The organism is Microcoleus sp. PH2017_08_TRC_O_A (assembly GCF_020738665.1).
Lineage (GTDB): Bacteria > Cyanobacteriota > Cyanobacteriia > Cyanobacteriales > Microcoleaceae > Microcoleus.
Map to the genome: position 1 here is coordinate 6,077 of NZ_JAEQCE010000051.1, position 55,572 is coordinate 61,648.

The window sequence follows — 55,572 nt, forward strand, 5'->3', positions numbered from 1 at the left end:
GCTTCAGCGCTCTTTCCTAGATCTCAGCAAAGAGTGCTCCCATCCCAACAACATACCAAAATTATCGATCGAAGATTGGCTCGTGCTTGGGCCAAGGTATGTAGTTGCGCTTCAGCGCTCTTTCATAAGATCTAAGCAAAGAGGGCTCGCATCCCAACAACGTACCTAATTTGTGTAATGACTGCTGATTTTTGGGACGGGTTCTGGGGATCTTCCCAGCTATTTTTGCAATTTTGTATAGGCTTGTTGCAACCAGACACTCAATCAGCAACGGGGTTTCTCGGGATTGGGCGCAAATCTTGGAAAAATGCTGGTGCCCTATTGGTGTTGGTTTATTGTAAAAAATTGTAAACTGTAACGAGTGCTTTCTGCATCTAATATTTTTTCGAGGAGTCCCATGAAGCAACTTTTGATAGCTGAGCGCTTTTGCCTGATTGCCCACGTCTTGTCAATGGCCTTTGGATTGGCAGGGTTGCTGCTGATTTTACCCCATCCCGAATTCGTGATGAATTTATCGCCCGCCGGACAAACTTTGTTCCAATGGGGGATGGCTGGGGGTGGAGTAGTTTATATCATTTTTGGCGCAGCAGCGGTTGCTCTCTATGCCTATCGGACGTTGGGGCTGGGTGCAACTCTGACATTTTTGCTGCCTTCTGTGTTTTTATCTTTGAGTAGCGAGTTGTTGGGAACGAGTACGGGTTTTCCCTTCGGCCATTACCACTATTTAAGCGGGTTGGGCTACAAAATTGCAGGGCTGGTGCCGTTTACAATTCCCATGTCGTGGTTTTATCTAGGACTGGTTTCATATATAATTGCTCGCGCTGGGCTGGCTGGTGGTAAAGGCGAATTGAATTGGGTGCGCCAAATAGGCGCGATCGCCCTTGGCGCTCTATTATTGACAGCTTGGGATTTTGTACTAGATCCGGCGATGAGTCAAACTTCTGTACCTTTTTGGGAGTTTGAGGAACTTGGCGCTTTCTTTGGGATGCCTTACCGCAATTTGGCGGGCTGGATGGGTACCGGGGCGCTGTTTATGTCTGTAGCAGCTTTCTTTTGGAGAAAAACTTCGATAAAATTAGAGCGATCGGAATTGAGTTTGCCTTTAATTGTTTATTTGGTAAACTTTGCTTTCGGAGCGATTATCACTGTCACTTCCTTGGATTCTCGGTTCTGGTTCCCGACATCGCTAGCTGTGCTTCTGGGTGTAGTTCCGGCGATCGTATTAAGCTCGATCGCTAAACCCGCAGCAGATGACATAACAGAAGCAATTCCGTCTTTGGAATCTGCTCTCAAAGCTGAAATTCCATCTCAGCGCGTAGGCGCTTTGCGGAAGTAAGCGGCTGATGAGGAATCATATCGTTTCCGGTCGATTGACTGCAATAATATTCGTTCGTAGTGCGGACTTTAGTCCGCACTCAGGCTGCGGACTTAAGTCCGCACTACGAACCGTTTTTGTTATGGTAATTGAGCGGACACGAGCTCACTGCTGATTTGGCAAAAATTCACAGGAAATTTTGAGCTAATTTAAAAACCCGGTTTTAACAAGAAACCGGGTTTTTCAGCAATTATATTTTCATGCCAAATTCCTGTAATATGTTTGAGGTCATATCGTGTCCGAGCGTCGATTAACCGCAATAATATTCGTTCGTAGTGCGGACTTTAGTCCGCACTCAGGCTGCGGACTTAAGTCCGCACTACGAACCGTTAATATGTTTGAGGTCATAGCGTGTCCGATCGTCGATTAACCGCAATAATATTCGTTCGTAGTGCGGACTTTAGTCCGCTCCGATCTTGAGGACTAAAGTCCGCACTACGAACCGTTTTTGTTGTGGTAAGCGACAGGACATGATATCAAAAGTTGATTAAATTTTTCAAATTGACACCAGCCGTAATTCCAAATTATTCAATTGAAAATCTAAAATCTAAAATCTAAAATCCTATGATCGATCCTAACCACCTGACAATCATCATCCCTGCCGCACTTTTGCTGTTGCAATTACCCGCTACCGCCCTTTTAATGTCGCGGTTAATTAAAGGCCCCTCGCGCATCCCGCCCCTGGAACCAGATTCCCCGACGCTGGACTTGTTGGGTGCTTGTACTGCGGTGGTGCCGACTTTGAACGAAGCAGAAAGAATTGCACCTTGTTTGGAAGGATTGAGTCACCAAAGTTACGAGCTCCGAGAGGTGGTAGTTGTTGACAGCTATTCGGTAGATGGAACAGGGGATTTAGTCAAAGCTGCCGCCGAAAAAGACCCCCGGTTTCGCTTAATTAACGACGATCCGTTACCGCCTGGTTGGGTGGGGCGTCCGTGGGCGCTGAATTGGGGTTTTTTGGCAACTTCCGAGAAGTGCGAGTGGATTTTGGGGATAGATGCGGATACTCAGCCGCATCCGGGTTTGATCGCAAGTTTGCTCAAAACTGCTGCTGCTGGAAATTACGATTTGATTTCGCTGTCGCCGCAGTTCATCCTCAAGTATCCGGGCGAGTTGTGGCTGCAACCTGCGCTGTTAATGACTTTGGTGTATCGCTTCGGCCCCACGGGAACCGGCGGGGATGTGCCGGAACGGGTGATGGCAAACGGTCAGTGTTTCCTCTGTAAGCGCGAGGTTTTGGTGGCTTTAGGGGGCTATGAAGTCGCAAAAGGTTCTTTTTGCGATGATGTGACTCTGGCTCGCTATGCTGCGGCTCAGGGCTTTAAGGTGGGCTTTTTGGATGGGGCGAAAGTCTTGAAGGTGCGGATGTATGAGGGGGCGATCGAGACTTGGAATGAATGGGGTCGATCGCTCGATTTGAAAGATGCTGCTTCTGGCGGTCAAATTTGGGGCGATTTGTGGCTGTTGTTGGCGGTTCAAGGTTTGCCGGTGCCGATCGTCCTTTGGTATTTGCTATCGGGTTCCCTACCTGCGATCGCTGTATCTGGGCAGTTTGGGCTGTGGGGATTGAATGTATTTTTGGTTGCGGTGCGATCGGCTTTGTGTTTCGCGATCGCTCCGAGTTACGATCGCACTGAAGCTTCTGGTAAATGGCTATTTTGGCTGTCACCTTTAGCCGATCCGTTAGCGTTTGTGCGGATTCTAATTTCTGCGTTTAATCAGCCGACTCAGTGGCGCGGCCGCAAGTATAGTTAGCTTATGAGAGGCGGATCGCGATTGGAATGGGCGATCGAATTTACATTTGTGCGATCGGCTGATTTGATATTACACTCGCGACTCAGTTTCAATTATAATAGTATGTATCGATATGCTGCCAATCTGGCGATCGAAAAGTATTTGTTCTAGACTGAGGGTCGGAGCTATGATCGACTGTCTCAATTTGGCTCGCTACTTCATTATCAGAGCTTATGAAGATGGTATAGAAGCTGACATGACTAATATGAAGATTCAGAAGCTTTTATACTACGCACAGAGCTTGCATTTGGCACTCTATGATGAGGCCTTCTTTGGAGAAGAAATCCAAGCATGGCGCTACGGCCCTGTTTGTCCTCCTGCTTATAGGTTTTACAGTGAGTTTGAAGCTAGCCAGCTACCTATTCCTAACAAAGAATCCTTATTGCAGCTTACCTCTGATAAGCAAGAGCTTTTAGAAGAAATTTGGGGATATTTCGGTGGTTATCATGCTTATGGATTAAGCAATATGACTCACGGTGAATTTCCTTGGAAAAAAGCTCGTAAAGGTCTACTTCCTGAAGCAAGTTCAACGGAGCCAATTCTTCTCGAAGACATGAAAGCATTAGGTTATCAGAAGCTCGATTTGATAGAGCGCAAGCACCCCGCATACGAACTAGCAATGTCTGAAGTTTTGAAGGATACCTTTGATTCCGAATCATCAAATCGTATTGAAAAAGGAGAAGTCCATGAGTGGCTCAACTCCCTTCTCGATTGAAGCTTCCGACAATTTCAACCGTTCCTTTAAAAAACTTGCAAAAATTCACGGAGCTAGCTTTGTTGAAATAATTTCAAAAGTTTTGGAAGAATTAATTGATTACCAATATCCAAACAATTCCCGTAATGAGCCTTTACCGGGAAAAATTAAGTTGCCAGAAGAATGGACATTTCACAAGATAGATTTTAGGATTGCTAAAGGAGCTTCGGGACAGATTAGACTAATGTACTTAGTTAACGCAACTACTTGTATTATTAAACTCGTTCGGATTTACAGTCACGAGCAGTTTTCAAAACGTCCTGCTGATGCGGATTTAAAGAGTGTACTTAGAGAAATTTTAGAATTTTAAATCAACAAACTGAACAAGACTTCGGAGAGTTTAATTGCCGCTCCAAAGATAGCTTTAAACCCGGTTTCTACGAGTTTTGCGTTGACGATAAATCTACAAAGAAACCGGGTTTTTGAGGTCAGGAATGCCCACCGATTGCGATCGGGGCGCACTGCATTCTCCCTTTTTCAAGCCTTCAGCAAAGCTTTAGATGCCGATTCCCCAGCGATTCGGAGTTGCCGCCTCAATTGCAGATTCAGCAGCACCAACACAGTCCACTGGCAGAGTATCGAGACACAAATGTCATATATTGACTGGTCTCTCAAGGCAGATGAAGATCCAAAGATGGGAAATACTAAAGACAGCCAAATGAAAGGAGCTTTTGCTGGGTAGAGGGAAAGCACAGACAAAATAATTGGTGGTAAAAGGATAGCCCCTCCGACTGTACAAGTCGCCCAAACTGCTTGATTTCGGATTTTTGCGAACATGAATAGCTGAGTGAGGCCGGCGTAAATCAGGATAAGATTGATAAACGCAATCATCGCAGGAAAAGCGGTGTGATTCACCAGCAGCCAAGGTGTTAAAATCACTGTCGAACTGAGGAGATTGATTGCTATTGCAATTGGTGCTGGACTTTTTTCGCTCCAAATTAAATCGAGTATTGGGTATTTGCGCCACAACTTCTGACTACTCGGAACGATTTGTTTCCGATACCTCGCCCAATCATACAAAGCTTGTCTTTCCGAGGTTAAAGCCGCAATCAAAGCTAAAAAAACCATCAAATTTGGGATCGACAAACAGACGATTTCATCAAGGGAGTATTTATTTGATTGGAGTGCAAATCCTAAAATTATTGACTGATAGGAAATCACCAGCAAATAACTTTGTCGCTTGCTCAAAACAGTGGCGGTGGGGTTGGGAAAGCGACGCTGCCATCCCTGGTATATCCAATAGGTTGCCACTGCACAAATCAATAAAGATAAGGCGGTAGAAGACACAAGATTTTTGCCAATCTGCAAATGGAACCATTCCAGACTATCGAACTCCTCAGTTAACCAGTTAAGGTTAGAATGGGATGACTCATTAACTTGATAAGCTACCTGTTTCAAGACAGCAGCCGGAGAGAAAAATGCTAACAAGTCCGCAGCATTGCCGACTGATGGTGCCTTAAAAGCTGTGCTAATAAAACCCAAAACCGCAGCACTAGCCAGCCAAGGCTGAAACCCTCCCAACCAACTGGTTGTTAAACCAAATAGCATTGCACCGCTGTAAAATAAAGCACAGCTAGCTACCATTGCTATGTCGAAACATAAAATATGATGCAGAGGTATTTGAGCTGCTAATCCGCTGTACAGGTGCAGCGGTACAGCAAGAATTGCTGCCAGATACAGTAAAATTGGGACGCCGAGAATTTTACCCAGAAAAATTGTGTTGGCAGATTGGGGGCTGAGGCGAATAAAGTTGAGTGTACCTCGACGTTCCTCTTTGTCTAAGTCGCTCACAAGCATATAAGTGCCGGCTACTAAAAGTGCGATCGCACTAAATATGCTCAGGTAAACGAATATTTCTAGCCACCAAGAGGGCCAGTTAATGATGAAATTTCCTGCCGCATCTTGGATACACTTGATTGAATCACCTTTGGTATTGCCATCAAATCCAGTGCAGAATCTGTGATGAATGGGGTACTTGTAATCGCTGGGAAGAGGCGCAACGGGTATCTGGCTCCTCGACGACAAAAACAGCACCAGTTGACTGCTGAGGGAAAGGACGCTGGCGATCGCAATATTGCCCATTTTCAGCCGGCCTTTAAGTTCTCGAAATAACTGGGAATTCCAGTTACCGATTGTGTCTAGCAAGTTGAGAGTCATAGATAATTGTTTTGAGTTGTGAGTGAACAATTGGAAATCGGGTGATTTATTTAATAGTCTTGAACTGGGTGCAGCGACCTGTGCAAGGCAAATATGTTTGTAGGGGCGAAGCATGACCGCAGTCAATATGGGATTATAACTAATAACTTATATGCGGTCATGCTTCGCCCTCTTCAAAACCCAGATGCACCCATTGAACGCATTTAGACCACAGAAACCGGGTTTTTTTGTGAGTCTCGTGGCTCCGATGAAAGATTTTGGTAAAAACCAGGTTTTTGACCGCCCGTGCGTCCAAGGCTATTTAAGATGCTTGTTTGTGTCCCATTTTCAGAAAGATAGTTTCTAAGTCTTCTTGAGTGCAGTGAAATTCTGTGAGGGGAATATTGGCATTGACGAGCGATCGCAATAAATTCGCTGCATCTTCCCGGCTTCCTGAAAAATGAACGCACACCTGCTGAGTTTCCGGCACTATTTCCCAACTTTCAACCCAAGGAAAGTTCTTGAGTTCGGATGTCAACCCTTCTAAATTGCCCAAAGTTGACAGGAAAATTTGCTGTTTCCCGAGGCGTTTGTAAAGTTCTTGTAAAGGGGCGCTTTCCACAAGATAGCCCAATTCCATAATCCCTACCCAGGTGCAAAGTTCGGCTAAATCGCTGAGAACGTGGGATGATATGACTACGGTCATCCCGGCTTGTTGCAAGGATTTGATGATTTCGCGAAATTGCGATCGCGCGATCGGATCTAAACCCGAAACTGGTTCGTCTAACAGCAACAACAGCGGTTCGTGAATAATCGTGCGCCCCAAACTCAGGCGCTGCTTCATTCCCCGCGACAGAGTGGAAATTAAGCTGTTGCGCTTGTTGGTTAATTGCACGAGTTCTAAAACTGCATAGATGCGCTCTCTGCGCCGGGGTTGTCGCAGGTTGTAGAGTCTGGCAAAATAATCTAAATAATCGCAAACAGTCAAATCGTCGTAAAGCGGAAAATCGTCGGGAAGAAAACCGATGCGCTGTTTGAGAGTGGGATTAGATCGATCGCGCAACAAGCGTTTGCCGTTGATGTAAATCTCCCCTGTAGTAGGTTCTTCAGCGGAGGCCAACATTCGCAGCAAGGTAGTTTTGCCCGCACCGTTGGGGCCGATGAGGCCACAGATTTCCCCGGCGCCGACTTGCAAGTCGATGTCATTGACGGCAATATGGCGATCGAATTGTTTGGTAAGTCCGCGAGTGTCTATTGCTAATTCTTTTGCCATAGTTAAAAGGCGAGTGAAATTGGCTGCGGTTTGTCTCTAGAAAAGGAAGTTTAAGCTTGTATCTAGCTTAGCCTTTTGATACAGCAGTTGTCAGGGGGATTGCGGAAAATTAACTGTTAAATTTTAAAAAGATTACGATTTATGTTTAAAAATAAGCTCGCTCAGTATTTAAACTAAATCTCAAAAATAATCCAACTTTTGTGGCCTGGGGACGCGAGTCAGTCCAAAATGTAAAAACTAAAACAGCTTATTATTATACCAGCCAAAGATTGCTAACGCGATTCCATAATTTAGGTTGGTTAGCGAAATCACAGACAGTAATTTTAGACGATCTATAGACTTGTAAGTAAGGTGCGTCAGACTTAGGCTGCGTGCGAAATAATTAGATTGTGGGCTTGACGCACCCTACAATATATGTGTTCGTTGTGTAAGTCATCAACTACAAAACTGCCATAACAATTAAGGCTACCAAGCAGCTTAACTGCATCCCTAAGCTTAATACCCTAAACATAGGATTGAGACCGGCGATGTGAATCATTGAATGCAGCAGCCGAAATACGATGTACGCAACAATCAGCGAATCTACGGCTATTCCAGAGACGCCCCTAACTGTTAGCAGGAAAAGAACTCCCAAATACAAAGGCAGGTTTTCTATCAAGTTGGATTGTACTCGAAATAGTCGCCACAGCAAGCTTTCATCGTTTTGTGTACCGAAATCTTTGGGAGATCCGCCCGCAGATAGATGCCTAATCCTGACTGCTATGAGGGCGATAACAATTGCGATCGTCCACAAAATGAAAATTACCAAACCCCAAAGAGGGAAAGTCATATTTGTCGGTTGAATTTGGATCATCTTTCTACCGGGCGAAACTGCTGCTAATACTTTAGAAAAGTTACCACTCAGGAATCTAGGAGAAAATTGCAGAATTTTAGTAAAAAATTGCCTTCGCCTTGCACTTATTGCAGCAACAGCAGGATCTCGTCACACCAAGCTAGCCAGCCTGTTTCGTAGTGAATCCCGCGCAGTAACGTCATGTACTGAAATTTTAGGCTGTTTGACAACTTTTGGGGATTTGTAAATTCCTGGGTTTTAATTTGTTGATAAATCATTAATCGCTGCTGATGTTGCTGGCGGTGCACTTCGAGTTTTGCCACGATCGCCTGAGGAGACACCAGATAGCCAGCATAGAGTTTGACGAGTAACTCATCCTTGATTGGTGCCATCTCCTCCGACTCAGCAATCCATTGACACAACTGCTGTTTGCCCAATCCCGTCACGGTATAGACACGTTTGTCGGGTCGATTTTCCTGCTGTACGGATTCGGCTTGCAGCCACTGCTTTTCTTCGAGGCGGCTCAATTCTCGGTAAATCTGCTGGAAGCTGGCACTCCAAAAAAAACCAACCGATCCTTCCACAGAGGGATTGAAGCGCTTGGCTAGGTCGTAACCACTGCTGGGAGCGCTTACTAAGACTGACAGAATGGCATAGCTAAGAGACATAGGCTAGGGGTTGACATACTCACTAAGTTGAATATATCATAAATTGTATATTCAATTTAGTGAATAGTCGTGAGATTGAATATGTAATTTCCAGGTAGTAAGATTTTCAAGGAGTTTGAAGATGGCAAATGCAAACAGATATTCGATTTACCAGATCGATTTGCCCGATCGCGCGGAAGCAGTGGTGTTTGTCAACGGCTTTGTGGCACGCGATCGCGCGGGGTTTTTCTGGATGTGGAAAAATCTAGTGTCGATCGGCACTTCGACTGGTAAAGCTGAAGGCTGCGTGCAAGTGAAAGCAGGAATTTGTGGGCCAAAGGAAGTGATTATGGTCAGTTACTGGCGTTCAGAAGCCGATCTGAAACAGTTTTTCCGAGGTGAAGCCCATCGGCGGATGATGCAGTTTGTGTTGAAAAATCCTGATAGCCTCTGTTTGTATAACGAGACATACACACCTTCGCAAAGTGGGAAATACAGCCACGAACCGCAAGGGATGGCAACGCTTTATCCTAGTTTTGCAAAATGAGCAATAACGTGCCAAGTAGCTTGATGTTCCGGGAGCATCCCAATTTGGTAAAAAGCATTTTTTACGTAGTGCGAGGGTCTCGCTCGCGTGCTTTATAAAGCACGCGAGCTCCCGACAGCACTACAAATGCAAAACTGAGATGCTCCCGCTGAGGTAACAGAAAATCTGATGTCAGTTCTCGGCTAAAATCAATTAGCTCGATCTGCTTTTGCTGTGGTATTCTCATCTTTCGCTAAAAAAAAGTAAATCTAAAATCTACCAGAAAGAATTGGTTGAAAGCCGGAACCATTTGAGGGAGAAATTAAAAAGACGATTCATTACTCCAATTCTCTGACTTAAGGGTAGAGGTAGCTCTCAAACTGTCAACTGTCAACTGTCAACTGTCAACTGTTGAAAATCTACAATCGACTGAGGGCCGCACCATTCGATCGAGCAAATGTTCGATCGCACTTGGGAGATTCTCGCAAAAACCAGTGTGTACCCGTTTTCTTGAGGAATTACCGTAATCGCGATCGCAAGTGCGATCGACTCGTCATTCGTCTGGGCGATCGAATCATAATCTTCTGGATTCACAAGATTTGACATGATTTTTAAATCACCTAAAGTAACCAAAGAGAGATAGAAATCGATTTTGGAAAATGAGCCGATTCTACTAAGAAGCCGGAATTCTTATCCATCCTAACAACTCCTTTGGGAATACAATCAGTAAATTCCCACTTTAACGAAGTTTCCCAAGCTGTTTCAAAGCACTTACTACCGCCTCCGCACGAGTTTGTACTCCCAGCTTTGAGTAGATATGTTCTAAATACTTTCTGACTGTACCAATACTCAGACTCAGTGTTGCCGCAATTTCTGGATTAGTCTTACCTTGCGTCACCTCAAACAATACTTCTGTTTCCCGCTTGGTTAATCCTAGGAATTCCAAAGATACGGATGATAGAGTTAAAAACTCCTCTTCTTCAAGCAACAATAGATATTTTTCCAGCGGTTGCTCAGTCAGAAAGCGTACAATTAATTGTTTTCCTGCTTGTTCTAATTTCAGCGGTAAATGAGGTGCAGGGATTTCATCACTTGGTGTTACCAGCGACAACTGATATTTAACCCATCTCTGCAAATTGTCTGGCAAACATTTTGTTGAAAAATGTGAGTCTTGAAAATACTGTTTCAGCCAATGCAAAGCTCGTTCGCTCATGAATTGAACTTGCCCATCTCCGTTGAGAGAAATAATTCCTAATGCCTCCAGAGTATGACGCTGTTCTACCCACTCCTGTTCTATTTGGGTAAACTGATTCATGTTTTGCTGGGCTTGTACCAGATGAGGGTGCAGTAAATTGAATAAATAGCGATCGCGCTCAGTAAAAATCCGATCTCCCAAAAGTGTAATCGCAATAATATCATCTTGTCCAGAGTAGAGCTTGCTCGCAGATTTAGCAGCCAAAGCAAGAGGTAGTGAAACTGCGATCAGATCCTTGATTCCTCTAGGCTGCATCACCTTTCCATACAATCCTTCCAGACGGTGCAGTTGCTGCTCGTTTAAGAAGTCTGAAACCTTATGCGCTCGATCGTCACGAGTTCGGAGATAATTACCGACTAGAGGGTTTTCGTAAAAATGCTGGTTAGCAACTTTCTCAAAATTCACTGTATCAAGGCGATCGAACCCAGGGGCGGGTTTATAGTCGAGGGAGGTAGTCTTGCTATTCTCGAAGGAGAGGGTGGTGTAGGTGTAATCTACTGCGGAAATAACCTTCGAGACGATCGCCAGCAGATGAGATGAGAAATCCTCAACGGTACAAGTTTTGTAGAGTTCCTGTAAGCATCCTGAAAAAATTTGAAAATCATGCTGAGTTAAGTGTTGCATTGTCCCTGATAAAATAGTCGCTAATCATTCGGACTCGATATAGAGTAAGACGAGTTGCGAGGAGAAATAGATGCTTTTGTATCTTTTTTGTAACAATTGACTACGGCAAATGACGGGTTGAATCTGGATTTGAGATATGACAAGCTTGAAAAACAGTTGACAGTTGACCTGGGACAGTTGACAGTTGACCTGGGACAGTTGACAGTTGACCTGGGACAGTTGACAGTTGATTAACATAACAAAAACGGTTTGTAGTGCGGACTTCAGTCCGCAGCTTGAGAGCGGACACTCCCGACGCACGCGCGATCGAATCTTATAGCGGTTAAATGACACTACGAATGTAACAACAAGTCCTAAGTTCAAGTTGGAATAGTTGAAATAGTTAAAATGTCACTAACCCCAGCCTTAAGGCATGGGGCTTGAAAGAGGGAGATTCACCAACTTCTTAATTTGAGACTAAAATAGTGTCTAGACGCCAACCGCATCGTTGGGACAAAAAACTGAACAGCCTGGGCGTGGTAGCTCGAAATACGTCAAGAATGCCTCCCTAGTTTTTAACCTCTATAGCTGTCAGTGTCGAAGGGAAATATATACTCGCAAGAGACTTACCGTAAATGTTTGTACCAGTTCTAGATAGTGAAAACAGACCGCTAATGCCTACTACGCCAAGTCGTGCGCGGCGTTGGATTAAGGCGGGCATCGCCACCCCATTTTGGAAAAAAGGAGTGTTTTGCGTTCGACTCAATGTAGAACCATCAAACACGCACCGCCAACCAATAGCAGTTGGTATTGACCCAGGTTCAAAGCGAGAAGCTTTTACAGTCAAATCCAAAGCTCATGCCTACCTCAACGTGCAAACCCACGCCGTCGATTGGGTGAAAGACCATATTGAGACACGGCGAAATATGCGACGCGCCAGACGTTTTCGCAAGACGCCATGCCGCCAAAACCGAGCAAACCGACTGGTCAACAAACATCGCCTGCCCCCATCGACTAAGGCGAGGTGGCAGTGGAAATTAAGAATAGCTAAATGGCTAACCTTGATGTTTCCGGTATCAACTTTCGTCGTCGAAGATATCAAAGCCCGAAAGAGGAAAAACGCACGCAAGTGGAACGTGTCGTTTAGCCCTCTGGAAGTAGGCAAACGCTGGTTTTATCGGGAACTTACTCGTATTGCACACCTTGAAATCAAAACGGGTAACGATACCTACAATCTGCGTCAAAGTCTGGGACTCAAGAAATCAAAGCAGAAATTGTCAAACAAATTTGAGGCTCACTGCGTTGATTCTTGGGTGCTTGCTAATTGGTATGTTGGAGGACATTTTGAACCCGATAACACAGTGTTGATAGAAGTGATGCCTCTGGAGTTTCACAGAAGACAGCTACATCGATTGCAACACGCTCCCGGTCATATTCGTTCTAGATATGGCGGTACGATTAGCGCAGGGTTTAAACGCGGCTCAATCGTCAAACATCCCAAGTATGGGTTTTGCTATGTCGGTGGCTGGCAAGCGTCACCAACGAAAAAAGACCCAAACCGGAAAACAATTAGTTTGCACAGTTTAGGGACTGGCAAGCGGTTGTGCCAAAATGCGTTGCCGGGAGATTGTAAGTTTTTGTCCCCGAACTCGTGGCGCATTGCCAATTAATTGTAAAGCCGTCCTATAAGGACGGGGTTTCACACCGATTTTTCTGATGACTAAACTGCCGCAAAAGCGCAAGCGCCGAGGCGTGATTCTTTCAGATTGGGGTTTGCAGCGTCTACAGAATACCCAGGAACAATTAGCCATTGCTGAAAATGGCGGTTCTGCTTACACATTAGAGCGATTAAGCAATTTGACAGGGCTCAGTGCTCGATCGATCGGACGGCTGCGAAGTGGCAAAGCAGCAGTCGATCGCCAAACCCTAGAAGAGTTATTTCGCGCCTTTAACCTGACTATAACCGAGCAAGACTACATCCAGCCAGAACCAACAACCGCAGAACGCCAGCCTGTAAAGTCGATCGCCCAAAATTGGGGAGAAGCCATAGATGTTTCCCGCTTTTACGGGCGTACCGCAGAACTTACCACCCTCACCCAATGGATTTTACAAGATAATTGTCGGTTGGTGTGTATTTTTGGGATTGGTGGCATCGGGAAAACCGCTTTATCTGTCAAATTAGCAGAACAGCTACAAAACCAATTTAGCTACGTCATTTGGCGAAGCCTCCGCAATGCCCCGCCGCCGGAAATTTTCTTAGCAGAATTAGTCTCATTTCTCTCAGGACAACAGGATACAAAAGCAGAAATTAGCAGCTTGATTCAGTGTCTGCGGAATCATCGCTGTCTGATCGTTATAGACAATACCGAAAGCCTGTCACAACCAGGGGATCAGAGTGGACAATATCGTCCCGGCTATGAAGCTTACGGAGAAATGTTGCGCGCGGTGGCCGAAACTCGCCATCAAAGCTGTTTGGTGTTAACCACCAGGGAAAAATGCCCTCAATTTGCTCAATCGGAAGCGGGCGACTTAGCAGTACAAAGCTTGTCCTTGGGCGGTTGTCCAGAAGCCTCCGAAGCATTGATTGAGGCGACGGAATTAACTGGATCGGACAGTCAAAAACAGGATTTGTGCGATCGCTATCGATGCAATCCCCTAGCCTTAAAAATCGTTGCCACCACCATTCGAGATTTGTTCAGCGGCAATATTGCTCTTTTCCTAGAACAAAACGTTACTGTATTTGGCGATGTTGCAGATTTAATTCAACAACAATGCAATCGTCTTTCAATCTTAGAGAATCAAGTAATGTGCTGGTTGGCGATCGATCGCGAATGGGTTTTCTTTGCCGAACTTCGAGAAGATTTGAATGCTGGCATATCCCAAACGCAGTTGATGGAAGCCCTGCAAAATTTGAAATGGCGATCGTTGATTGAAACTAACGCAGGTCAGTTTACATTACAACCTGTGGTGATGGAATATGTCACGCAGACACTGATCGATCGCATTTGTGACGAAATTGCCGATCGCTCATCGCCGACTCCATTGTCAAATTCTTCCCTATTGCAAACCCATGCCTTAATCAAAGCACAGGACAAAGACTACATTCGCGACAGCCAAAATCGCATGATTTTAAAGCCACTGAGCGATCGGTTGCTGAGTCAATTGGGTTCTCAAAAAGACATCGCATATCAACTAAAACAAATTCTATATCGCCTGCAAACCGAGTGTCCGAATCAGGCTGGATACACTGGTGGCAATATTATCAATCTATTACGCCACCTTCAGATTGACCTAACTGACTACGACTTTTCCTATCTCAGCATTTGGCAAGCCGATCTTCAGGATGTGAACCTGCATCGAGTCAATTTCACCCATTCTGACCTATCAAAATCGCGGTTTACCCAACCGTTAGGCAGTATTTTAAGGGTTGCATTTAGCCCCGACAGTCAACTGCTAGCAACTGGAGATAGCAATAATCTGGTGTCCCTATGGCAAGTTTCTAACGGACAATCCAGAGCCATATTTAGATCGCATCACGGTTGGGTTTGGGCGCTGGCTTGGAGTCTCTTTCCCTTGCCTCTTAACGGGGGAAACGAAGCAGGGTATGTCCTCGCCAGCGGCGGTGCCGATCGAACTATCAGACTGTGGAGTATTGAATCAGAAAGTTGTTTGGCAATCTTGCAAGGACATCAGACTACCATCAGAACCCTAGCATGGCAGCCGCACGGACACATCCTTGCTAGCGGGGACGATCGCCAGATTCGACTGTGGGATACTCGTACCAAAGAATGTTGCCAGATTTTGCAGGGCCACAGTAATTGGGTGATGTTTGTTGCTTGGAGTCCCGACGGTCAAATCCTCGCCAGTGCTTCCTTAGATGGAACGGTTCGAGTCTGGGATATACAGAATGGTGAGTGCCTGAAAATCTTATCCGAACATACTAATGGAATTTGGTCAATTGCTTGGAGTCCCAACGGAGAACTTCTCGCCACAGGGAGTCAAGATCGAACCGTGAAGATTTGGGATGCCGACAGCGGTAAATGTCTCAAAACTTTGCAAAGAGACGATCGGGCAGTCTTTTCCCTCGCCTGGAGTCCCGATAGCAGAATGCTCGCCAGCGCTAGCGGAGACCAGAATATCGCGATCTGGGATATAGAAAGCAGTCAATGCTTGCAAACCTTACAGGGAGACAGCAATTCGATTTGGAACGTGACTGTAGCTTGGAGCCCAGACGGGAAAACGATCGCCAGTGGTTCCCACGATCAAACCGTGCGACTGTGGGAGGTCGATCGCAGTCGATCGAATCAGTGCCGAAATTTCAAAACATTGCAGGGATACAGCAATTCTATGTTTGCGGCGGTTTGGAGTCCCGATGGTACGATCCTTGCCAGCAGCAGTGGCGATCGTCTGGTTCGGTTGTGGAATCCTCGCACAGGTCAATGTTTGAAAACATTAAAGGGTCACACCAATTGGATTTGGGGTTTAGCCTGGAGTCCCGATGGCACTACCCTTGCTAGCGGATCCGATGACTGCACGGTTCGACTCTGGGATGCCAGCAGCGGCCAATGTTTGGCAACCCTCGAAGGACACGCAGCCTGGGTTTGGGCTGTCGCTTGGAGTCCCGACAGTCAAATTCTTGCCAGCGCGGCGGGCGGCCTGAATATTCGGTTGTGGGATGTTAAGCACCGGAAATGCCTGAACATCTTGCAGGGAAATGACAGTTGGGTTGGGAGTTTAGCCTGGAGTCCCCACGGCAAAATCCTTGCTAGCGGTTCCCACGATGGAAATCTGCGACTCTGGGATAGCAGCACCGGTCAATGCGTGGATGTCTTGCAGGGACATGAAAGTTCCATTAGATATGTATCTTGGAGCCCGGATGGCCAAACCCTTGCTAGTGCTTCCCAGGATCTGAGCATCCGACTCTGGGATAGCTGTACTGGCAAGTGTCTGAAAATTTTGCAGGGACACAGCGATATGGTAAAAGCAGCAGTCTGGAGTCCTGACGGTGAAATGCTGGCCAGTTGTTCGCACGATCGAACTATTCGACTCTGGGATGCGGGCACGGGAGAATGCACGAAAATTCTACAGGGACATACAAGTCAAATTTGGTCTGTTGCTTGGCGTCCTGTTGTCTCGAATGAGGCAGAAAATCGCGACTTTGTTCTTGCAAGCACCAGCGCTGATGAGACGATTAAGCTGTGGGATGTCAACACAGGTGAATGTTTGAAAACTCTCAGAGCCGATCGCCCCTATGAAGCTATGAATATTACCGGAGTCACGGGTATTACACAAGCTCAGAAAGCCACTTTGGAGGTGTTGGGGGCACACAGTTGACAGTTGACAGTTGACAGTTGACAGTTGACAGTTGACAGTTGACAGTTGACAGTTGATACCCGGTTTCTTAAAGAAACCGGGTTTCTATGTACCTCACTTACCACCAAACCAGATTTGGGATCTAAACCAAATTGTTAGCTACCGAACTGTCTACTGTATCGTTGCCTCCGAGCATCGAAACTCCCAAAGGAAAATTATTGGCATCTGCGATCGACAAAAAAACTGTTTCGGATGTATTGTCGCCAATTAAGCGGCGCGGTTCGGATGGATCTGTTTGTAAAGCCATGATGTCTTACCTGATAAAAAATCTCGGTTTTGATGCAGAATTTTTGCTAGAAACAGGGTTTCTATGTACCTCACTTACCACCAAACCAGATTTGGGATCGTGGCAAATTAAAATCCTTGAACCGAGATGATATTGCCTTGAACCTGGGCTGGAGTTACACCATCAACAAAACCCAATATATTGCCGGAATTTTTAACTTTGATGAGAGTTCCTGTCGTTACAATAGGGCCAGGATTTAGTAAACTTGTCAGACCTTGGTCTTTTAAAACTTGTGGCCCGTCAAACCCCAATATAATTGTCACATTTGTCAGGTTTTCCAAAACTACATCGCCAGCAGTCAAACCCCCTGCTAATCCAATTCGATCGAAACCAACTCTGAAAAGGCTAATCAGATCCGCATTATTGATATCTGTAACTCCGGGTTCTGCTTGCAAGACATACAAGTTGCTGCCGATTTTAGGCCCAGAAATATTGTCATCAAATCCCAATAAAATATCTCGTCCCAAACCCCCAATAAGAGTGTCATACCCATTACCGCTAACTAAGAAATCATTGCCTCTACCGCCCAATAAAATATCGTTTCCCCCAAACCCATAAATCAAATCTGCATCTTGCCCTCCGCTGAGATAGTCATTTCCAGCCTCTCCACCTAGTAAGTCTTTCCCCCTGCCTCCAAATAAGGAATCATTACCCGAGTTTCCCCTGAGAACGTCTTCTCCTTCATTGCCATACACCAAATTGTTAGCTGCTGAAATGTTAACTGTATCGTCACCTTCGAGCATCCAGACTCCCAAAGGAAAATTATTGGTATCTGCGATCGATAAAAAAACGTTTTCGGATGTATTGTCACCAATTAAGCGGCGCGGTTCCGATGGATCTGGTTGTAAAGCCATGATGTCTTACCTGATAAAAAGTTGTCATTGAAATAATGAACCTAGAATTGTTTAACAACAATTAAAATTCAAATAATTACAATTTTTGGAGTTAAACAAATAGGTAAAGTCGCATGAAATTTGCAAGCTGACTATTTATGGGTCGCAGTGCCTATAAACAGACTCAAGCTTTTGATTAAAATTCTTACAAATTTAAACAGTGCTCCGACTTATCAGCACATTAACAAAATAACTCAACTCCATGAATCATGTCCAGGACAGTTAGCCACTTAAGCTAGCCACTTAAGAAAGGCTACCAAACAAAAGATTTTTTAATTTTCAAAGCGCCGATGTTAATTTTTTATGTTCCGGCACACAAATAATCAAAGACCGGGTTTTTTACCAAAATCCTTGGTTGAAGTCCATAGATTAGGTAAAAAACCCGGTTTTTTTTAGCTAATTTGTCCAGGAATGTCCTAGCAAGCGCGACAAGTCCTAAGGAACAAAGACGATATCCGAATCGGGACGAAATCCACCCGGTATTTTGGCAAATTGCTGGTTTTTAAACGACAGCGCACCAGTGCTGTTATTGTATTGAAATTCACTGACTGAAGACACTCCCATTCCACTTACCGAGACTTGGACTTTATCACCTTCCCAGTAATGAAAGTCTTGGATTAAATCAATGCCTTCATAGGCGGGGGTGGAGTAAAAAATGAAATTATCTGCTCCACCACCACCATAGAGAGTGTCATTTCCTGGTTCACCAGAAAGATTGTCGTTGCCATAGTCACCGTCGAGGTAGTCATTACCGAAGGAACCAAGCAAAAGGTCGTTGTCATATCCACCGTAAAGGGTGTCGTTACCAGTCCAACCATCTAAGGTATCGTTACCCCCCTCGCCGTAGAGTTTATCAGCAGAATCGGTACTATTGAATAAACCATTGCTACCGTTGATATAATCATTACCTGCACCTCCCCAGACGGTATCCGCGCCTTGTTCGCCATAGAGGTAGTCATTATCCTCTTCACCGAAGATCAAGTCATTGCCCGAGTATCCCCACAAGGTATCATTTCCAGACCCTCCATACATCGTATCGTTGCCCGCCCCGCCAGATGAAGAGTCGTTACCCGCCAAGGCATAGATAGTATCAGCCCCGCTAGTACCATCCAAATACGTATCGTTGAATGATGTACCGATAATTGGCTTTGCCATCGGAATTTCTCCTAAAATTTGTAGTTTGTTTGCTTGTTTTCTCTGGTTCTCAAAGTTCAGAACCAATCTGCAAATTGCGAATTAGATTCACAATCGATCGATTTTGCGATCGCACAGATACAAGCTGTCGCGATAGGTGAGCGTCGCACTAAACACATTGCTGTGAATCTGAGTTGAATGCGAATTAGAACAATCGGAAATGCCACAATAATTAAACATTATTTAGGTAATTTCCTGATTGGTTGAAATCTAACGCTGCACGCTGATATATCTACTTTGTCCTGAGTGACAGCCAATGTCCAGGACATTTAGACAGTTAAGCTAGCCACTTAAGCTAATATCAAAAAACCACCTATAGATTAAGATTGAAAGATAAATATTACTAAGATTTAATTTTTTTCTAGCAGGGTTAGATTCAGCCATTCAGTCAGTTATGCTGTCATCTAAACAAACAAAAGAGTGCCCAATGGGTACTCTTTTGTTTGCATCCGGTATTGTAACTAGCACGCTACTATAGACTTGTAGGGTGCGTCAGATTTTTATGTTTCCCAAAAGGTACGTTGTTGCGCTTCAGCGCTCTTTCTAAATATAACACTGCGAGCGAAAGATTCGCGGACGCTGTTGGGATGAACTCACTCCTGAGAGTTATTGTGTAGCAAGGTATGCGCCTAACAACTCGATTTACAGTCATACCTCATCTATCGCTCGAAAGGCTATATAAAAGAGCGCTGAAGCGCAACTACGTGCCTTTCCGGAGCGCTTAAGCGCAACTACGTGCCTTTCCGGAGCGCTCAAGCGCAACTACGTGCCTTTCCGGAGCGCTTAAGCGCAACTACGTGCCTTTCCGGAGCGCTTAAGCGCAACTACGTGCCTTTCCGGAGCGCTCAAGCGCAACTACGTGCCTTTCCGGAGCGCTCAAGCGCAACTACTCCGGAGCGCTCAAGCGCAACAACATACCTTTCCGGAGCGCTCAAGCGCAACAACATACCTAAGATTTAGTGGGGGCAGAACATCCTGTCTGCCCCGTAAATTGCTGATTGAAAATGGTGTAATATCTGAGTTAAACGGACTTAATGTCAAGTCTGTTTAACTCAGATACAATTCAATTCATCCTCATGGCAATAGCACAATATCTCGGGATACTAAGAAGTCTGCTGGCTTATTCTCAAGAGTGGCAAACTTAACTTGACCGAAGAATAAATCACCAGTAGTCTTGCTATAGCTGAATTGGTTTAGGGAAGTAGCACCAAAACTGCGGTGAATTTCAATTTTGTCAACTTCACTTTTCTGGAAGTCTTTGATGGTGTCAATGCCTGTGGGAGCAAAATAGAATCTGAATCCATCCGCCCCTGCACCACCCCAAAGAATGTTGTTGCCGGCAAGGTCAATATCGCCACCACCAGCTAAGACATCATTGCCATTACCACCATTGAGGATGTCGTTACCACCACCACCAAAAAGTTGATCGTTATCATCGTTGCCGTAGAGGATATCGTTACCTTTCATGCCTTGTATGTCATCATTTCCAGCATCACCTAAAAGCGTGTCAATTCCATTACCACCAAGAATGATATCTCTGCCACCTCTACCATTGATTAAATCGTCTCCATCCTCACCTTTGAGGAAGTTCTTGCCAGCGTTACCCAGCATATAATTATTCAATTCGTTACCAGTGCCATCGATATCAGCAGCATCACTCAAGGTGAGGTTTTCGACGTTTGCACCCAAAGTATAGCTGATAGTGGAAGTGACTACGGTATCAGTACCTTCGGCAGCTTTCTCGGTAACTAAATCAGCAACATTATCAACCAAATAAAGGTCATTACCGCTACCACCATTCATGTCGTCGGCACCAGCACGACCATATATGATGTCGTCCCCCGTACCACCATAGATTTGGTCATCGCCATCACCACCATCTAGGAAGTCGTTACCACCTCCACCAAATAAGTAATCGCGATCGCCTAAACCATAGAGAGAGTTGTTCGCATCATTACCTAAAATAGCATTGTGCGCGTTGTTTCCCGTCGCATCAATGGCAGCGGTTCCCTTCAAATGCAGGTCTTCGACGTTCACTCCTAAAGTGTAGCTGACGGTAGATTCTACCAGATCGATACCTTCGGCAGCAGACTCAGTAACTACGTCAGCAATATTATCGACAATGTACTTATCATTACCGCTACCACCATACATTTTGTCTGCACCAGAACCACCATCAAGCTCATCATCTCCTGCTTTACCGTAGAGAGTGTCGTTGCCTGCTAAACCTGTGAGAGTATCGTTATCAGGAGTGCCATGTAGTAAGTCGTCTTTGGGAGTACCTGGAATCTTAGCCATGTTAAATTTCTCCAAAAAAAATGATGAATTTGTCTGAACTGTATCGGGCGCTAGAAAGTGTCGCGATACGTTAAGAACTTATCTACAAATTGCAAATCTAATTGGCTATTTGCAGATGCCAGATGCGGCGATAGGTGAGCATTGCACTCAAGACTTTGCTGTGAATTTGAGTGAAATGTGAATTGAAATAATAGGACAGATCGCCATACTTAAATAGCATGGGGTTGATTGCCTGATTTGTTGAAATCTAACGCTGCACGCTGATATATCAACTTTGTCCTGATTTATGGTGAACGTCCAGGACAGTTAGACAGTTAAGCTAGCCACTTAAGAAGTAAAGTAAGAATATCTAAAAATCTCTAAGTTATTTTAGGATTGAAATTGAGGGCTGATGTACAAGTTTGCGGCGGCTGCGGAGGATGAATTAGTTGTGTTTGGTGCGGCCAAACCGGGCTACCGCGATGAGGAAGTTGCTGGCTGGATTGATTTTATGCGGCGACAGAAGATCGATCGAGTTTGTTGCTTGCTTCCCGAGACACAACTCATCGGCTATGGTGACTTGTTGGGAAGCTATGGAAATGTTTTTGGGTGCGATCGCGTTTGCTGGGCTCCGATCGCAGATTTTGAATTGGCCGATCGCGAAATTTTAGTCGATCGCATTTTACCGTTTTTGACATCTGCAAGTCGATCGGGCGATCGGGTGGTGGTTCACTGTGCTGGCGGGATTGGGCGCACAGGACAGGTTTTGGCTGCTTGGTTGGTTAGCGGGCGGGGTTTTTCTAACCAAAAGGCGATCGCGGCTGTGAAAAAAACTGGCAGAAATCCTTATGAAGCTGCGATCGCTGCTGTTTTCAAGGGTCGAAATCCGTGGAAAGTCGCTGCTGAACTTGATGCTTTGTTGGATGATTGTCGTTGACAGTTGACAGTTGACAGTTGACAGTTGACAGTTGATCGCTTGAGTGCACTTGATAAAGGAAGGAGGAGGATTGGAGTAATGATATCGTTTCCGGTTACATCGATATTGTTTAAACAGTCACCGGAAAAGGGTTCCGGCTTTCAACCAATTCTTGGTGGTTAAAAAGTCGGTTTCTGATCTCGCAAATGCCTAAATGGTGTTCAACATAGGAGATCGATCGCCTTCAATGACTATTGACTATTGACTGCTGACTACCCTTCGGCTTCGCTCGGGGGGCGAGCTGACTACTGTCAACTGACTACTGTCAACTGTCAACTGTCAACTGTCAACTGATTTGTCACTGCTTCGGCGAAGGGAACCGGCGCATCAAGCTGCAACCAGTGGCTGGTTTCTGGTATGACTGTGGTGGCAATTTGGGGGCGCAGTATGTGGAGGCTGAAAGGCCAGGAGTTGGCCGGCGCGAGGACTGCTGAGATTTGGGTGCCCGGAGTTGCAAGGATGCGATCGATCGCACCAACTGCATCGTAAGCAAACATACCTTTGTACATACCGATGAGACGATCGCGCGGCGTGGCTGCGAGGCGTGCGATCGTGGTTTCGCGCGTCGCAGTTGTACCGCCGTCGAGGGCTTGGGAGAACTTTTCCTCTGCCGCAGCGCGGTAGCTGTCGCCCGCTAGCGCTGCGAGGAAGGGAACCATCTGTTCTTCGTACACGGAGGGCGGCAGGTAGTTAAAGTCACCGGGGGGATCGGCTAGGATGACGCGGGTGATGCGAGTTGGGGCGCAGTCGGCGGTGGCGAGGACGACGAGGGAACCGAAGCTGTGTCCGACGAGGGCTACTTGGGGGATATTCAGCGCGTCGAGGATGGTGATGATGTCGGTGGCGCAGCTATCGGGGGTGTAGTCGCCGTCTGCGGGCGGATCGGATGCGCCGTGGCCCCGGAGGTCGATCGCCAAAATGCGCTGGTTTTGGCCGAGATTGGCGCGCAAAAGTGCGATCGTCTCGTCCCAGACTCCGAGGTGGTATGCCATACCGTGTACGAAGAGGACGGGGATGGGTTCTGCTTCTGCGCTGCTTGCTGCGCCCGTGTCGGTGAGATTGAGTCGCCCCGCTGGGCCGGTGACAGTTGCAATGTGCATAAAATACCTGGACTTTAACGTTGTTCGGATTGGTTCGTAGTGCGGACTTCAGTCCGCATAATGCTACGGACTGAAGTCCGCACTACGAACCGTTTTTGTCATGGTAATCGACCGGAAGCGATCTGCGCGATCGCAAATATGAATCATAATTGGAACCTGCGGCATGAATAATTTGCAGTCGCCCCTCAACTTGTTTTACTCAAAGATAGCCCCATCCAAGCAAGCTTTTTTCAAGTCTACTTTACCTAAAGTTGCACCTCTTAAATCAGCATTTGTTAAGTCAGCATTACTTAAATCTACATTAGTCAAATCGGCACCTCTGAGATTAGCATTGCTTAAATTTGCCCCAGCTAAATTTGCCCTCACAATTTGTGACTTATGCAAGTTGCAGCCACTCAAATTAGCCGATTGCATCTGTGCTGCTGCTAAAATTGCTTTATTTAAATTAGTGCCGCTCAGGTCAGCCAAATTCAATTTGGCATAACTCAGATCGATGTTTTCCAAACAAAGTTGGCTCAATTGAGCGCATCTCAAGTTAGCATTAACAAAATATCTGTCTCCCGCCGCATAACGGCGCAGCAATTCGTCAACTCCCAGCCGAGTTAAAACCGGTTCGGCCGCCTTTTGATAGCACCACGATGTCTCCAGCAAACTCGCGGCTGTTTCAATTGCTACCTTGTCGGATTTAGGTAGAACCAAGCTATTGCAGCCATCCCACTCGCCGCCTAGCATAAATGCCATTTCAGAAGCTGCTGCAATTGAGTCGCAAAGCAAAACGGTTTCTGGTTTGGGTGGCAGCCAGTTCATTAAAGCGATCGAACTCTTGTTTTTCACTGTTTATTCAGGATTTGTTCGCGTTTCTTAAATTATAAGTTAAATTATTTTTCCTCTCTGGAAACAGGTAAGGTGCGCTGCGCGCACCTACCGTTTGAGTTCTTGCAATTAGTCCTAGATATTGCAGCAGTCAGAAGGCCTTTGTCACAATCTGACTGAGGACTTATGACTGATGATTAATCAGTCGTACTAACGTGGTCGATGCGCTCTAATTGCCAGAGAATTTGGTTGCCCTCGCGGCGCACGCGAGAAACTACCCAGTTGCGCCAAACCCAGTTGTCTCCGCGGCTGGTGACAGCGCTGGCATTTACATCCATCAAATCAGCCAGTTCAGAACTGGTAATCAAGTAGCCTTTGGTGGCAACTTCGTCAGCTATGTGCAACGTCTCGATCAGGTTGCGGAGTTCCTGAACCCTCACCTCGCGGGGTAAGTTCTCCAGGGTATCGGCAGTTGAATCCATCATGGTAGAGTTGGAGATCGGAAGGTCAGAAGTTATGACATAGGATTCTATCGTTTTGTTACCAGTTGTGTCCGTTTCTTCCAAAACAATTGGGTTTTCAATGTCTAGCGGCGATGACCCAGACTCATCTGTTGTTGGTCGATGCTGTTGCAGGGCGGGAGTGCGATTGTGAGAGAAGCTGCGGGCAATTTCATCGCATCTGTCGTTGTAGAAGTCGCCGGAGTGGCCGCGGACGTGTTCCCACTTGATTTGTCGGGAATTCAGCTTGTCTAGCAGGTGCCAAAGGTCTTGGTTGACGACATCTTTGCCTGTTGAGGTTTTCCAGCCTTTGTTTTTCCAGCCTTGAATCCATTTGGTGATGCCGTTTTTAACGTATTCGCTGTCGGTGTAAACGGTGACTGGTTCGGTTTGACCGGAATTGGCAAAAAATTCTAATGCAGCGACGGCCGCCTGCATTTCCATGCGGTTGTTGGTAGTTTGAGGGTCTGCACCTCCGAGTTCGTGACATTTGCCGTCGGCGAAGCAGATGACTGCACCCCAACCGCCGGGGCCTGGATTGCCGGAACAAGCGCCGTCTGTGTACAAGCTTTTGATTGTGGGAGTTGTCATGAGTTAATTAATTTGTTATTTACGATTATTTTGTTCGCGGGTGCGATAATTGAGGGAAATTGCGATCGACTGTAGATGCCCATGAAAAACGTCAACTTAAAGATTAAAAAGGTCGGGCTATTTGTTTGTCCGTTTTCTTTGTTAATTTTTAATACTTTCGCCCAGGCGCAAACAGTCGTGCCTGCTGCTGACGGTACTGGCACTGCTGTCACCCGCAATGGTAACCGCTACGATATTAACGGTGGCAGTTTGTCGGGAGACGGGGCGAATCTTTTTCACAGTTTTGGGCAGTTCGGCTTGAATGAAGGTCAAGTTGCTAATTTTCTGACTAATTCGGCTATTCAAAATATATTAGCTCGCATTGCTGGTGGGAACCCTTCGCTAATTAATGGTTTAATTACGGTCACGGGTGGCAATTCTAATCTGTTTTTAATTAATCCTGCGGGGATTGTGTTTGGCCCGAACGCGAGTTTGAATGTGCCAGGTGCTTTTACTGCGACTACTGCTAATAATGTGGGTTTTGGTTCTAATTGGTTTAATGCGGCAGGTACAAATAATTTTAGTGCCTTAGTTGGTGCGCCAAATGCTTTTTATTTTGGGGCGAATCAACCGGGAAGTATTGTTAATGCTGGCAATTTGGCTGTGACTCCGGGCCAAAGTTTGGCTTTGCTGGGCGGTACGGTTTTGAGTACGGGGCAGTTGTCGGCACCGGGCGGGCAAATTACTGTTGCTGCTGTTCCGGGCGAGAATGTTTTGCGGATCAGTCAACCGGGGCTTTTGTTGAATTTGGAAATACCAACTGACCAGAATTTGCGTAATTCTCAACAAAGTTTAAATCCTGTTTCTTTGCCGCAGTTGCTGACAGGTTCTGCACAAAATCAGGCGACGGGTGTTGCTGTTGCTGCTGATGGTAGCGTGCAGCTTGTGGACTCTGGTTTGCAGGTGAATTCTGGGGATGTGGCGATCGCTGCTGGGACTACAGCAGATTTCAGCGTGGAGGGCGGGCACGGGGGCACCGCCCCTACGGAAACCGGCTTGTCTGTACTTCCGCAGGTGAATGCGGGAAGTGCGACTATTTCGGCGGCGGGAAATCTGACGTTAGCGGGGGCTAGGCTGCAAACTGCGGGGGATTTGAACTTGCTGGCACGGGATGCGGTGCGGGTTCGCGATCGCGTGCAGAATCCTTTTTTGGCCCGGGCTGGGGGGAATTTAGAGATTCGGGCCGATCGCGCGATCGACATTCTCACCTTAAACGCTACCGGCGGCTTATCTCTTCCCCCGCAATTTCAAAGCGGTGGCAATTTGAGTTTAGTCAGCAACGGTGTAATTTCGGGGGATGCTCACTTTGCTTCAAGGGGCAATTTTTTGGTGCGGAATCTGTCGGGAAGGCCGGGAAATTTTGTCAGTTTATTTGACCCGATTATCAGTTCCGAAGGTGATGTTTTATTGGGAGATTATACTGGGGTTTCGCTGAAAGTCGAGGCGAGGGGTAGCATTGTTGCGGAGGATATTACAATTACCGGCCCGGATGTTGGATTGCGGACTGAAAATGCGACTTCAGATCCAGATATTGCTATTTTAACTAGCAGTCCAGCCTTAATTCTCCGGGCGGGAGTAGCAAGTTTGGCAAATCCGGTGAGTATTTCTTCTGACAGTGTAGATGATGATAGTATTTTCACTTCGACGCCTATTTTGAGTGGCAGAACTTTGATTTATGTGGAAAACATTTCTGCGGGCGGGCCTGTGATTTTGTCGGCGGCGCAAGAGGTGGCAACTAGAAATATTAATGGCGGTCAAATTAATCTCGAAAGCAGGGAAGGGGCTGTGATAGTTGGAGGCAGATTAACGTCTGCTTCGACGATTAATATTCAGGCTGTTAATAATATTATCTTGACAAATGACATCGTTCCGGCTGATATCAACGGCAATATTACTCTGAATTCGACTGGGGGCAATATAGTAACTCGCGCGATCGACACTGGGAATTCTGGGGCGATCGCACTTACAGCATTCGGCAATGTCAATTTTGGGAATTTGCGGGGTTCTCAAGTTAATGTTATCAGCAACTCCGGCGCTCTGGGAGTGTTGAACGATCCCAATACAATCGTCCCAAATACTACACCTGCCAGCGTTACAGCAACCGAGAATGTCACTTTGGCAGCTCCTGGGGACTTAAACGTGGGGAACCTCACGGGTTCGACTGTCGGAGCTACCAGCCGCACCGGAAATGTCGCTACGGGTGCGATCGCCTCTACGGGAGATGTCAGAGTTGTAGCGGGACAGCAAATCATTACAGCGCCAATCACTGTTAATCCGATCGCAGCAAATCCAGTTAATCCTACTACTCCCACAGTCAATCTGGACGCGAACACTAATATTAATGTAGCATCGGTTAATGCTCCCACTGCCACCGTTGCTTTGAGAGCAACCAACAACTTAACTGCCGGAAATTTGCAGGGGGGAGCAGTGGATGTTTCCAGCACCACGGGGAATATTACAACTACTAATACTGCATCAACAGGAAATATCAATATCAGGGCTCCTGGAAATGTAATAAACTCAGGAAATTTGCAGGGTATCGGAGTTAATGTTGCCAGCAATTCGGGAACTGTTACCACTGGTAATACCAACGCTACAGGTAATGTAGATTTGACAGCTTTTGGCAATTTAAATGCCGGGAATTTGCAGGGAGTTGGGATTAATCTTAACAGCACTACCGGAAATGTCACCGCTGGTAATCTCACCGCTGCCGAACAAGTTGGGATTTCGGCGGGCCAGCAAATTCAAACCGGGACAGTTAATATTACTCGCCCTACCACACAGCCAGTTAATCCCCTGTCGGCGGTAACTCTCAATGCTGGAAATAATATTAGCGCGATCGGGATAAATGCTCCTGCTACAAGGATTGTTTCGAGAACACCGACTAACTTTACTGCGGGAAATTTGCAAGGAAGTGCAGTTGATGTTAATAGCGGTGGCAATATTGCGATCGGCAATACTTTGTCAACGGGCAATATTAATTTAAATGCGGTGGGAAATGTGACTGCGGGTAATTTGCAGGGAGTAGGAATTGGTTTAATTAGCAGTAGGGGAAATGTCACTACTGGTAATATCAATGCTGCGGAAGTTGTGAGGATTTTAGCGGGAGGGCAAATTAGCACCAGGGCAATAAATGTTAATCCTGTGGTTGCCGATCGCACTTCTGGAGTAAATCTTAACGCTCAAAATGATATTAGCATTGAATCTGTTAATGCTCCCGGCGGTACGGTGAATATCCAGACTCCGGGTTTGGTGCGGGTGACGGGTACTTTTGACCAAAACGGTACTCCTGTGAGTGTCTCGACTGTTGGCGGCACTCAACCGGGTACAGTGAGGATCGCCCACGGCGGCGGTGATGTCAATCCGCCGACACCTTTTGTGGTGGGAAATGCGAGGAATAATGGGACGGCTGGGGCGATCGCCAGCAATGATTCTGGTACGATTACTGAGGGACAATCTTTCATAAATTCTTACACTCAGGGCAATAGTGCGATCGTCACTACCAACCAGCCAATTAATCCCAACCAACCAATTAATCCGAATAATCCGAATAATCCCAACCAACCAACTAATCCCGAGAATCCAATTAATCCGAATAATCCCGAGAATCCAATTAATCCGAATAATCCAATTAATCCGAATAATCCCGAGAATCCAATTAATCCGAATAATCCAATTAATCCGAATAATCCCGAGAATCCAATTAATCCGAATAATCCGAATAATCCGAATAATCCAATCGATCGCAATAACCCAAATTCGTTGCCACCATCGCTAATCGATAGATTTCCATTAGATAAATCGCGATCGATTTTTCCCGATTCCAACCAACCCTTTAACCCCGAACAGCGGCAGAATCAAAACAGAATATCGCGAGATATAGGAAAACCCGGAGACAGGCTGCCACCCGAAAGAATGCAATCTCCGAGAGGACTCAGAAATTTCATCGTTGGAAATCCCAGAGAACCAGTTTTTGGGGCAGCATTTCGCAGCGACATCGGCAGGAACCTGGATGCAGGGAAATTATCAGCAGCTTTACCTCTGCTGGAGAAATCTTTTGGTCAAGAATTCGAGGAATATTTCGGTCTTAACATCAGCAAGGATTTACTATCGGTAGACGACATCAAGAAAAAATTAGTATCGGTGGGCGCAGAAACGAAAACGAAACCCAGCTTAATATATCTGTTTTCGCGATCGGAAAAATTAGATTTAATGTTAGTAGATTCTTGCGGTGCAGTAGTTCACAAAACTGTGCCGGAAGCGCACCGGGAAGAATTGCTGAAAGTTGTAAAGGAGTTCAGGAATGAGATTACTAATCCAGCCAGACGTAATACTACGAGTTATCTATCATCTGCCCAACAGCTTTATAAGTGGATGGTTGAGCCTTTGGAGGAGAATTTGAAGAAGTGCGAAACAGATACTATTTCTTTTGTAGTCGATCGCGGTTTGAGAGGTATGCCCTTTGCTGCTTTGCACGACGGAAAGCAATTTTTGATCGAAAAGTACAATCTCAGCCTGATGCCCAGCATTAATTTAACAGATACTCGCTACGTGGATATCAGGAAATCTGAAGTTTTAGCAATGGGTGCGGATCAATTTTCGGAATTGAATCCTTTACCAGCGGTTCCTGCGGAAATAGCGGCTATTTCGCGAGAATGGCCGGGAATTAGTTTTCTGAATGAGGGTTTCACTTTCGATAATTTGAAGCAACAGCATGAAAGCCGACCTTTTGGGATTATTCACTTAGCTACTCACGGCGAATTTCGTCCGGGACTGCCGAATAATTCTTTTATTCAGTTGTGGGATAGTCGGTTAAGACTGAATCAATTGCGTGACTTGAGATTGAATAATCCGCAGGTAAATCTATTAGTTTTAAGTGCTTGTCGGACTGCGGTGGGTGATGACAGTGCGGAGTTGGGTTTTGGGGGTTTGGCGCTACAAGCTGGGGTGCAAACGGCTTTGGGGAGTTTGTGGTATGTTTCGGATGAGGGTACTTTGGGATTGATGGCTGAGTTTTATCAGCGTTTGAAGATTGCCCCAATTAAGGCGGCGGCGCTGCGAGAAGCGCAAATTGCGATGTTGCAGGGAGATGTGCGTTTGGAGGGCGGCAAGTTACGGGGTTCGAGTCGGGGTGAGGGAGTGGAGTTGCCGCAATCTTTGCAAGGGTTTGCAGATTTGAAGTTGTCGCATCCTTATTATTGGTCGGCTTTTGTGATGATTGGGAGTCCGTGGTGACTGGTAATCGGTAGTCAAGCCTTCAAATCTGAAAACCAAATAGAAACCTCAGCATCTGGATTTTCGGGTAGCCGAGTCCATCCAGTTGATTGGGCAAATCTCTGCTTGACTAGCGCCAGTTGATTTTCATTTTTATCCAAAGCATTGGAGACAACAAGTATGACTCTCAAATCTTGCGCTGTTGTAATTTTACTCTTAGCTTCTTCACCGTCAACTATTGGGAGTGAGAGGATTCTGTGTCTCATTTCCAGCCACGAACCAAAACGCAATTCATCGGTATCTTTAGTTAAAACGACAACATCTTTAGGTGATTTAACGGCAGATTTTATCTGAGTAACTACCGATTTAACATTCTTTTTTGACAAGATATCGACATAGAGAAAATTCTCTGTTGTTGCGTAATTTTTCCGCAAAATTATAGCCTCAGCCCAATCAACTATATAATTGAGCGGGGGCAGCAATACAAAGAATACCAATACAACAGACAATACAATTTTTGACAGTATAGATTTTTCATGATTTGAAATCCAGTAAATGTAGTAAGAAATCACAAAGAAGACAGTAAGTATAAAGAAAGGATTGCTGTAACGACCGATGCCTGCCATTAATAGATTTATTCCAGTTTTATAAGATATATATGCAATGAATATAAAAGGAATCGTTGTAATGCAGCCCCAAAGAATAATAAGTTTTTTATTGTATATATTTTTGCGAGCAGACTCTGCAACAAACCAAAAAGCTGCTAAGGTTCCTGCCAGACCTACAAATATTTTAAAAGTTTCTGCTTTCCGTGAAATATCTAAGGTAAATAACTGTTTAAGAATAGTGCTTGTAAACGTCAACAGCCTACCTTGAGTAAAAATTTCTGAATTGAATAGACCTAAACCTGGAGCTCCTATTAAACTCAATAAAAAACGCATTCCTCTTGTAGAAGGCGATGCCACAGGAATAGCAGCTTCAAATTGGTCTATAGCACTATTGACTCCAGAAAGTGCATGGTGAATAGCGCTCAGACCAATTACTGGCAAAAGGGTGAATACCGTACAAACTGCTAACAGGATAAAACGGTTTTTTAAGGTATATTGTTTGCTGAAAAACCATAAAAATACAGCTAGATAGGCGAGCATTCCTAGAGAAACTAAAAAAGCAGAGTATTTTAACCAGTAAATTCCTCCTAAAAGTAGACCTAGTAGAGCTGCATGAACTAGAAAGCGACTGTCAAATTTATTCCCTGAGTCTAAAATTGAGCACAGATACATTGCGTACAGTAATACCCAAGGCATGACTGCCCAAGGAATCACATCTCCTGCTGTACAAACCAATAATGAGCCAATTTCTATATAATAGATAGATAACAGGACAGCTATAATTATTTTGATTTTCTGGTCAGAGGTGAGAGTATCTATTACCTTTATCCACCCCAGACCGCCTGAAACAAACAAAAAGTATGCGGTTGTTCTGACTGCGATTCCTAAAGGCAATCCGAGGGCGATTAAAGGTAAAAATGCGAAGGTGACGCCGGGAGCGTGCCAGACTATCCAGGTTTGTATATCTTGAGAGATATCTTTTTGATTTACTGTGACAACTGAGTTGATCAAACTAGATCCTCCGCTCAACCACTGGTTGATTCCTTTGATTTGAGGGATTGGATCGAACTCTATTTGGTAAGGAAATACTGAGGCGATCGCAAAAAAGACAGTGACTATAAATAGAAATATTAAATATGGCGCTAATTTCTGATAACGAGAATTTGTTAAATTCATAATTATAGTTTTAATTAGGTGAAAAATAAACTATAAGTCACCTGTCTAAAAACTGGCGATAAATGTGATATTTCTTAATAGTTATGAAAGTTTTCGCTGGTAGGTATGTTCGCCAGCAAGAGGTGGGAGTGTTGGGTGGGACGATCGCACTTGTTGTCGATCGCGCTTATTGTCGATCGCACTGCGCTATCATTCGGATCTAAGCGGATTTGAGATCGATGATTTTTTGGGAAAGGTCGATCGCCCTTTTGACCTATTTTTTCGGTTTGGTGCGCCACCAGGTGATGCCGGCTGCGAAAAGGGCGATCGCGCAACTCAACAAAAAGGAATACTTTGTCTGTACCGCTTGATGCTGCGATACCGCCTGCTGCTAAACCTACGCCGATCGCCATACAGGATCTCAAATTAATCTCGCAACTGAGTTAAAATAGTCTTGAGCTTATTGTTGCCGTTCATATTGGTTGTCGTGGATGCTGTTCGGGCGATCGAAGTCAGCTTGTCAATCTATGTACATAGTATCGTTTAAATGCACAAAACTCGGCACTTAACCCCCCACTCTTCAACCCGCGGAGGCGGGTTTCGTCTGTGTAGACGCGGTTTCAACCGCCGAAAAAACCGCCGTCTCAACCGCCGAAAAAATCCCGAATTATCTACGAGAAATATCCCAGCATTCCCGCGCAATCTCCCAATCTTCCTGAGTATGAATCACCAAAACCCGCACCGCAGAATCAACCGCCGCAACATCATCATCAATTGGCGAATTCAAATTCTTCTCCCCATCCAACCTTAACCCAATAAACCCAAAAACCTCGCACACAGCAGCCCTGACAGCAGCCGAATTTTCCCCAACACCAGCCGTAAAAATCAAAGCATCCAACCCTCCCAAACTCGCCAACATCGCCCCAATTCCGGCGCGCAAACGGTGGATGTAAATATCCAATGCAAGTTGAGCCCGAGAATTGCCATTTGCGATCGCCTCCGCAACCAGCCGCATATCGCTAGAAACCCCAGAAATCCCCTTCAAACCAGAATTTCGATTCAGAATATTATCGAGTTCCTCAGCAGTAAAGTGCGATCGCCTTAACAGATGAATTATGATACCAGGATCGATCGCACCCGATCGACTCCCCATCATCAAACCATCCAAAGGAGTAAAACCCATCGTAGTGTCAACACTCAGGCCGTCGCGAACCGCCGCCAGAGAGCATCCGTTGCCCAAATGACAGCTAATCAGCCGCAAATCGGCAGAATCGCGGTTCAGAATTTCGGCAGCCCTGCGAGCGCAATATTGATGGCTAATGCCGTGGAAACCGTAGCGGCGAATCCCCTCTTCCAGCCATTCGTAGGGGCCCGGATACACAAAAGCTGCGGGCGGTAACTGTGAGTGAAAAGCTGTATCAAAAACTGCGACTTGCGGCACATTTCCGAGGATTTTCTCAATCGCTTCGATACCTTCCAAGTTAATCGGATTGTGAATGGGAGCAAACTCAGATAAACGGGCGATTTCCTGTTTTACTTCCGGCGAAATTCGCGTACTTTGCTGATAGTTTCCCCCCCCATGTACGACGCGATGACCGACAATATCAATCTCGTTTAAACTGTTAATAACTTGAGTTTCACCCTGCCACAGAGTCTCTAGCATTCGAGCGATCGCCCCAGCGCGAGAATCCGAGGCAATTTCTTCCTCAAATCTATGGCCAGCAGCAGTTCTGACTTGCAACTCCCCCGCACCTTCGCGGTGAGTCCAGTCTATTTTTGCTTCCCATAGAGGTTGTGGCGGGCGATCGGGAAGCGTATCATTTAGTTCGTAAAAGCAGCTTTTTTGACTGCTAGAACCTGCATTTAAAACTAAGATTTTCATGGTAATTGGGCATTGGGCATTGGGCATTGGGCATTGGGCATTGGGCATTGGGCATTGGGCAAACAGGTAATTGGTAATTGGTAATTGGGAATTGGTAATTTAGGACTTACTCACTTCAACTTCAGAAACCGCGTTTTTACCTTTTCTGCTGGTTGGAACCTGTGTATTTTGCTCAAAAACGCGGTTTCTGGCTACCCGTATTGATTGTTAGCTATTCACTAATGACGACTTTATTAAGGAATTTATCAAAATGTTAAGTATTAATGCAATCTGTAGTCAAGCGTTACGGTTATTTGATATATCTTCGTCATCAGATTTTCATTGATTAAAGTTTAAGGAGCCGATCGCCATGTTGACAACAATTTTATTAACCGTTGCCCCTCGTACCGTAGAATGGAGCCCCACCATTGGGCTGATTATGATTGTCTGCAATATTCTAGCCATTGCTTTCGGCAAATTAACAATCCAGCATCAGAGCACAGGTGGGGCAATGCCTTCAGCGAATATGTTCGGCGGTTTTGGTTTGGGTGCAGTCTTGGGAACCACCTGCTTTGGTCATATTTTGGGCGCAGGTACGATTTTAGGATTGTCTTACATTGGCGCGATTTAGAATCTAGGTGGGGACTGCACACCTTTTCTAAGTACCGGGTAAATTGCGGAGGTTTTCATCCAAGTGCGATCGATCGCCCAAAACCTCCAGCATCGGCCCGCGCACATCAAACTTGACAATACTAATAGAAGCTGCTAAAGCGGCAATACGATTGCGATAACTTCCCAAATCAATCCCCAACAAACCGCACAGAATAATCCGAATAGTCGCCTTGTGGGAAACCACCAAAACATTTCCGCTCTTGTATTTTTCCTGAATTTCTGCAATAATTAAAGAAGCTCTACTCGCAATTTGCACAGAAGTTTCGCCCTTAGTCGGTGCATTCCAAGCAGGTTCAGTCAGCCAATTAATATAATCTTCAGCGTATTCTTGTTTGACAGCTTCTAGCGTTTTGCCTTCCCACTCACCGTACTTAATTTCCTTCAGTCCATCGCGCAACTGCATTTCAATCCCAATTTTATCGCACAAAGGTGTTGCAGTTGCGATCGTCCGTTTCATGGGGCTGACATAAACAGCATCCCAAGGCAATTTGGCGTAAGTTGTAGCAAACTGTTGGGCCATTTGAGCACCTTCGGCTGTTAACTCCGGGTCGAGGTCGCCGCAGAAACCGCCACTTTTGCTGTAAACTGTTTCACCGTGGCGTAGAAAGTAGATTTTTAAGCTCATAAATTCCTAGGTTTGTTCTTCAGTCCGCGTAGGCGGACTTCGTTCGTGTAGTAGCGGTTTCAACCGCCGATTATTTCAACCGCCGATTTCATTTGTTTTCTCATTTTAACAAAAAAGCCTAAAAAAATCTTTCAAATCATCAAGAGCAGAATTATCCCAATCCCAAATATCTTTTTTGTGTTCCATAACATAATCAAACTTAGACATACTGCATTTCTCTCCTGCTCGTTTCTGTTCCTGCTTTGAGCAAGTATCAAATCTAATATAGTTGCTAATCCAGAATTTATCAAACTCTTTCTGGTTGATTTTCTTTCCCTGACTTTCTAGGCAATTTTTCCAGCTATCCAAACAATCAGCATAGGTCGAATCTTTAGCCTTGATTGCCTTTAAAAGCGTTTCCAGTTCACCTCTACCTCCCACATTTGTAAAGTAACAAGCCAATTTTGCCTTTGTTCCATAATTTGTACAAATATCGATAAATTGTTTAGTGCTTGACAAAGTTTCCGATTCAAACACATCTTTTATACATTCACTTACCCATTCCAGCCGTTCTGACTCTGAATAATTATCGAGATCTATAACAATCCCAATTTTTTCTATATCTCTCTTTTGCAGGTCGGCTTCTAAATCTTTTAACGTAGTGATTAATTTTTTTGGATTCAAGCCTTCCAAACATTCATAATCATCTATACAAATAGAAGGTTCTATCTGGATGTTGCAGTTGAGAAACTCAACCATTGCTTTCATGAAAATTGCATCATTTTTGCTTTCTACGATGACAATATTACTCACCTCTCACTCCTTTCTGATGCTCTAGTGCGTAATTCAATGTTTCCAAATCGCGTCTGATACCGATTATTTGATTTGTTTTGAGTTTCCTTGCTAGTTCAAAATAGGCGCTGCTGCATTTCTGATCCGGCTCTAAACCAACATCAGCAAATGCTTGAAGCATCTCTAAACTGTGAGTTGTCGCAAAAATCTGGGTATCCAGTTCAACCGCTAATCGGAATAACATTCTCCAAAAATCTCGCTGGTTCGTATAGTGTATGCCATTCTCTATTTCATCAATGAGCAATATTTTATGTTCGCTGTTTACCAGTTTAAGAATAATGTCTGCAACTCGGTTCATGGCATCTCCAAACAATGATAGAGGCAAACGCTTTTCGCCTTTTCTTCTCAAGTATAGCGTTGGTTCCCCAATATAAAAACTCTCTACTGATTCGATTGCAGGGTCGATAATTTGAAAAGCTTTTAAAACTTCGCTATCTTTTTCATTCAAACGCGCGTTATCGTATGCTACTGTGAGTTCTCTCCCTGAAATCCTGGTAAACGATGGAATGATTGGTACTTTGCCAGTAGTAGAAGTATCATAACTCATTAAATGTGTCGCAGGAACCTTTTTTGATGACAAGGCAGATCGATTTTCGTTCCTCATAAACTCAATAACTATACTAGATTTAACTGAATTAATTTCTAATTTAATTTCTACTCGATCCGTGTTGTTGTAGTCTTTTCCAATAATTACTATAGATGTATCTTTTTTTAGTGCGTAAAATAAGTTATCCCAGGCTCTATCTGGCATAGCTTGTACAGCTTTTGATGACTCTCTTCTTAACTCTTTTAGGATTGCTAGACTGCTAGCGTGTGGAGCAATATTGAGAAAAATTGCTTCTAGCAAAGCTGTTTTGCCAGCATTGTTTTTACCGCCGATTAAATTGACTCTTTCAAACCCAGAAATTTTGATTTGCTCAAAGCACCTAAAATTTTGGATTTCTATTTCTTTAAGCATTACCGATCCTTTTGAATTAATTTAACTCATCTGCGTTAATCTGTGTTCATCTGCCTGTATCTGCGGTTAAAAAAAGAGAATTTTGCAACCGCAGATGAGAATAGATTAACGCGGATTCACGCAGATGAAGAGAACCCGCGCCTAACCCGGTGCACCCGATCGCACACCCTGATCTCCTGTAGCCGTCGGATCTTTAGTTTCCTTCGGCATTTCAGACGCAACAGCGCCACCGTGAGGCCACTTCCAATCGCGGATTTCCGGCATATCGTCGCCGTGTTTAGTGATATACAGCCTGTGCTCGATCAGCTTATCTCGCAGCGCCTGTTTCCCATAAGCCGCAGCATAACTCAGTTTCGGAACCCGGTCAATTACATCACCAACTAAATGAAAGCGATCGAGATCGTTGATCACCACCATATCAAACGGCGTGGTAGTTGTTCCCTCTTCCTTGTAACCGCGAACATGAATATTCGGGTGATTTGTCCGTCGATAAGTCAATCGGTGAATCAGCCAAGGATAGCCGTGAAAAGCAAAAATTACAGGCCGATCCTTCGTAAACAAAGCATCAAAATCCTTGTCAGACAAACCGTGAGGATGTTCCGTCGAAGGCTGAAGCGTCATCAAATCCACCACATTCACCACCCGCACTTTTAACTCAGGATAATCTCGGCGCAGAATGTCAACAGCCGCCAAAGTTTCCAGTGTCGGAACATCACCCGCGCAGGCCATCACCACATCCGGTTCGCCACCTTTATCATTGCTAGCCCACTCCCAAATGCCAAGGCCCGCCGTACAGTGTTTAATCGCAGCATCCATGTCCAAATATTGCAAAGCCGGCTGCTTTCCAGCAATAATCACATTCACATAATTGCGACTACGGAGACAGTGGTCAGTTACTGACAGCAAAGTGTTCGCATCGGGCGGCAAATAAATCCGCACCACCTCCGATTTCTTGTTAATTACGTGGTCGATAAAACCCGGATCTTGGTGCGAAAAACCATTGTGGTCTTGCCGCCAAACGTGAGATGTTAGCAGGTAGTTGAGAGATGCGATCGGTCTGCGCCAAGGAATTTCGCGAGTCGTTTTCAACCATTTAGCGTGTTGGTTGAACATCGAATCGATGATGTGAATAAACGCCTCGTAGCAAGAGAAAAAGCCGTGCCTTCCTGTTAGCAAATAGCCTTCCAGCCATCCCTGACACAGATGTTCGCTGAGGACTTCCATCACCCGCCCGTCAGGAGACAGGTGCTCGTCATCCTCTGGCAAAATACTACCCATCCACTCCCGCCCAGTTACCTCAAATACCGGATCGAGGCGGTTTGAAGCAGTTTCGTCGGGCCCGACAATGCGGAAATTGGCGTTTTCCTGATTCAGTTTCATCACATCCCGCAGAAAGCGGCCGGAAACACGGGTTGCTTCTGCCATCACAGTCCCCGGTTTTTGCACGTCAACGGCGTAGTCTGCAAATTCTGGCATTTTCAAGTCTTTCATCAGCAGACCGCCGTTAGCGTGCGGATTTGCCCCCATCCGTCGATCGCCCTTCGGTGCAAGTTCCGCCAATTCTGCAATCAATTTACCCTTGTCATCAAACAGTTCTTCCGGCTTATAGCTTTTCATCCAATCTTCCAGGAGTTGGACGTGGCCGGGCTTAGAAGCCATTTCTGCTAGCGGGACTTGGTGCGATCGCCACGATCCCTCAGTTTGCTTACCGTCAACCTCCTTCGGCCCAGTCCAACCCTTGGGACTTTTAAGTACAATCATCGGCCACTGAGGGCGATCGGAATAGCCCTTCGTGCGCGCTTCCTCCTGAATCGACTTAATTTCGCCGATCGCCGTATCCATCGTTGCAGCCATCAACTGGTGCATCGTTTCCGGGTCTGAACCTTCGACCCAATAAGGTTTGTAGCCATAACCGACCATCAAACTCTCTAATTCCTCGCGGGGAATGCGGGCCAACACGGTAGGATTCGCAATTTTGTAGCCATTCAAGTGCAAAATCGGCAACACAGCCCCATCCCGAACCGGGTTGAGAAACTTGTTAGAATGCCAGCTAGCAGCCAGCGGGCCAGTTTCTGCTTCCCCATCCCCGACAACCGCCGCCACAATCAAATCGGGATTATCGAAGGCCGCCCCATAAGCGTGGACAAGGGCATAGCCAAGTTCCCCGCCCTCGTGAATCGAACCCGGAGTTTCCGGCGCGACGTGGCTGGGAATACCGCCGGGAAACGAGAACTGTTTGAACAGCCGTTGAATTCCCTCTTCATCTTGGGAAATGTTCGAGTAATATTCGGTATAAGTTCCTTCGAGATAGGTGTTAGCCACCAAGCCCGGCCCGCCGTGTCCTGGGCCTGCGATGTAGATAGCGTTTAAGTCTTGGGCTTTGATGACTCGGTTGAGGTGAACGTAGATGAAGTTGAGGCCTGGAGTGGTGCCCCAATGTCCAAGGAGTCTGGGTTTGACGTGTTCGAGTTTGAGGGGTTCTTTGAGTAGGGGATTGTCGAGGAGATAGATTTGTCCGACGGAAAGGTAGTTAGCCGATCGCCAGTAAGCGTTAATTTTGCCTAGTTCTGAGTCGGAAAGCGGCTTTAATTGGGGGATTTCGGTCGTTGCTAGCATCATAAGTTTTTCAATCCTGAGTTTGAGTGATGTGTTCGGTAAACTCTGTTTTGAAATTCGATCGAGGCCGAGAAACCGGGTTTTTTACAAAAATACTTGATTGCAACCCGCAGATTCGGGAAAAAACCCGGTTTCTTTGTCGGAGTCCGTAATTTATGTTTACTCCATATTTTTCAAGCAAACAATTGAATTGTATACCAGTTTTATCTAAATCAAACTTTAAATCAACGTTAATTTTTGAGTAACAAGTCAGCTATTATCGCGGCAGAAAAGCTGGAGGTTGTGAGGGGTGAAAGCCAGCAATGAAAAATATACTTCTCTAGGTAGAGGTGAGAATAATTTATATTAGATATGCAGATTTTTAATTGTGGAGCTATAATGAAAAAGTTCGACATTGAATCTGAAGGGAGCCTTGATGCTACCTGTTAAGAAAAAACTTTTCACCATAGATTCTATGACAATCAAAGAATTAGAAGCACAACTTTTGGCCTTAACGCCAACCGAGAAAGCTCAAATCATCCAATTATTAACCCAAAACTTAGCTAACACCTGGCAAGGAATTAGCAAAACCCCCGGTGTCTGTGGCGGTGATGCTTGTATCAGACAGACTCGCATTCCTGTTTGGGTGCTGGAGAGCTTTCGTCGGTTGGGTATGAACGAGTCTCGACTTTTAGATAACTATCCCACACTAACGGCTACTGATTTAGCAAATGCCTGGGCTTATGCGGCAGTTGTTCCAGATGAAATTGAAATAGCTATCCGCGAAAATGACGAGGCAGACGCAATTTTAGATACACCGGAAAATATCAAATAGTAAAATATGGCATAATATAAATATTCGTTTCATAGCCATTCGACCTATGACCGCCCAAATCACCCTGAATTTGCCAGATGAAGTCTATCACCAAGCAGAATTACTAGCGCAGCAACGCCACCGCAGCGTGAGTGAGATTATAGTAGAAACTCTGGAAATTTTCCTTTTACCAACCACTAAACCAGTATCAGAATTGTCTGATTCTGAAGTAATCAGTCTGACTCAACTCCGGCTGCAACCAGTCCAAGAACAACGATTGAATGAATTGCTAGATCGCCAACAGTCCGGTACGATTACCTCTGTAGAACATCAAGAATTGCAAGCATTAATCCACATCTATGAAGCTAGACTATTACGACAAGCTCAATCCTTAAATGAAGCTGTGCGGCGCGGGTTGCTCGAACCATTAAAAGGATAATCAAAATGGCAATTTCTGAACAAGTTAGAGCCAGAGTTCGCACACAAGCTCAAAATCGATGCGGTTATTGTCGCAGTTTACAAATGTATGTCCTGGGAATATTGGAAATTGACCATATTATTCCTAAAGCGACGGGCGGTACTGACGAGGAAGAAAATCTCTGGCTGGCTTGTAGTCTGTGCAATAATTACAAAGGAACCCAAACTGACGCATTAGATGCGGTCACGCAAACGCGCGTTAAGTTGTTTAATCCGCGCACTCAACAATGGTCACAATATTTTGCTTGGAGTGAAGACTCTACAGAAATTATTGGACTTACAGACTGCGGTCGCGCAACAGTAACAGCACTACAACTCAACAATAATATTGCTGTTACTGTCAGGAGTCAGTGGGTTAGTGCTGGATGGCATCCGCCAACAGAATCAAGTATTTCATAACAAAATTCAAGTCCAGAGCCATTCATAAATCAAATAGATTCTATGACAATCCCAGAATTAGAAGCACAACTTTTGGCCTTAACGCCGATCGACAAAGCTGAGGCCATCAGCATCTTAACCCAGAGTTTGAAAAACAGTGGCCGCCCGATCGCAAAAACTCCCGGTGCGATCGGCGGTGATGCTTGTATTGACAAAACTCGCATTCCCGTTTGGTTACTCGCCAGCTATCGCAATGACGGCGCTACCGATGCTTTTATCCTAGATTGCTATCCCCATCTCAGTGCTGCTGATTTAGTAAATGTTTGGGCTTATACTGAAGCTTATCTAGATGAAATTGAGTCAGCAATTCGACAGCAAGATGAGGCTGACGAAATTTAGCGAGTAAGGTGCATCAGCTATTGAAGCCCTCATAACTCGCTAAATTCTTATCTTTCCGACTGCTGCACCTCCAACCAAGCCTGCAAATCCGGCATAGTAGCAAAATCCAACAGCGCCTCACTCAAATCTTCGAGGACTAGCAAGGGCAGATTGGCAAGGCGCGATCGCATTTCCTCAGAAATTTCTTGCCGTAACCGACGGGTTAATAGTCGAACAATCAGGGCACAGGCTTCTGCCTGCCGTCCTTCCTGCCGTCCTTCCGCCTTAGCTTCTTGATAGAATCTCGTTTCCTGTAATGTAATTCCCAACATCGATTCCACCTCAGCTCGACTCAACGATGTAAATTTGTACGACAAAATAGTAGCTAATAGGTCTATTATGTCACGACCTGCTGCTGGTGGAACTTCTTGCTGCACTCGGCTCAGCAAATATCTTGCTTCTGCTGGTGCTTGAGTCTCCCCGACAGTCGTCAACACCATCAGCGCAATTCCCAAAGGCAAAGCGCGAATATCCCCCAACTCATCCAAGCACACCCGATGCACTTGATTGCTGTTGAGCAAAGCTCGATAAGGATAAACATCGCTTTGTTCGGCGCTGCGAGATGGATAAATCACTACAGCTTGCCAATCCCTGTACCGACTGCGATTGCGGTAAAAGTATAAAAACGATTCGCCAAACAATCGTTCGTAAAGCTGTTCGTCTTTCTGAAACTGAACTTCACAAAAATAGACAATGCCCGGTTCCTCAGATTCTGGGGGCAAAAATACGCCGTCAATTTCAAACTTAGGTTCTTTGACTGCAACCGAGTCAAAGCGATAATTGGCAGCATTTGCTGGAGTTGTCGCTAGTAGATCGAACAGCAAAGTGGGCGCTTGTCCGAACAGTTTGTAGAATATGGAATCCCGCCGCATGAAAGATTTGCAAATAAAGAGAGACAAATTAATACTACTGCATAATGGTTTGCCAAAAATATGCGATCGCCCTCTATCGAAATCTCGAAATATGCGTTAGCGAAGCCCTCGAAGAGGATCGCCCTTAATTCAAATTTTATTAAAAGTTCGATCTACAAAAACCGAAGCCCTAAAATAACAAAGGCTCGTTAATGAGCCTTCGCCAAAATATAAATCTTGGTATTCAGAACGTCTTTACCGGAATTCCTCGACCCTCGTGGGTAACGGGATGTCATGATTAGATCATGTCTGCTGCATCCATGTCTTTAATATAGTTCATGGTTTAGATATGGGTCAATTTTTACCCAGAAAACGATGAATATTTTCCAGTGTGGGCAATTTACGGTATAGTATGCTTTCTATTTCTGGATTACCGCAGTTTTTTCGTTTGGTCGATCGCGCATATCGTCTTTTTGGTGGCTGAGGAGATTTTAAACCAACGCGAGGTAGGGATAGGGTGGGTTTGTGCGATCGATCTTGGGCGATCGAAATTTGTGATAAACTTTCAAATCCAATCTAAAATCTAGATTGTGCTTTTGGACTATCAACCAAGCAGTAAACAAGCCTTATGACTTCACAAGTACAACTTGAACAGGTAAAGCCGGAGCTAGTTTGGCGATCGCATGATGGACTGTCTCACCTTTATCATGGCGATACTTTGGAACTCATGGCTTTGCTGCCTGCTGAAAGCGTAGACTGCATCTGGACGGATCCGCCTTACAACCTTTCCAATGATGGTATTACCTGCGTTGCTGGTCGTATGGTCAAGGTAAACAAGGGGGAATGGGATCGCAGTCAAGGTGTTGAACTAGACCATGAATTTAACAAAGCATGGTTGGCTGCTTGTTATCGGCTTCTTAAACCAACTGGTACCATCTGGGTAACGGGTACTCTCCATGTGTATCCATCAGTCGGATTTGCTATGCAGCAGCTTGGCTTTCGTATTCTCAATGACATTATTTGGGAAAAACCTGCTCCACCTCCAAATCTGGGGTGCCGCTGTTTCACTCATTCAACAGAACTAATACTATGGGCAACAAAAGCACGTAAAGGAAAAGAACGTTACACATTCAATTATGAGGAAATGAAGGCTGAGAATGGCGACAAACAGATGAAGAATGTTTGGCGAATGTCTACTCCTGGCAAACATGAAAAACTCTATGGTAAGCATCCGACACAAAAACCTATTGAACTTGTTGCGCGTTGCCTTCGAGCAAGCACAAACCCAGACGATCTAGTTTTTGATCCTTTTTCCGGTTCTTCCACAACTGGAGTTGCAGCTTTATCATTAGGGCGAAAATTTATTGGTTGTGAAGCAGATGCGGGTCATGTTGAACTCTCGATTAAACGCTTAACCGGAAGTACCCCGACCGGGGATAACTTCGGTTTAATTAATCCCAGTCAAGTAGAGTTACCAGTGGCATTTAAGTAAGGTTATCTATGGAGAGAGTAGAGGCAATTACAAGACTCACTACATTGGTAGGTCAAGATCTTCGACAACTAGCAGATCAATACCGTATAACGGTTTGGAGTAAAGAAGATAAGAAAAACAAGGGTTGGGCTGGGCATACAATTGAACGCTACTTGGGATTAGCCCTTAACTCATCTCGATCGCCTAATTTTGGTAGTTGGGAGCTAAAGCTAGTTCCACTAATACGTAAACGAACAGGAGAACTCAGAGTCAAAGAAACGATGGCAATCACGATGATAGATCCAGTAGAGGTGGAAAACAAAGAATTTGAGGAAAGCCATCTCTTCAACAAACTACAGAAAATGGTTGTTGTTGCACGGGTATTTGAGAGCCAAGCAGATAATTGTTCTTTTGTGCATTCAGTAGCTTCCTTCGATCTTGATAATCCTACAATTTACGAGCAAGTGAAAGCAGACTACAACCTTGTTCGGGAAACAATTATAACTCAAGGGTTTTCAAGTCTTAGTGGAAAAATGGGCAAACTTGTGCAGCCAAGAACTAAGGGGCAAGGGCATGGCAGCACCTCTCGTGCTTTCTACGCTCGAACTAAGTTTGTCGCACATATATTAGGAGAGGGGTATTCTGTTCCACTGCCTGTCAAGCCTTAACCTATTTTTGATTGGCACTGCTAATTAATTAAGTGTCTAAATGACATGAGGCTGCTATAACTTTAGCGTTAATTAAGGTAAAAATTCGATCGAGTTCGAGTAAACTTGCTAATTCTACAACCTCTTCTGAAGTTAAAAGATTAGCCTTTTTTCTCTCGGCTAATTCTTCCAATCTGGCTTGCAGGTTTTCCGTAAATTTGAATAAGTAAAGATTTCTGACTTTCTGCATCGAAATCTCGCTATCTATCCAGTAAGAAGGTTGTACCATAAGTTCAGATATCATGGTGATTCAATTACTCGAATTACTACATGGATAGTCTTGATCATATCATTAAAACAAAATGTTCCGATGCCACGGTTTCTACAACCTGGATGTGAATCAATATTAACCTGCTGTTGCCAAAGAACGAACAGTTAAGATTTCATCAGGGCGGAGAACTTCTACAGTAGAGATAGGGACGGCTATAACTGTAAGAGACTCACCAACAGCATTAAATACTTCCAACAGACAGCCTTCTTCACCACCACTAGGATGAGGAACAAAATCAACCAATGTGGCAATATCTCCTGCTCTGAGTTGATATTCTGGTAAGTCACGAGTTAAAGCAACTTCCTGATATAGCTTTAGAATCATCTTAATTCTCCTTAAAAGGTTGTAGCGTCACAAACTGAAATTTTCCATCAATCCGTCGTTGCAGCCAAATTGTAACGACAGATAGGTTTATACCATTTGTACCAACGAGTTCTCCTACAACTCGATAAAAGATTCCATACTCGTTATTCCTCTCTTCAATCGCCTCACCTACTCCCACAACTGACTGGATGGCTGCTTTCAGCGCTTCTGGGTTTTCTGAGGTAAATCCAGCCCGTGCCAAGAATTTTGACTTATCATTTCTGGCTTTGTGTACCAGCAGATAACCAGTTATCTTATCGTCTGGGATGACCGCATCTTTTGGAATCTTCACCCTGAAATCTCTCCATCCTTTTATTTTGCTCGTGCAATACAGCAGCCAAAAAGTTTCTATTTCTTCGATAACGCATCATCCAAAAGAAATCCGTGAGTTTTGTAGGGACACAGCACTGCTGTGTCCTTACTAATTTCAACGTCTCCTTACTAATTTCACTCTGTTTTCTTCTTACTCGCCGTAGCAGTCGTCGCCTTCTTAGCAGTGGTTTTCTTCGCAGCGGTTTCCGACTTTGCCGCAGTAGTTTTCTTCGCCGCCGTTTCCGATTTCGCCGCAGTGGTTTTCTTCGCAGTAGTCGTTTTCTTCTCAGCAGTTTCCGACTTCGCCGCAGTAGTCTTAGTTGACTTCTTCGACTTGCTAGATTTACCGCCGCCCGCAGCTTCCTTCGCTGCTAACAAATCCAGTGCTTTTTGTAAGGTGAAATTCTCCAGAGATTCATCCTTAGCCAAAGAAGCATTGATATCCCCATGTTTGACGTAGGGGCCGTAGCGGCCGTCGTAAACATTGATGAGCTCTCCCGATTCTGGATGCGCGCCCAATTCCTTCAATGGTGTCGTTGATTTGCTGCCGCGCACGGCTTTCGGTTGCGATAATAACTCTAAAGCCCGATCGAGCGTTATAGTCAAAACATCATCAGGAACCTTGATCGATCGATAATCCTTACCAACCTTACCCTGGTCGTGTACCACATAAGGGCCGTACATCCCCAAATTAGCCTGCACCTTCGCCCCCGTATCCGGGTGAGTGCCCAACAACCGAGGTAGAGTCAACAAACTCACCGCCATATCAACCGTCACACTATCCTTATCCGTCCCCTTCGGTAAAGAAGAACGCTTCGGTTTCTTGTTCGTTTCCGAAACATCCCCCAACTGAACATAGGGGCCGTAATTGCCAATCAGCACATAAATCGGTTCCCCAGTGTCCGGGTGCAGACCTAATTTTTCTGGCCCTTCCGTCTTTTGCTTTAACAGAAACTCCACTTTTTCCGGGTCTAAATCTGCCGGAGTCAAATCCTGGGGAATCGATGCTTTCACCTGGCCTTCTTCGTTTTCAGATTCGAGGTAAGCGCCGTATTTACCGATGCAAACTTTTGCCGTGATATTCTCCAATACCACAGTTCGAGCAACTTTCGCGTCAATCTGACTTTCCTGTTCCTTAACTTGGGTTGCGAGTCCCGTTTCCCCTGTATAAAACTTTTGCAAATACGGCAGCCATTTCGCCTCGCCGGTGGCAATTTCATCGAGGGTTTGTTCCATGCGGGAAGTAAAACCCGTGTCTACTAAGTCGGGGAAATGTGTTTCTAATAAAGTCGTGACGGCGAAAGCGGTGAAGGTCGGAATTAGCGCGTTAGCTATTAATTTCGCGTATCCTCGATCGACAATTGTACCGATAATACTCGCATAGGTACTCGGACGGCCCACACCCTCACTTTCCAACATCTTCACCAGAGAAGCCTCCGTGTAGCGGGCGGGAGGTTGAGTTTCGTGTCCCACAGCCTCTACATCCTTGCAATTAGGCTTATCCCCCACCTTCAGCGCCGGCAAAATCACCTCCTGGTCTTCCAGCGCCGCATTCGGGTCATCGGAACCTTCCACATAAGCGCGCAAAAAGCCCGGAAAATCAATGCGTTTCCCGCTGGAACGGAAACCGGCATCTTCCACCTGAGTTAATACCGTGACGTGAGTTTGGCGCGAATCTGCCATTTGAGAAGCCACTGTCCGCTTCCAAATCAAATCGTAGAGGCGGAAATCAATCCCATCCAATCCCGTTTGCTGCGGCGTCCGAAAAGTGCTGCCGGCGGGGCGAATAGCTTCGTGGGCTTCCTGGGCACCTTTGCTTTTCGTCGTGTATTTGCGCGGTTGGGGGCTGAGGTATTCGCTACCGTACAGTTCTTGCACGCAACTGCGGGCGGCCGTAATCGCCTGTTCGGACAAATGTACCGAATCCGTCCGCATATAGGTGATAAAACCGCGTTCGTACAAACTTTGGGCAATTCGCATGGTTTCCCGCGCACCCAGTCTCAGCTTGCGGTTAGCCTCCTGCTGTAAAGTCGAGGTCGTAAACGGTGGCGACGGTTTGCGGGTGACTGGCCGTTCTTCGATATTACCGACAGTCCAGGGTTTGTTTTGAATGCGTGCGAGTAAAGCCCGCGCCTGTTCTTCGTTCAGCAAAAGTACGCGGCGGCCTGCGGTAATCTGTCCGGTATTTTCATCGAAATCGCTACCGTTGGCAACTTTTACATTCCCGACTGTCACGAGTTTGGCATCAAAGGAAATTTTGCTTTTTTCCAAAGTTGCTTTCAAATCCCAGTAGCTACCTTGGCGGAAAGCGCGGCGTTCCCGTTCCCGGCGTACCAACAGCCGTACTGCGACTGACTGGACTCGCCCTGCGGACAAACCCCAGGCGATTTTCTTCCACAGTAGCGGAGAGAGGGTGTATCCGACGAGTCGATCGAGAATTCGGCGAGTTTCCTGGGCCTGTACCACTCGATTGTCGATATCGCGGCAGTGAGTTAGGGCGTCGCGGATAGCTTCGCGGGTGATTTCGTGAAACACCATCCGCTTGATGGGAACTTTGGGTTTGAGGATTTGCAGCAAATGCCAGGAAATGCTTTCGCCTTCCCGGTCTTCGTCAGTGGCTAGAATCAGTTCTGTGGCGTCTTTTAGCGCATCTTTGAGTTCTTTAACAATTTTCTTTTTATCTTTGGGGATGACGTAAAGCGGTTCAAAATCTGCCTCCACGTTGACGCCGAGTTGCGCCCATTTTTCACCTTTAACGGCTTCTGGTATTTCTTCGGCGGAGGATGGGAGGTCTCGGACGTGGCCCATAGATGCCTCTACCCGGTACGTAGAGGGCAGGAAGTTACGAATGGTACGGGCTTTGGTGGGAGATTCGACGATAACTAAAGTTGACATGGCATCTTTTTATATATGGATGGCGGCGCAGTTAGAGTGTCTAATTTACAGAGTGTAGGTCGGATGTCAAGGCTTAGGGGAACTTTAGGGGATGATTTCAAATTACCTTAATGTTTAAGTTACTGCCGATCGGGTTGCAGGTCACAAGCTGATGGGATTTTACTGCTTTTGGGGCAAAGACCAGGAACCCTTGTCTCTGCAAGATGCACGGAATGTCTCTCACCTGACTCTAGCAGAATTGGCGGTAACTGGATGCTGAGACTGCTGGATGCGGGCGGATGGTTCCTCTGTTGTAGATTTGAGATTTGAGATTTGAGATTGGGCAAGATTTGATGGTTTCCCCGCAAAAAAGACTTGAAATGCGATCGAGAATTGGTCAAATAGTCGATCGCACTCACCAGCTAACATCAGATATTGTGGACTAATTCTTGATACCATTTTGCGATCGCGTTATTATAAACACTAGGCAAGATGACGTAAATCTTTGATTAATAGAACAACCGCAGATGTCAGGCAGATAGACACAGATTAACGCAGATATAACTGACAATTTTTATTATTCTTGTGGGATGGGCGTCCCGCCCGTCCAGAAAGAAGGGGCTCTTCTGGCCCATCCCACTTTCAAGAGTGTAAGTTATTAAATTTTCGTTCCTAACATTGGACATAATTCGGAAGTTGCATCAAGAACTCGGGGTGCCGGCTGAAATTTTGATCCAGCCATATCAATCGATACAAACCCCTGCTTAAGTATTTTTGTTTACTGCGGATCGAATTTCATCTGCACCGCAAATTCAGCAACTTCTGTCAGGCTTTAGTTGGTCTCAAGAGATAACCTTGAGATAGCCAAGGAGGATATTTTGTGAATGTAAAAGCTTTTGATGCCTATCGCTGTAGATTTTTGAAATTACTTGAATACATTGATGCCAATCTTGAAGAAAATCTCAGTGTAGATAAACTCAGTATTGTTGCTGCGTTCTCAAAATATCATTTTCACCGACAATTTTCTGAGTTTTTAGGAATCGGCGTCTACAAATACGTCCAGTTAAATCGCTTGAAGCGCGCCTCTTATCAGCTCGCATTTCGCGATCGCCCAATCGTCGATATCGCCCTCACGAGTGGCTACGAAAGCCCTGAAGCCTTTGCTCGTGCATTCAAAAAGAGCATAGCACAAACTCCTTCTGAATTCAGAAAGCAGCCGCAATGGGAAAATTGGCACGCCACTTACCAACAATTAAGCGAACTGAGGAACCAACACATGAAATCCGATACATCCGCCGAACAAGTCAAAATCGTCATCTTCCCAGAAACAAAAGTTGCAGCCCTCGAACATCGGGGAGATCCGCAACTAATCGGCAATTCTGTCCGCAAATTCATCGAGTGGCGCCAGCAAAATAATCTGCCTCCCAAGGTGAGCAAAACTTTTAACATTGTCTACGACAATCCAGCCGAAACCGCGCCGGAAGACTATCGCCTGGATATTTGTGCAGCCACGGATCGTAATATTATAAATAACTCATTCGGGGTGATGAGAAAAATTATCCCTGGAGGTCGTTGTGCCGTACTGCGGTATACTGGTTCTAACGACAATCTTGGTGCAGCAGTAAGATATCTTTACTCCGAATGGTTGCCGCAAAGCGGTGAAGAACTCCGAGACTTTCCACTATATTTTGAGAGAGTCAGTCTTTTTCCAGATGTACCAGAATCTGAGGCGATTACTGACGTGTTTCTACCGTTAGAGTAGTTCAGCACTTACGCACTGGTGGTCAGAAACCGGGTTTTTTACGAAAATCCTTCGCTGTAGTCCACAGATTGACTAAAAAACCCGGTTTCTTTGATGGTGGTGCATCCAGGACTGTAGTTGAGTGCAATTAATGCCAAATCTGGGTAAACATCCCCTTGATGTCAATATTATTCGTAGGGTGCGTCGCCATCGACAATTCTAGCTATTGACAACGATTTAAGTAGCGACGCACCACGCCAGATAGTAAAGGGGATAACTAACCCCGATTTGGGATAATGCCAATTTGAAAAAATTTTGCTACAGTCATTAATTATAGAGAAATTATCTGTTATGTGCATAACTCCCCGCCGGACACGGCAATGCCGTTTCCCTACAGATGATATCTTCTAATTTCATCGTTTTATAGCTAAAAAAATATGGCATTTGAATTCGACCATCTCTTCATCTTAACTGATATTGGTGCCCCGGAAGCCGATCGCCTTTCATCCCTCGGTTTAGTCGAGGGTTCGTCTCGCATTCACGTTGGACAAGGTACAACCAATCGCTGTTTCTTTTTCCATAACGCGATGTTGGAACTGTTGTGGGTGCGCGATCCAGAGGAGGCGCAATCTGAGCCTATTTATCGGACTCGTCTGTGGGAGCGATCGACAAATCGCAATAATGGCGCCTGTCCCTTCGGCATCTGTTTGCGTTCAACCACAGGTTCTGAGGACACAGTAGCATTTTCTAGTTGGGCCTATCATCCGCCCTATTTACCTGAAACAATCAGCATCGCGGTAGCCACAAATAGTGATAATTTAACTGAGCCGATGCTGTTTCAAACTCCCTGGGGAAAACGTCCAGATTCATCCTCTACTGAGAAATTACAGCCCCTGAATCACGGTGTTGGTTTCCGCGAAATTACTCGTGTAGAATTAGTAAGTCCTGCTGCGAATAATCCGTCACCAGAACTGCAAGCAGTAATTGATACAAATCAGGTCAAGTTAAGGAAAGGAACCGAGTATTTTCTGGAGCTAGGCTTTGATGGAGAAGTGCATGGTAAACAAGTAGATTTTCGACCGGGATTGCCGCTGATTATCAGTTGGTAATGTCAAGTTGCAAGCTAACAGTGGACATCTTCCATTCATTCCCAACTAATCTAGAAATTATCTACATTTATTTGTGTTTATCTGCCTTTAATCTGCGGTTCATTTATTAATCAAATATTTATGCAATCTTGTTTAACGATCTCTATAAGCTGTAGGAGTCATCCCCGTCAACTGCCGAAACTGTTTGCTCAAATGGCTGTGGCTGTTGAACCCACATTCTAAGGCAATTTCCGCGATCGATCGCTCTTTTTGCTGTAACAACTCCTTCGCCCGTTCGATCCGTTGTTGAAGCAGATACTGATAGGGAGCTATTCCCATCGCCACTTTAAACATATGGCTAAAATGAAACTGACTCATCCCCAGGAACGCAGCCAAATCAGCGAGCTTAATGTCTTGACTTAGATGTTCGTTTATGTATTCCAAGACTTGCAACAATTGACGCTGAGGTAAACCGCCCTCGTAAATTGTCAGGCGAGGTTTGGTAGTAAAGTATTGTCTGAGCAAATGCACTGCTAGGATATTTGACACCGACTCGATATAGAGATTTGGGCCTAAATTTTGCTGTTGCAGTTCTGAAAGTAGCATAAAGCTGATCGACTCAATTTGTCGATCGCGCATCCGAAATTCCGGCAGCAATTCCTGGCGATCTGGATTCATGTCAAAAGCTTCTCTGGCAACACTTTCAATGAAACCAGACGCAATTTTAATCTGCAAATAGCGATCGTCACTATCCCAACGCGCAAACAACGGCATCCTTGCAGGCGTGATGGAAATATCACCTTTCCTGTAAAGCCCTGCATAGGTTTTTTCTCCCTGGATTTGCAGCAAACGGACTGGACGAGGTGCAAGGGACAAATTAATTGTATGTTCATCACCGCCATCATAGTTGCACTCACCCGGAGGTTCATAGAATTGCTCGACCAAAATATGCTTCCAACCCAGGCTTTGGCTAGATAAATTGTGCAAGCTACTTGCTTCAGGTTGATGAGTCGCTGGTGGCTCCATGATATAAACCCAACTCGTCTCGTTTCTATTGTACTCGCTGTTCGATAATTGCTCTCAAGTCTGGCTACAAAAAATGTTTGTTATTTAACCCCATGTGGGAGGTGCGTCGCTATAAAATTTTCCATTTTACTTGAGAGATTGTCGATGGCGACGCACCCTACGGCTAATTTTAACTGCCGTTATTCCTATACCGCCCAGAGCAAATCCTGGAACGAAACACATTCAGAAAGTTAACATAATAACTGATAAGGATTAGGAGATACTTTCATGAAAACACCTTTTACTGGCGGTTGTATGTGCGGAAATATCCGCTACGAATGTTCAGCAGAACCAATTGTGATGGGGAATTGCCACTGTCGCGATTGCCAAAAAGCGACAGGTACTGCATATGCTGCTGCGATGCTGGTTCCTCGAAATGCAGTTGCGATCGCAGGTGATGTCAAATACTATGATGTTACGGGCGATAGTGGGGGAATTGTCGGTCGTGGATTTTGTCCCAACTGTGGTGCGCGATTATTTAGTAAACCACCAAATCCTGAACTCATGGGCATCATGGCAGGCAGTCTTGACGAGCCGAGCTGGTTTGGGCCGACAATAGATGTTTACGCAGCTAGTGCCCAACCGTGGGATTATATGAATCCAGATTTGCCTAAATTTGACCAAATGCCGCCACCAAAGAATTCAAATGCGGTAGATTGAATCAATTTTTGGTGAAGGTGCTGCCGCTACTGATTCTTGCTGTTAGGTTTCAGAAGAGCGTTGACAAATGTATAACACAAGTTCATATCAATAGTGCATGAATAGGCGACTAATTAATTGCATTTCCAAGCTCTCACTTCTTGAAATTATCTGCGTTTATCTGTGTTCATCTGCCTATCATCTGCGGTCGAGCAATCAATCAAACATATGTGCAATTGCTCGTATATTGAATTGTCATTCCTTAGCAACAGTCGGGAGTCCGACGTGGTGACTTCGCTCGATCGAGTCATTTCATCGATCACCCGTGTACCTCAATCAGGATTTTAGGATTGCTGGACTTCGCGCAACCGCCGATCGAGAAAACGGCGTTCGCTATCATTCGTAACTAGCGCCAGTGCTCTCTCATAGCTCTGTGCCGCTTCTGCTGATGCTCCCATACGGCGCAACAAATCGGCCCGCGCAGCGTGAAACAGGTGATAGCCATCGAGTTCGGGACCGATCGCATCCAGAAGCGCGATCGCAGTTGGCGGCCCATCTACCATTGCGATCGCCACCGCCCGATTCAGCGACACAATTGGCGATGGCTGTAAGCGTTCGAGCAGATTATAAAGCTGAACAATCTGCTGCCAGTTTGTCTCTTGGGCCCGCACCGCCCGACAATGCACGGCTGCGATCGCAGCTTGCAAAGCAAACGGCCCGATCCCGCCACGGAATGCTTCCTCAACCAGCGGCAGCGCCTCGACAATCTGTGCCCTGTTCCAGCGACTGCGATCTTGCTCTTCCAGCAGGATCAGGTCGCCAGACTCATCCAGACGCGCATCGCACCGCGAGTCGTGCAGCAACATCAGAGCCACCAGAGCAGTCACTTCCGCTGGCGGTTGCGGTGCCATCAACATCCTCACCAGTCGCCCCAGCCGGATCGCTTCGGCGCAGAGATCCGCTCTCACTATTGTCTCGCCATGCGTCGCCGCATAACCTTCGTTAAAGATCAAATAGATCGCCGTTAGCACCGCTTCCACGCGATCGGGCAAATCCTTCGTCTCCGGCACTGTGTAGGGAATGCCCGCGTCACGAATCTTGCGCTTGGCGCGTACCAGCCGCTGCGCCATCGTTGCCGTGGGTACGAGAAACGCCCGTGCGATTTCATCCGTCTCCAGGCCACCCAGCAAACGCAGCGTCAAAGCAACCTGAGCCTCGATCGCCAGCGCGGGGTGACAGCAGGTGAAAATCAACCGCAATCGCTCGTCGGGGATTTCGCCGATATCGTCATCGATTTCTTCGATAGTTTCGATCGACTCAGAGGCAGCATACACTTCAAGTTTTTCGGCGAGTCGCGTCCGCCGTCTGAGGCGATCGATCGCCTTAAATCGAGCTGTTTTAATCAGCCACGCGCGCGGGAGATCGGGGATTCCGGCAGTCTGCCACTGCTTCAGTGCAGCCGTAAAGGCTTCCTGCGCCGCCTCTTCGGCTACGTCGAAATCTCCAACCAGTCCGATCAATGTGGCGACGATCCGACCCCAGTCCGATCGATAAACGGAGTCAATGGCTTGGGTTACGTCTGGTTTTGCGTTTGGCATCACAACCTGATGAGAAAAATTTTTGGCGAGGTGTCGATTTGAGCGATCGCCCTTCGACTTACTTACACAGACAAACAACGGAGGTCAATCAAGATCCTAACCTGATATCAATTCCGGTGGTATCGGAATGATTTACCGCAGAGGACACAGAGGACGCAGAGGGAGAGAAGAGAGAGATGAATACAGGACGATGAAAAGCGGAAGTAACCTGACGAGCAAAATTTTTTGGCGAGGTGTCGATTTGAGCGATCGTCGTTCGACTTAGGAACGAAAATTTAATAACTTACACAAAGAAAGTGGGATGGGCGTCCCGCCCGTCTTTTCTGGACGGGCGGGACGCCCATCCCACAATAATTAAAATTTCATTCCTTACTGATACAGGGAAACAACGGAGACAAACCGATGAAATATTTGCTGCTGATTTACATGGAAGAAAACGCCATGAACCAGACCGATCGCGAACATTGTTATGGAAAATCCACACAGCTTGCACAAGAACTCCATGCAAAAGGGCAGTTTTTGTCGGCAGCCCCGCTGCACCCTGTAGCGACGGCGACTAGCGTCCGGGTGCGCGACGGCAAACAGCTTGTTACCGATGGCCCGTTTGCAGAAACTCGCGAACAACTCGGCGGGTTTGAAACTGTAACTTAATTTATGGACAAAGCTACCCATCCTTGACTATTTGGGTAGCTTTGTCCGCAACTCGGGCGATCGCACGAGACTATTTGC

50 protein-coding genes are annotated in these 55,572 nt (G+C 45.7%); 21 read left to right on the forward strand and 29 right to left on the reverse strand.

Translation table 11 applies throughout. The features are described from left to right. Positions 1 to 397 precede the first annotated feature (397 nt). From cruF to JGK22_RS18555, 5 genes are all read left to right on the forward strand, one after another. Positions 398 to 1,336, forward strand: coding sequence for a gamma-carotene 1'-hydroxylase CruF (gene cruF / locus JGK22_RS18535; protein WP_293179163.1), 939 nt, complete (start codon positions 398 to 400; stop codon positions 1,334 to 1,336). Positions 1,337 to 1,939: 603 nt separating this feature from the next. Continuing rightward, positions 1,940 to 3,130 (forward strand): 2'-O-glycosyltransferase CruG, encoded by a 1,191-nt coding sequence (gene cruG, locus JGK22_RS18540; RefSeq protein WP_293207237.1) that lies wholly within the window; start codon positions 1,940 to 1,942, stop codon positions 3,128 to 3,130. A gap of 3 nt (positions 3,131 to 3,133) precedes the next feature. Then, positions 3,134 to 3,280 carry a hypothetical protein gene (locus JGK22_RS18545; RefSeq protein ID WP_293179157.1) on the forward strand — a complete coding sequence of 49 codons (147 nt, stop codon included), beginning with the start codon at positions 3,134 to 3,136 and terminating at the stop codon, positions 3,278 to 3,280. 16 nt (positions 3,281 to 3,296) lie between these two features. Beyond that, positions 3,297 to 3,884, forward strand: coding sequence for a type II toxin-antitoxin system antitoxin SocA domain-containing protein (locus JGK22_RS18550; protein WP_293179154.1), 588 nt, complete (start codon positions 3,297 to 3,299; stop codon positions 3,882 to 3,884). Continuing rightward, the gene (locus JGK22_RS18555; protein ID WP_293313369.1) at positions 3,856 to 4,233 is read left to right on the forward strand and encodes a hypothetical protein; all 378 of its coding nucleotides are present in this window, start codon (positions 3,856 to 3,858) and stop codon (positions 4,231 to 4,233) included. Before JGK22_RS18550 ends, JGK22_RS18555 begins: the two co-directional genes overlap by 29 nt. Positions 4,234 to 4,400: 167 nt before the next feature. Here the strand turns inward: JGK22_RS18555 and JGK22_RS18560 are convergent, their stop codons facing one another. The 4 genes from JGK22_RS18560 to JGK22_RS18575 all read right to left on the reverse strand — a co-directional run bounded on the left by JGK22_RS18560 (position 4,401) and on the right by JGK22_RS18575 (position 8,832). Continuing rightward, positions 4,401 to 6,080: a hypothetical protein gene (locus JGK22_RS18560; RefSeq protein WP_293198201.1), complete on the reverse strand. Its 1,680-nt coding sequence runs from the start codon at positions 6,078 to 6,080 to the stop codon at positions 4,401 to 4,403. 301 nt (positions 6,081 to 6,381) lie between these two features. After that, a complete protein-coding gene (locus JGK22_RS18565) occupies positions 6,382 to 7,332 on the reverse strand; it encodes an ABC transporter ATP-binding protein (RefSeq protein ID WP_293198199.1) in 951 nt (316 codons plus the stop codon). A 439-nt stretch (positions 7,333 to 7,771) separates the two neighbouring features. After that, positions 7,772 to 8,185, reverse strand: coding sequence for an MAPEG family protein (locus tag JGK22_RS18570; RefSeq protein ID WP_293313370.1), 414 nt, complete (start codon positions 8,183 to 8,185; stop codon positions 7,772 to 7,774). Between the two features lie 104 nt (positions 8,186 to 8,289). Then, complete coding sequence (locus tag JGK22_RS18575; RefSeq protein ID WP_293207229.1) at positions 8,290 to 8,832, reverse strand: PadR family transcriptional regulator; 543 nt, start codon at positions 8,830 to 8,832, stop codon at positions 8,290 to 8,292. 121 nt (positions 8,833 to 8,953) lie between these two features. On the opposite strand from JGK22_RS18575, the gene JGK22_RS18580 reads away from it, so the two are divergent. After that, positions 8,954 to 9,358: a DUF4188 domain-containing protein gene (locus JGK22_RS18580; RefSeq protein WP_293195781.1), complete on the forward strand. Its 405-nt coding sequence runs from the start codon at positions 8,954 to 8,956 to the stop codon at positions 9,356 to 9,358. Positions 9,359 to 9,727: 369 nt separating this feature from the next. Here JGK22_RS18580 and JGK22_RS18585 read toward each other — a convergent pair whose 3' ends face one another. After that, positions 9,728 to 9,943, reverse strand: a complete 216-nt coding sequence (locus JGK22_RS18585) for a hypothetical protein (RefSeq protein WP_293195784.1) — start codon at positions 9,941 to 9,943, stop codon at positions 9,728 to 9,730. A 133-nt stretch (positions 9,944 to 10,076) separates the two neighbouring features. After that, positions 10,077 to 11,216, reverse strand: a complete 1,140-nt coding sequence (locus tag JGK22_RS18590; RefSeq protein ID WP_293313372.1) for a helix-turn-helix transcriptional regulator — start codon at positions 11,214 to 11,216, stop codon at positions 10,077 to 10,079. 614 nt (positions 11,217 to 11,830) lie between these two features. On the opposite strand from JGK22_RS18590, the gene JGK22_RS18595 reads away from it, so the two are divergent. Both JGK22_RS18595 and JGK22_RS18600 read left to right on the forward strand, forming a co-directional pair. Then, positions 11,831 to 12,865: an RRXRR domain-containing protein gene (locus JGK22_RS18595; protein ID WP_293179127.1), complete on the forward strand. Its 1,035-nt coding sequence runs from the start codon at positions 11,831 to 11,833 to the stop codon at positions 12,863 to 12,865. Positions 12,866 to 12,911: 46 nt separating this feature from the next. Beyond that, on the forward strand, positions 12,912 to 16,529 hold the full coding sequence (locus JGK22_RS18600) for an NACHT domain-containing protein (protein ID WP_293313374.1): 3,618 nt from the start codon (positions 12,912 to 12,914) through the stop codon (positions 16,527 to 16,529). A 121-nt stretch (positions 16,530 to 16,650) separates the two neighbouring features. On the opposite strand, the gene JGK22_RS18605 is transcribed toward JGK22_RS18600, so the two are convergent. From JGK22_RS18605 to JGK22_RS18625, 5 genes are all read right to left on the reverse strand, one after another. Continuing rightward, positions 16,651 to 16,815, reverse strand: coding sequence for a hypothetical protein (locus tag JGK22_RS18605; RefSeq protein ID WP_293179121.1), 165 nt, complete (start codon positions 16,813 to 16,815; stop codon positions 16,651 to 16,653). Positions 16,816 to 16,922: 107 nt separating this feature from the next. Continuing rightward, the gene (locus JGK22_RS18610) at positions 16,923 to 17,708 is read right to left on the reverse strand and encodes a calcium-binding protein (protein ID WP_293179118.1); all 786 of its coding nucleotides are present in this window, start codon (positions 17,706 to 17,708) and stop codon (positions 16,923 to 16,925) included. A 474-nt stretch (positions 17,709 to 18,182) separates the two neighbouring features. After that, on the reverse strand, positions 18,183 to 18,968 hold the full coding sequence (locus JGK22_RS18615) for a calcium-binding protein (protein ID WP_293179115.1): 786 nt from the start codon (positions 18,966 to 18,968) through the stop codon (positions 18,183 to 18,185). A gap of 21 nt (positions 18,969 to 18,989) precedes the next feature. Next, positions 18,990 to 19,121: a hypothetical protein gene (locus JGK22_RS18620; protein WP_293179112.1), complete on the reverse strand. Its 132-nt coding sequence runs from the start codon at positions 19,119 to 19,121 to the stop codon at positions 18,990 to 18,992. An 894-nt stretch (positions 19,122 to 20,015) separates the two neighbouring features. Next, positions 20,016 to 21,239, reverse strand: a complete 1,224-nt coding sequence (locus JGK22_RS18625; RefSeq protein ID WP_293195789.1) for a calcium-binding protein — start codon at positions 21,237 to 21,239, stop codon at positions 20,016 to 20,018. Between the two features lie 391 nt (positions 21,240 to 21,630). Here JGK22_RS18625 and JGK22_RS18630 point away from each other — a divergent pair, with 391 nt between their 5' ends. Further along, positions 21,631 to 22,155 carry a dual specificity protein phosphatase family protein gene (locus JGK22_RS18630; protein ID WP_293225336.1) on the forward strand — a complete coding sequence of 175 codons (525 nt, stop codon included), beginning with the start codon at positions 21,631 to 21,633 and terminating at the stop codon, positions 22,153 to 22,155. 311 nt (positions 22,156 to 22,466) lie between these two features. On the opposite strand, the gene JGK22_RS18635 is transcribed toward JGK22_RS18630, so the two are convergent. The 3 genes from JGK22_RS18635 to rnhA form a co-directional block, all read right to left on the reverse strand. Next, positions 22,467 to 23,294, reverse strand: coding sequence for an alpha/beta fold hydrolase (locus tag JGK22_RS18635; protein ID WP_293282173.1), 828 nt, complete (start codon positions 23,292 to 23,294; stop codon positions 22,467 to 22,469). Between the two features lie 195 nt (positions 23,295 to 23,489). Beyond that, a complete protein-coding gene (locus JGK22_RS18640) occupies positions 23,490 to 24,128 on the reverse strand; it encodes a pentapeptide repeat-containing protein (protein ID WP_293192459.1) in 639 nt (212 codons plus the stop codon). Positions 24,129 to 24,304: 176 nt separating this feature from the next. After that, entirely contained in the window at positions 24,305 to 25,198 is an 894-nt protein-coding gene (gene rnhA / locus JGK22_RS18645) for a ribonuclease HI (RefSeq protein WP_293185270.1), read from the reverse strand. Between the two features lie 81 nt (positions 25,199 to 25,279). On the opposite strand from rnhA, the gene JGK22_RS18650 reads away from it, so the two are divergent. After that, entirely contained in the window at positions 25,280 to 30,472 is a 5,193-nt protein-coding gene (locus tag JGK22_RS18650; RefSeq protein WP_293313376.1) for a CHAT domain-containing protein, read from the forward strand. 14 nt (positions 30,473 to 30,486) lie between these two features. Here JGK22_RS18650 and JGK22_RS18655 read toward each other — a convergent pair whose 3' ends face one another. From JGK22_RS18655 to JGK22_RS18665, 3 genes are all read right to left on the reverse strand, one after another. Continuing rightward, entirely contained in the window at positions 30,487 to 32,235 is a 1,749-nt protein-coding gene (locus JGK22_RS18655; RefSeq protein ID WP_293185267.1) for a hypothetical protein, read from the reverse strand. Between the two features lie 74 nt (positions 32,236 to 32,309). Continuing rightward, the gene (locus JGK22_RS18660; protein WP_293219609.1) at positions 32,310 to 32,627 is read right to left on the reverse strand and encodes a hypothetical protein; all 318 of its coding nucleotides are present in this window, start codon (positions 32,625 to 32,627) and stop codon (positions 32,310 to 32,312) included. Positions 32,628 to 32,881: 254 nt separating this feature from the next. Next, complete coding sequence (locus JGK22_RS18665) at positions 32,882 to 34,096, reverse strand: acetate kinase (RefSeq protein WP_293313379.1); 1,215 nt, start codon at positions 34,094 to 34,096, stop codon at positions 32,882 to 32,884. Between the two features lie 349 nt (positions 34,097 to 34,445). Between JGK22_RS18665 and psaK the strand changes: the two genes are divergently transcribed. After that, positions 34,446 to 34,706, forward strand: a complete 261-nt coding sequence (psaK, locus tag JGK22_RS18670) for a photosystem I reaction center subunit PsaK (protein ID WP_293185258.1) — start codon at positions 34,446 to 34,448, stop codon at positions 34,704 to 34,706. 27 nt (positions 34,707 to 34,733) lie between these two features. Here psaK and JGK22_RS18675 read toward each other — a convergent pair whose 3' ends face one another. From JGK22_RS18675 to JGK22_RS18690, 4 genes are all read right to left on the reverse strand, one after another. Further along, positions 34,734 to 35,372 (reverse strand): histidine phosphatase family protein, encoded by a 639-nt coding sequence (locus JGK22_RS18675; RefSeq protein WP_293313381.1) that lies wholly within the window; start codon positions 35,370 to 35,372, stop codon positions 34,734 to 34,736. A gap of 105 nt (positions 35,373 to 35,477) precedes the next feature. Continuing rightward, positions 35,478 to 36,164: a DUF3226 domain-containing protein gene (locus JGK22_RS18680; protein ID WP_293313383.1), complete on the reverse strand. Its 687-nt coding sequence runs from the start codon at positions 36,162 to 36,164 to the stop codon at positions 35,478 to 35,480. Next, the gene (locus tag JGK22_RS18685; RefSeq protein WP_293313385.1) at positions 36,157 to 37,161 is read right to left on the reverse strand and encodes an AAA family ATPase; all 1,005 of its coding nucleotides are present in this window, start codon (positions 37,159 to 37,161) and stop codon (positions 36,157 to 36,159) included. The genes JGK22_RS18680 and JGK22_RS18685 overlap by 8 nt, the downstream gene beginning before the upstream one ends. A 141-nt stretch (positions 37,162 to 37,302) precedes the next feature. Then, entirely contained in the window at positions 37,303 to 39,780 is a 2,478-nt protein-coding gene (locus tag JGK22_RS18690; RefSeq protein WP_293313387.1) for a phosphoketolase family protein, read from the reverse strand. Between the two features lie 451 nt (positions 39,781 to 40,231). Here JGK22_RS18690 and JGK22_RS18695 point away from each other — a divergent pair, with 451 nt between their 5' ends. From JGK22_RS18695 to JGK22_RS18710, 4 genes are read left to right on the forward strand one after another with little or no spacing between them, the layout of a single operon-like run. Then, positions 40,232 to 40,591: a DUF433 domain-containing protein gene (locus JGK22_RS18695; protein ID WP_293187022.1), complete on the forward strand. Its 360-nt coding sequence runs from the start codon at positions 40,232 to 40,234 to the stop codon at positions 40,589 to 40,591. Between the two features lie 46 nt (positions 40,592 to 40,637). After that, positions 40,638 to 41,009, forward strand: coding sequence for a hypothetical protein (locus tag JGK22_RS18700; RefSeq protein WP_293187021.1), 372 nt, complete (start codon positions 40,638 to 40,640; stop codon positions 41,007 to 41,009). A 5-nt stretch (positions 41,010 to 41,014) separates the two neighbouring features. Next, positions 41,015 to 41,446: an HNH endonuclease signature motif containing protein gene (locus JGK22_RS18705; protein ID WP_293187020.1), complete on the forward strand. Its 432-nt coding sequence runs from the start codon at positions 41,015 to 41,017 to the stop codon at positions 41,444 to 41,446. 42 nt (positions 41,447 to 41,488) lie between these two features. Beyond that, a complete protein-coding gene (locus JGK22_RS18710) occupies positions 41,489 to 41,824 on the forward strand; it encodes a DUF433 domain-containing protein (protein ID WP_293187019.1) in 336 nt (111 codons plus the stop codon). 47 nt (positions 41,825 to 41,871) lie between these two features. Here the strand turns inward: JGK22_RS18710 and JGK22_RS18715 are convergent, their stop codons facing one another. Then, entirely contained in the window at positions 41,872 to 42,735 is an 864-nt protein-coding gene (locus tag JGK22_RS18715; protein WP_293219595.1) for an Rpn family recombination-promoting nuclease/putative transposase, read from the reverse strand. Between the two features lie 607 nt (positions 42,736 to 43,342). Here JGK22_RS18715 and JGK22_RS18720 point away from each other — a divergent pair. Further along, positions 43,343 to 44,206, forward strand: a complete 864-nt coding sequence (locus tag JGK22_RS18720; RefSeq protein WP_293187017.1) for a site-specific DNA-methyltransferase — start codon at positions 43,343 to 43,345, stop codon at positions 44,204 to 44,206. Between the two features lie 8 nt (positions 44,207 to 44,214). After that, positions 44,215 to 44,853 (forward strand): MvaI/BcnI family restriction endonuclease, encoded by a 639-nt coding sequence (locus JGK22_RS18725; RefSeq protein WP_293187016.1) that lies wholly within the window; start codon positions 44,215 to 44,217, stop codon positions 44,851 to 44,853. Positions 44,854 to 44,881: 28 nt separating this feature from the next. Here JGK22_RS18725 and JGK22_RS18730 read toward each other — a convergent pair whose 3' ends face one another. From JGK22_RS18730 to JGK22_RS18750, 5 genes are all read right to left on the reverse strand, one after another. Continuing rightward, positions 44,882 to 45,136, reverse strand: a complete 255-nt coding sequence (locus JGK22_RS18730; protein ID WP_293192487.1) for a hypothetical protein — start codon at positions 45,134 to 45,136, stop codon at positions 44,882 to 44,884. 102 nt (positions 45,137 to 45,238) lie between these two features. Continuing rightward, the gene (locus JGK22_RS18735) at positions 45,239 to 45,487 is read right to left on the reverse strand and encodes a DUF4926 domain-containing protein (protein ID WP_180274614.1); all 249 of its coding nucleotides are present in this window, start codon (positions 45,485 to 45,487) and stop codon (positions 45,239 to 45,241) included. Position 45,488: 1 nt separating this feature from the next. Next, entirely contained in the window at positions 45,489 to 45,818 is a 330-nt protein-coding gene (locus tag JGK22_RS18740) for a DUF6883 domain-containing protein (RefSeq protein WP_293187014.1), read from the reverse strand. 155 nt (positions 45,819 to 45,973) lie between these two features. Continuing rightward, positions 45,974 to 48,733, reverse strand: a complete 2,760-nt coding sequence (gene topA, locus JGK22_RS18745) for a type I DNA topoisomerase (RefSeq protein WP_293313389.1) — start codon at positions 48,731 to 48,733, stop codon at positions 45,974 to 45,976. A 219-nt stretch (positions 48,734 to 48,952) separates the two neighbouring features. After that, on the reverse strand, positions 48,953 to 49,171 hold the full coding sequence (locus JGK22_RS18750; protein WP_293187012.1) for a hypothetical protein: 219 nt from the start codon (positions 49,169 to 49,171) through the stop codon (positions 48,953 to 48,955). A gap of 421 nt (positions 49,172 to 49,592) precedes the next feature. On the opposite strand from JGK22_RS18750, the gene JGK22_RS18755 reads away from it, so the two are divergent. Beyond that, on the forward strand, positions 49,593 to 50,474 hold the full coding sequence (locus tag JGK22_RS18755; protein WP_293208179.1) for an AraC family transcriptional regulator: 882 nt from the start codon (positions 49,593 to 49,595) through the stop codon (positions 50,472 to 50,474). 416 nt (positions 50,475 to 50,890) lie between these two features. After that, positions 50,891 to 51,562 carry a hypothetical protein gene (locus JGK22_RS18760; RefSeq protein WP_293208176.1) on the forward strand — a complete coding sequence of 224 codons (672 nt, stop codon included), beginning with the start codon at positions 50,891 to 50,893 and terminating at the stop codon, positions 51,560 to 51,562. A 132-nt stretch (positions 51,563 to 51,694) separates the two neighbouring features. Here JGK22_RS18760 and JGK22_RS18765 read toward each other — a convergent pair whose 3' ends face one another. After that, positions 51,695 to 52,567, reverse strand: a complete 873-nt coding sequence (locus JGK22_RS18765) for a helix-turn-helix domain-containing protein (protein WP_293208174.1) — start codon at positions 52,565 to 52,567, stop codon at positions 51,695 to 51,697. Positions 52,568 to 52,834: 267 nt separating this feature from the next. Here JGK22_RS18765 and JGK22_RS18770 point away from each other — a divergent pair, with 267 nt between their 5' ends. After that, positions 52,835 to 53,266: a GFA family protein gene (locus JGK22_RS18770; RefSeq protein ID WP_293187007.1), complete on the forward strand. Its 432-nt coding sequence runs from the start codon at positions 52,835 to 52,837 to the stop codon at positions 53,264 to 53,266. 323 nt (positions 53,267 to 53,589) lie between these two features. On the opposite strand, the gene JGK22_RS18775 is transcribed toward JGK22_RS18770, so the two are convergent. Further along, positions 53,590 to 54,843, reverse strand: a complete 1,254-nt coding sequence (locus JGK22_RS18775) for an RNA polymerase sigma factor (RefSeq protein ID WP_293208172.1) — start codon at positions 54,841 to 54,843, stop codon at positions 53,590 to 53,592. Between the two features lie 402 nt (positions 54,844 to 55,245). Between JGK22_RS18775 and JGK22_RS18780 the strand changes: the two genes are divergently transcribed. Next, positions 55,246 to 55,494 (forward strand): YciI family protein, encoded by a 249-nt coding sequence (locus JGK22_RS18780; RefSeq protein WP_293208169.1) that lies wholly within the window; start codon positions 55,246 to 55,248, stop codon positions 55,492 to 55,494. Positions 55,495 to 55,572 lie beyond the last annotated feature (78 nt).

Excerpts from the sequence above, each read along its gene's own strand:
- cruF (WP_293179163.1), top strand. The coding sequence starts at position 398 with ATGAAGCAACTTTTGATAGCTGAGCGCTTTTGCCTGATTGCCCACGTC.
- cruG (WP_293207237.1), top strand. The coding sequence starts at position 1,940 with ATGATCGATCCTAACCACCTGACAATCATCATCCCTGCCGCACTTTTG.
- JGK22_RS18545 (WP_293179157.1), top strand. The coding sequence starts at position 3,134 with ATGAGAGGCGGATCGCGATTGGAATGGGCGATCGAATTTACATTTGTG.
- JGK22_RS18550 (WP_293179154.1), top strand. The coding sequence starts at position 3,297 with ATGATCGACTGTCTCAATTTGGCTCGCTACTTCATTATCAGAGCTTAT.
- JGK22_RS18555 (WP_293313369.1), top strand. The coding sequence starts at position 3,856 with ATGAGTGGCTCAACTCCCTTCTCGATTGAAGCTTCCGACAATTTCAAC.
- JGK22_RS18560 (WP_293198201.1), bottom strand. The coding sequence starts at position 6,080 with ATGACTCTCAACTTGCTAGACACAATCGGTAACTGGAATTCCCAGTTA.
- JGK22_RS18565 (WP_293198199.1), bottom strand. The coding sequence starts at position 7,332 with ATGGCAAAAGAATTAGCAATAGACACTCGCGGACTTACCAAACAATTC.
- JGK22_RS18570 (WP_293313370.1), bottom strand. The coding sequence starts at position 8,185 with ATGATCCAAATTCAACCGACAAATATGACTTTCCCTCTTTGGGGTTTG.
- JGK22_RS18575 (WP_293207229.1), bottom strand. The coding sequence starts at position 8,832 with ATGTCTCTTAGCTATGCCATTCTGTCAGTCTTAGTAAGCGCTCCCAGC.
- JGK22_RS18580 (WP_293195781.1), top strand. The coding sequence starts at position 8,954 with ATGGCAAATGCAAACAGATATTCGATTTACCAGATCGATTTGCCCGAT.
- JGK22_RS18585 (WP_293195784.1), bottom strand. The coding sequence starts at position 9,943 with ATGTCAAATCTTGTGAATCCAGAAGATTATGATTCGATCGCCCAGACG.
- JGK22_RS18590 (WP_293313372.1), bottom strand. The coding sequence starts at position 11,216 with ATGCAACACTTAACTCAGCATGATTTTCAAATTTTTTCAGGATGCTTA.
- JGK22_RS18595 (WP_293179127.1), top strand. The coding sequence starts at position 11,831 with ATGTTTGTACCAGTTCTAGATAGTGAAAACAGACCGCTAATGCCTACT.
- JGK22_RS18600 (WP_293313374.1), top strand. The coding sequence starts at position 12,912 with ATGACTAAACTGCCGCAAAAGCGCAAGCGCCGAGGCGTGATTCTTTCA.
- JGK22_RS18605 (WP_293179121.1), bottom strand. The coding sequence starts at position 16,815 with ATGGCTTTACAAACAGATCCATCCGAACCGCGCCGCTTAATTGGCGAC.
- JGK22_RS18610 (WP_293179118.1), bottom strand. The coding sequence starts at position 17,708 with ATGGCTTTACAACCAGATCCATCGGAACCGCGCCGCTTAATTGGTGAC.
- JGK22_RS18620 (WP_293179112.1), bottom strand. The coding sequence starts at position 19,121 with ATGTTTAATTATTGTGGCATTTCCGATTGTTCTAATTCGCATTCAACT.
- JGK22_RS18625 (WP_293195789.1), bottom strand. The coding sequence starts at position 21,239 with ATGGCTAAGATTCCAGGTACTCCCAAAGACGACTTACTACATGGCACT.
- JGK22_RS18630 (WP_293225336.1), top strand. The coding sequence starts at position 21,631 with ATGTACAAGTTTGCGGCGGCTGCGGAGGATGAATTAGTTGTGTTTGGT.
- JGK22_RS18635 (WP_293282173.1), bottom strand. The coding sequence starts at position 23,294 with ATGCACATTGCAACTGTCACCGGCCCAGCGGGGCGACTCAATCTCACC.
- rnhA (WP_293185270.1), bottom strand. The coding sequence starts at position 25,198 with ATGACAACTCCCACAATCAAAAGCTTGTACACAGACGGCGCTTGTTCC.
- JGK22_RS18650 (WP_293313376.1), top strand. The coding sequence starts at position 25,280 with ATGAAAAACGTCAACTTAAAGATTAAAAAGGTCGGGCTATTTGTTTGT.
- JGK22_RS18655 (WP_293185267.1), bottom strand. The coding sequence starts at position 32,235 with ATGAATTTAACAAATTCTCGTTATCAGAAATTAGCGCCATATTTAATA.
- JGK22_RS18660 (WP_293219609.1), bottom strand. The coding sequence starts at position 32,627 with ATGGCGATCGGCGTAGGTTTAGCAGCAGGCGGTATCGCAGCATCAAGC.
- JGK22_RS18665 (WP_293313379.1), bottom strand. The coding sequence starts at position 34,096 with ATGAAAATCTTAGTTTTAAATGCAGGTTCTAGCAGTCAAAAAAGCTGC.
- psaK (WP_293185258.1), top strand. The coding sequence starts at position 34,446 with ATGTTGACAACAATTTTATTAACCGTTGCCCCTCGTACCGTAGAATGG.
- JGK22_RS18675 (WP_293313381.1), bottom strand. The coding sequence starts at position 35,372 with ATGAGCTTAAAAATCTACTTTCTACGCCACGGTGAAACAGTTTACAGC.
- JGK22_RS18685 (WP_293313385.1), bottom strand. The coding sequence starts at position 37,161 with ATGCTTAAAGAAATAGAAATCCAAAATTTTAGGTGCTTTGAGCAAATC.
- JGK22_RS18690 (WP_293313387.1), bottom strand. The coding sequence starts at position 39,780 with ATGATGCTAGCAACGACCGAAATCCCCCAATTAAAGCCGCTTTCCGAC.
- JGK22_RS18695 (WP_293187022.1), top strand. The coding sequence starts at position 40,232 with ATGACAATCAAAGAATTAGAAGCACAACTTTTGGCCTTAACGCCAACC.
- JGK22_RS18700 (WP_293187021.1), top strand. The coding sequence starts at position 40,638 with ATGACCGCCCAAATCACCCTGAATTTGCCAGATGAAGTCTATCACCAA.
- JGK22_RS18705 (WP_293187020.1), top strand. The coding sequence starts at position 41,015 with ATGGCAATTTCTGAACAAGTTAGAGCCAGAGTTCGCACACAAGCTCAA.
- JGK22_RS18710 (WP_293187019.1), top strand. The coding sequence starts at position 41,489 with ATGACAATCCCAGAATTAGAAGCACAACTTTTGGCCTTAACGCCGATC.
- JGK22_RS18715 (WP_293219595.1), bottom strand. The coding sequence starts at position 42,735 with ATGCGGCGGGATTCCATATTCTACAAACTGTTCGGACAAGCGCCCACT.
- JGK22_RS18720 (WP_293187017.1), top strand. The coding sequence starts at position 43,343 with ATGACTTCACAAGTACAACTTGAACAGGTAAAGCCGGAGCTAGTTTGG.
- JGK22_RS18725 (WP_293187016.1), top strand. The coding sequence starts at position 44,215 with ATGGAGAGAGTAGAGGCAATTACAAGACTCACTACATTGGTAGGTCAA.
- JGK22_RS18730 (WP_293192487.1), bottom strand. The coding sequence starts at position 45,136 with ATGATATCTGAACTTATGGTACAACCTTCTTACTGGATAGATAGCGAG.
- JGK22_RS18735 (WP_180274614.1), bottom strand. The coding sequence starts at position 45,487 with ATGATTCTAAAGCTATATCAGGAAGTTGCTTTAACTCGTGACTTACCA.
- topA (WP_293313389.1), bottom strand. The coding sequence starts at position 48,733 with ATGTCAACTTTAGTTATCGTCGAATCTCCCACCAAAGCCCGTACCATT.
- JGK22_RS18750 (WP_293187012.1), bottom strand. The coding sequence starts at position 49,171 with ATGGTATCAAGAATTAGTCCACAATATCTGATGTTAGCTGGTGAGTGC.
- JGK22_RS18760 (WP_293208176.1), top strand. The coding sequence starts at position 50,891 with ATGGCATTTGAATTCGACCATCTCTTCATCTTAACTGATATTGGTGCC.
- JGK22_RS18765 (WP_293208174.1), bottom strand. The coding sequence starts at position 52,567 with ATGGAGCCACCAGCGACTCATCAACCTGAAGCAAGTAGCTTGCACAAT.
- JGK22_RS18770 (WP_293187007.1), top strand. The coding sequence starts at position 52,835 with ATGAAAACACCTTTTACTGGCGGTTGTATGTGCGGAAATATCCGCTAC.
- JGK22_RS18775 (WP_293208172.1), bottom strand. The coding sequence starts at position 54,843 with ATGCCAAACGCAAAACCAGACGTAACCCAAGCCATTGACTCCGTTTAT.
- JGK22_RS18780 (WP_293208169.1), top strand. The coding sequence starts at position 55,246 with ATGAAATATTTGCTGCTGATTTACATGGAAGAAAACGCCATGAACCAG.